Annotated in this window: 47 protein-coding genes, 1 tRNA gene and 1 pseudogene (1 of these 49 cut by a window edge); 32 read left to right on the top strand and 17 right to left on the bottom strand. The window is 70.8% G+C overall.

Features of this window, described 5'->3' with window-relative positions; all coding sequences use genetic code 11:
* On the top strand, positions 1 to 885 hold the 3' portion of the coding sequence (gene ku / locus ABD810_RS24075) for a non-homologous end joining protein Ku (protein WP_344944588.1). The gene continues 42 nt to the left of window position 1, outside the view; the window shows 885 of its 927 coding nt (coding positions 43–927); its start codon lies beyond the left edge, outside the window; it ends in the stop codon at positions 883 to 885.
* 245 nt (positions 886 to 1130) lie between these two features.
* Here ku and ABD810_RS24070 read toward each other — a convergent pair whose 3' ends face one another.
* Positions 1131 to 1640 carry a hypothetical protein gene (locus ABD810_RS24070; RefSeq protein WP_344944585.1) on the bottom strand — a complete coding sequence of 170 codons (510 nt, stop codon included), beginning with the start codon at positions 1638 to 1640 and terminating at the stop codon, positions 1131 to 1133.
* A 325-nt stretch (positions 1641 to 1965) separates the two neighbouring features.
* Between ABD810_RS24070 and ABD810_RS24065 the strand changes: the two genes are divergently transcribed.
* Together ABD810_RS24065 and moeZ are read left to right on the top strand one after the other, a co-directional pair.
* Complete coding sequence (locus ABD810_RS24065) at positions 1966 to 2925, top strand: alpha/beta fold hydrolase (protein ID WP_344944582.1); 960 nt, start codon at positions 1966 to 1968, stop codon at positions 2923 to 2925.
* A gap of 117 nt (positions 2926 to 3042) precedes the next feature.
* Positions 3043 to 4221, top strand: a complete 1179-nt coding sequence (gene moeZ, locus ABD810_RS24060) for an adenylyltransferase/sulfurtransferase MoeZ (RefSeq protein WP_344944579.1) — start codon at positions 3043 to 3045, stop codon at positions 4219 to 4221.
* A 65-nt stretch (positions 4222 to 4286) separates the two neighbouring features.
* Here moeZ and ABD810_RS24055 read toward each other — a convergent pair whose 3' ends face one another.
* Positions 4287 to 4592 (bottom strand): winged helix-turn-helix domain-containing protein, encoded by a 306-nt coding sequence (locus ABD810_RS24055; protein WP_344944576.1) that lies wholly within the window; start codon positions 4590 to 4592, stop codon positions 4287 to 4289.
* Between the two features lie 138 nt (positions 4593 to 4730).
* Between ABD810_RS24055 and ABD810_RS24050 the strand changes: the two genes are divergently transcribed.
* The 11 genes from ABD810_RS24050 (at position 4731) to ABD810_RS24000 (ending at position 16911) form a co-directional block, all read left to right on the top strand.
* The gene (locus ABD810_RS24050; RefSeq protein ID WP_344944573.1) at positions 4731 to 5450 is read left to right on the top strand and encodes a hypothetical protein; all 720 of its coding nucleotides are present in this window, start codon (positions 4731 to 4733) and stop codon (positions 5448 to 5450) included.
* 2 nt (positions 5451 to 5452) lie between these two features.
* A complete protein-coding gene (locus ABD810_RS24045; protein WP_344944803.1) occupies positions 5453 to 6757 on the top strand; it encodes a S8 family serine peptidase in 1305 nt (434 codons plus the stop codon).
* Positions 6758 to 6817: 60 nt separating this feature from the next.
* Entirely contained in the window at positions 6818 to 7675 is an 858-nt protein-coding gene (locus tag ABD810_RS24040; RefSeq protein WP_344944570.1) for a hypothetical protein, read from the top strand.
* Between the two features lie 63 nt (positions 7676 to 7738).
* Positions 7739 to 8971 carry a S8 family serine peptidase gene (locus ABD810_RS24035; RefSeq protein ID WP_344944567.1) on the top strand — a complete coding sequence of 411 codons (1233 nt, stop codon included), beginning with the start codon at positions 7739 to 7741 and terminating at the stop codon, positions 8969 to 8971.
* A 124-nt stretch (positions 8972 to 9095) separates the two neighbouring features.
* Entirely contained in the window at positions 9096 to 9470 is a 375-nt protein-coding gene (locus ABD810_RS24030; RefSeq protein WP_344944564.1) for a hypothetical protein, read from the top strand.
* Between the two features lie 23 nt (positions 9471 to 9493).
* On the top strand, positions 9494 to 9796 hold the full coding sequence (locus ABD810_RS24025; protein WP_344944562.1) for an MGMT family protein: 303 nt from the start codon (positions 9494 to 9496) through the stop codon (positions 9794 to 9796).
* A 71-nt stretch (positions 9797 to 9867) separates the two neighbouring features.
* Entirely contained in the window at positions 9868 to 12828 is a 2961-nt protein-coding gene (locus ABD810_RS24020) for a CDP-glycerol glycerophosphotransferase family protein (protein ID WP_344944559.1), read from the top strand.
* A 67-nt stretch (positions 12829 to 12895) separates the two neighbouring features.
* A complete protein-coding gene (locus tag ABD810_RS24015; protein ID WP_344944556.1) occupies positions 12896 to 13660 on the top strand; it encodes a metallophosphoesterase family protein in 765 nt (254 codons plus the stop codon).
* 27 nt (positions 13661 to 13687) lie between these two features.
* A complete protein-coding gene (locus ABD810_RS24010) occupies positions 13688 to 14311 on the top strand; it encodes a type II toxin-antitoxin system PemK/MazF family toxin (protein ID WP_344944553.1) in 624 nt (207 codons plus the stop codon).
* A 153-nt stretch (positions 14312 to 14464) separates the two neighbouring features.
* Positions 14465 to 15334 (top strand): GNAT family N-acetyltransferase, encoded by an 870-nt coding sequence (locus tag ABD810_RS24005; RefSeq protein WP_344944550.1) that lies wholly within the window; start codon positions 14465 to 14467, stop codon positions 15332 to 15334.
* Positions 15335 to 15396: 62 nt separating this feature from the next.
* Entirely contained in the window at positions 15397 to 16911 is a 1515-nt protein-coding gene (locus ABD810_RS24000) for an aminotransferase-like domain-containing protein (RefSeq protein WP_344944547.1), read from the top strand.
* Here the strand turns inward: ABD810_RS24000 and ABD810_RS23995 are convergent.
* Positions 16901 to 17848 (bottom strand): DMT family transporter, encoded by a 948-nt coding sequence (locus ABD810_RS23995; protein ID WP_344944544.1) that lies wholly within the window; start codon positions 17846 to 17848, stop codon positions 16901 to 16903. The genes ABD810_RS24000 and ABD810_RS23995 overlap by 11 nt on opposite strands.
* 343 nt (positions 17849 to 18191) lie before the next feature.
* On the opposite strand from ABD810_RS23995, the gene ABD810_RS23990 reads away from it, so the two are divergent.
* Together ABD810_RS23990 and ABD810_RS23985 are read left to right on the top strand one after the other, a co-directional pair.
* Entirely contained in the window at positions 18192 to 21371 is a 3180-nt protein-coding gene (locus tag ABD810_RS23990) for an ATP-dependent helicase (protein WP_344944541.1), read from the top strand.
* Positions 21372 to 21439: 68 nt separating this feature from the next.
* Positions 21440 to 24727, top strand: coding sequence for an ATP-dependent helicase (locus ABD810_RS23985; protein ID WP_344944800.1), 3288 nt, complete (start codon positions 21440 to 21442; stop codon positions 24725 to 24727).
* 327 nt (positions 24728 to 25054) lie between these two features.
* Here ABD810_RS23985 and ABD810_RS23980 read toward each other — a convergent pair whose 3' ends face one another.
* Complete coding sequence (locus ABD810_RS23980; protein ID WP_344944538.1) at positions 25055 to 27148, bottom strand: cellulase family glycosylhydrolase; 2094 nt, start codon at positions 27146 to 27148, stop codon at positions 25055 to 25057.
* Between the two features lie 450 nt (positions 27149 to 27598).
* On the opposite strand from ABD810_RS23980, the gene ABD810_RS23975 reads away from it, so the two are divergent.
* The gene (locus tag ABD810_RS23975) at positions 27599 to 28648 is read left to right on the top strand and encodes a LacI family DNA-binding transcriptional regulator (RefSeq protein ID WP_344944535.1); all 1050 of its coding nucleotides are present in this window, start codon (positions 27599 to 27601) and stop codon (positions 28646 to 28648) included.
* Between the two features lie 85 nt (positions 28649 to 28733).
* Here ABD810_RS23975 and ABD810_RS23970 read toward each other — a convergent pair whose 3' ends face one another.
* Positions 28734 to 29714: a helix-turn-helix transcriptional regulator gene (locus tag ABD810_RS23970; RefSeq protein ID WP_344944533.1), complete on the bottom strand. Its 981-nt coding sequence runs from the start codon at positions 29712 to 29714 to the stop codon at positions 28734 to 28736.
* 89 nt (positions 29715 to 29803) lie between these two features.
* Here ABD810_RS23970 and ABD810_RS23965 point away from each other — a divergent pair, with 89 nt between their 5' ends.
* Positions 29804 to 30238, top strand: coding sequence for a VOC family protein (locus ABD810_RS23965; protein ID WP_344944530.1), 435 nt, complete (start codon positions 29804 to 29806; stop codon positions 30236 to 30238).
* Here ABD810_RS23965 and ABD810_RS23960 read toward each other — a convergent pair.
* The 4 genes from ABD810_RS23960 to ABD810_RS23945 are packed head-to-tail and all read right to left on the bottom strand — an operon-like array spanning position 30231 to position 35810.
* Entirely contained in the window at positions 30231 to 31337 is a 1107-nt protein-coding gene (locus ABD810_RS23960) for an alanine racemase (protein ID WP_344944527.1), read from the bottom strand. The genes ABD810_RS23965 and ABD810_RS23960 overlap by 8 nt on opposite strands.
* Positions 31334 to 33049: an IucA/IucC family protein gene (locus ABD810_RS23955; protein WP_344944524.1), complete on the bottom strand. Its 1716-nt coding sequence runs from the start codon at positions 33047 to 33049 to the stop codon at positions 31334 to 31336. Before ABD810_RS23955 ends, ABD810_RS23960 begins: the two co-directional genes overlap by 4 nt.
* The gene (locus ABD810_RS23950; RefSeq protein ID WP_344944521.1) at positions 33046 to 34653 is read right to left on the bottom strand and encodes an IucA/IucC family protein; all 1608 of its coding nucleotides are present in this window, start codon (positions 34651 to 34653) and stop codon (positions 33046 to 33048) included. Before ABD810_RS23950 ends, ABD810_RS23955 begins: the two co-directional genes overlap by 4 nt.
* Positions 34650 to 35810, bottom strand: coding sequence for a siderophore biosynthesis protein (locus ABD810_RS23945; RefSeq protein ID WP_344944518.1), 1161 nt, complete (start codon positions 35808 to 35810; stop codon positions 34650 to 34652). Before ABD810_RS23945 ends, ABD810_RS23950 begins: the two co-directional genes overlap by 4 nt.
* Before the next feature lie 183 nt (positions 35811 to 35993).
* Between ABD810_RS23945 and nudC the strand changes: the two genes are divergently transcribed.
* Positions 35994 to 36983, top strand: coding sequence for an NAD(+) diphosphatase (nudC, locus tag ABD810_RS23940; protein WP_344944515.1), 990 nt, complete (start codon positions 35994 to 35996; stop codon positions 36981 to 36983).
* An 84-nt stretch (positions 36984 to 37067) separates the two neighbouring features.
* On the opposite strand, the gene ABD810_RS23935 is transcribed toward nudC, so the two are convergent.
* Positions 37068 to 37313 carry a mycoredoxin gene (locus ABD810_RS23935; RefSeq protein WP_344944513.1) on the bottom strand — a complete coding sequence of 82 codons (246 nt, stop codon included), beginning with the start codon at positions 37311 to 37313 and terminating at the stop codon, positions 37068 to 37070.
* A gap of 87 nt (positions 37314 to 37400) precedes the next feature.
* Entirely contained in the window at positions 37401 to 38423 is a 1023-nt protein-coding gene (locus ABD810_RS23930; protein ID WP_344944510.1) for an alpha/beta hydrolase, read from the bottom strand.
* 211 nt (positions 38424 to 38634) lie between these two features.
* Between ABD810_RS23930 and ABD810_RS23925 the strand changes: the two genes are divergently transcribed.
* From ABD810_RS23925 to ABD810_RS23905, 5 genes are all read left to right on the top strand, one after another.
* A complete protein-coding gene (locus ABD810_RS23925) occupies positions 38635 to 40701 on the top strand; it encodes an ATP-dependent DNA helicase UvrD2 (protein ID WP_344944507.1) in 2067 nt (688 codons plus the stop codon).
* Entirely contained in the window at positions 40698 to 41570 is an 873-nt protein-coding gene (locus ABD810_RS23920) for an acyl-CoA thioesterase (protein WP_344944504.1), read from the top strand. The genes ABD810_RS23925 and ABD810_RS23920 overlap by 4 nt, the downstream gene beginning before the upstream one ends.
* 113 nt (positions 41571 to 41683) lie before the next feature.
* Complete coding sequence (locus ABD810_RS23915; protein WP_344944501.1) at positions 41684 to 42022, top strand: hypothetical protein; 339 nt, start codon at positions 41684 to 41686, stop codon at positions 42020 to 42022.
* A 129-nt stretch (positions 42023 to 42151) separates the two neighbouring features.
* Complete coding sequence (locus tag ABD810_RS23910; RefSeq protein ID WP_344944498.1) at positions 42152 to 42421, top strand: WhiB family transcriptional regulator; 270 nt, start codon at positions 42152 to 42154, stop codon at positions 42419 to 42421.
* A 49-nt stretch (positions 42422 to 42470) separates the two neighbouring features.
* Positions 42471 to 42665 (top strand): hypothetical protein, encoded by a 195-nt coding sequence (locus tag ABD810_RS23905; RefSeq protein ID WP_344944495.1) that lies wholly within the window; start codon positions 42471 to 42473, stop codon positions 42663 to 42665.
* 197 nt (positions 42666 to 42862) lie between these two features.
* On the opposite strand, the gene ABD810_RS23900 is transcribed toward ABD810_RS23905, so the two are convergent.
* Positions 42863 to 44206 (bottom strand): ABC1 kinase family protein, encoded by a 1344-nt coding sequence (locus ABD810_RS23900; protein WP_344944492.1) that lies wholly within the window; start codon positions 44204 to 44206, stop codon positions 42863 to 42865.
* Entirely contained in the window at positions 44203 to 45336 is a 1134-nt protein-coding gene (locus ABD810_RS23895; RefSeq protein ID WP_344944491.1) for a ThiF family adenylyltransferase, read from the bottom strand. The genes ABD810_RS23900 and ABD810_RS23895 overlap by 4 nt, the downstream gene beginning before the upstream one ends.
* A gap of 215 nt (positions 45337 to 45551) precedes the next feature.
* Between ABD810_RS23895 and ABD810_RS23890 the strand changes: the two genes are divergently transcribed.
* On the top strand, positions 45552 to 46067 hold the full coding sequence (locus tag ABD810_RS23890; protein WP_344944488.1) for a M48 metallopeptidase family protein: 516 nt from the start codon (positions 45552 to 45554) through the stop codon (positions 46065 to 46067).
* Positions 46061 to 46651 (top strand): DUF2064 domain-containing protein, encoded by a 591-nt coding sequence (locus ABD810_RS23885; RefSeq protein ID WP_344944485.1) that lies wholly within the window; start codon positions 46061 to 46063, stop codon positions 46649 to 46651. Before ABD810_RS23890 ends, ABD810_RS23885 begins: the two co-directional genes overlap by 7 nt.
* Before the next feature lie 96 nt (positions 46652 to 46747).
* On the opposite strand, the gene ABD810_RS23880 is transcribed toward ABD810_RS23885, so the two are convergent.
* The 3 genes from ABD810_RS23880 to ABD810_RS23870 all read right to left on the bottom strand — a co-directional run bounded on the left by ABD810_RS23880 (position 46748) and on the right by ABD810_RS23870 (position 49778).
* Positions 46748 to 47761, bottom strand: a complete 1014-nt coding sequence (locus ABD810_RS23880) for an endonuclease/exonuclease/phosphatase family protein (protein ID WP_344944483.1) — start codon at positions 47759 to 47761, stop codon at positions 46748 to 46750.
* A 143-nt stretch (positions 47762 to 47904) separates the two neighbouring features.
* On the bottom strand, positions 47905 to 48447 hold the full coding sequence (locus ABD810_RS23875) for an NUDIX hydrolase (protein ID WP_344944480.1): 543 nt from the start codon (positions 48445 to 48447) through the stop codon (positions 47905 to 47907).
* The gene (locus ABD810_RS23870) at positions 48444 to 49778 is read right to left on the bottom strand and encodes a zinc-dependent metalloprotease (protein WP_425566945.1); all 1335 of its coding nucleotides are present in this window, start codon (positions 49776 to 49778) and stop codon (positions 48444 to 48446) included. Before ABD810_RS23870 ends, ABD810_RS23875 begins: the two co-directional genes overlap by 4 nt.
* Positions 49779 to 49842: 64 nt before the next feature.
* On the opposite strand from ABD810_RS23870, the gene ABD810_RS23865 reads away from it, so the two are divergent.
* The 5 genes from ABD810_RS23865 to ABD810_RS23845 all read left to right on the top strand — a co-directional run bounded on the left by ABD810_RS23865 (position 49843) and on the right by ABD810_RS23845 (position 56024).
* Entirely contained in the window at positions 49843 to 50931 is a 1089-nt protein-coding gene (locus ABD810_RS23865) for an NAD-dependent epimerase/dehydratase family protein (RefSeq protein WP_344944476.1), read from the top strand.
* Between the two features lie 72 nt (positions 50932 to 51003).
* Positions 51004 to 51429, top strand: coding sequence for a molybdenum cofactor biosynthesis protein MoaE (locus tag ABD810_RS23860; RefSeq protein WP_344944473.1), 426 nt, complete (start codon positions 51004 to 51006; stop codon positions 51427 to 51429).
* 155 nt (positions 51430 to 51584) lie between these two features.
* Positions 51585 to 52625 (top strand): YlbL family protein, encoded by a 1041-nt coding sequence (locus tag ABD810_RS23855; RefSeq protein WP_344944471.1) that lies wholly within the window; start codon positions 51585 to 51587, stop codon positions 52623 to 52625.
* 284 nt (positions 52626 to 52909) lie between these two features.
* Entirely contained in the window at positions 52910 to 55840 is a 2931-nt protein-coding gene (locus tag ABD810_RS23850; protein WP_344944467.1) for a UPF0182 family membrane protein, read from the top strand.
* Positions 55841 to 55947: 107 nt separating this feature from the next.
* Positions 55948 to 56024, top strand: a tRNA-Met gene (locus ABD810_RS23845).
* Positions 56025 to 56126: 102 nt separating this feature from the next.
* Here the strand turns inward: ABD810_RS23845 and ABD810_RS23840 are convergent.
* Positions 56127 to 56939 carry a UbiA family prenyltransferase gene (locus tag ABD810_RS23840; RefSeq protein WP_344944465.1) on the bottom strand — a complete coding sequence of 271 codons (813 nt, stop codon included), beginning with the start codon at positions 56937 to 56939 and terminating at the stop codon, positions 56127 to 56129.
* 131 nt (positions 56940 to 57070) lie between these two features.
* On the opposite strand from ABD810_RS23840, the pseudogene ABD810_RS23835 reads away from it, so the two are divergent.
* Positions 57071 to 57671, top strand: a pseudogene (locus tag ABD810_RS23835) (bifunctional 3'-5' exonuclease/DNA polymerase); the annotation flags it as partial.

Below are 57671 nucleotides of genomic sequence, written 5' to 3'. Positions count from 1 at the left end.
ACGATTCCCGTGAAGCTCTACTCGGCGACCGAGCAGAAGGACGTGACGTTCCACCAGGTGCACCGCGAGGACGCCGGCCGCATCAAGTACAAGCGGGTGTGCAGCGTCGACGGCGAGGAAGTGCCCTACTCCGAGATCGCCAAGGGATACGAGCTGCCCGGCGGCGAGGTGGTCGTGCTCACCGACGAGGACTTCGCCGACCTGCCGCTGAGCACCTCGCGGCGCATCGACGTGCTGCAGTTCACTCCGGCCGAGCAGCTCGATCCGATCCTGTTCAACAAGTCGTACTACCTGGAGCCCGAGAGCACGGGCGTGAAGCCGTACGTCCTCCTGCGCGACGCGCTGGAGCGCACGGGACAGGTGGCGATCGTCAAGGTGGCGCTGCGCCAGCGGGAGTCGCTGGCCGCCCTGCGGATCCGCGAAGGCGTCTTCGTGCTGGAGACCATGCTCTGGCCCGACGAGGTCCGCGACCCCGGCTTCGCCTTCCAGGAGGAGGAGGTGGAGGTCCGCCCGCAGGAACTGCAGATGGCCGAGTCGCTGATCGACACCATGGCCGGGGAGTTCGACCCCACCGAGTACCACGATGCCTACCGTGAGGCCCTCCAGCAGGTCATCGAGGCCAAGGTCGAGGGCAAGGAGCTCGTACGGCCGGAGGCGGCCGAGCAGGCGGGGCCGGCGGTCGACCTCATGGCGGCGCTGAGGGCCAGTGTCGATGCCGCCAAGCGGGAGCGCGAGGGCGGGCGTGACAGGGCCCCCGCGGCGGGCGCGGCGAAGAAGAAGCCGGCCGCCAAGTCGGCCAAGGCGGCGGAGAGTCAGGCGGAAGAAAAGGGCGACAAGGAAGAGAAGAAGCAGGCGCCCAAGCGCCGCACCCGGAAGACCGCCTGACGGGCATGTCGCGAAAGGGTGCCGATAAATCGGGCTTGGGGGAAATGCTCGTCCGGTTCCCCTGGAGATGATCGGCACATAAAAGCGAATTGTCTGGAGGAAGGGAAATCACCGGATAAGCGGAAATAGGCGGACCACGGGAAAGTCCCGGAGCGGGAATCGCTCCGGGACCTCCCGTGTAGGCTAAACGGCTGGTGTCATCACCGAGCTGATCGCCGCCCGGGAAGGCCGTCTAGATCCGTCGGTCACTTGCCGTCGTGCTTGTCGTGGTGCTTCTTGCCGTGGTGGTGGTGGTGGTGCTCCGGCGCCCAGTGGTGGCGCCTGTGGTGGTCACGGAAGAAGTTGTGGTGTCCGCCTCCATGGCTGTGGTGGCCGATGATCGCCCGGAAGAAGCGCGCCTCGACGATCTTGAAGTAGCAGTTGCGGTGTCCGCCCCCGTGGCTGTGGTGGTGACGGTGGTGACGCGAGGAGTGATGGCCCTTGCCGCCGCCCCAGTCGCCGTCGTGGTCGCCGTCCCAGTCGCCGTAGTGACCGTGGTGGCCATGGTGGCCATGGTGGCCGTGGTCGTGGTGGCAGTGTCCACCGTGGTGGCCGCCGCCGTCGAAGCCACCGAAGTCGTCGCCCCAGCCGAAGTTGGTGCCGACGGTGGTGGCCGCGCTGGCGCTTGTGGCCGTGGTGGCGCCGAGACCGGCGAGACCACCAGTGAGTGCCGCGGTGACGGTCAGCATCGCGGCGTATTTCTTGACGTCGGGCATTGCGTTTTCCCCCTTGACGCATCGGGTTGCCCAGCGGAGGCATTTACTCGATTTCGAGTTGAATGCCTGGGTGACTCGTTAAGAGTCTTCCCACTTGTCTTGTTTTCCTAGCGACCCATACGACAAACGGGGATCGCGGCCTTTTGGCATCTACTTAACCTCCCCTTATGTCTTTCAGTTCGATATTTCCCGATTTGCCCGATATTTCCTGTGATCTCGCACCCTCTCCGGGCATGACCGGGGGCCGTCTCGCCTCGCGTGAGGCTCGCGGCAAGCTGTCCAGCGCCGGGTTATCGTCAGAACGGACGGTGAACAGGAGGGGAAGATGGTGGAGGAACCGATCCCGCACTGGCCGGGGGAACTGCTCGACCTTGGCGGCCTGGCCCTTTATGTGCGGTCGACGCCCGCCGGGCCGCAGGAGAAGGCGGTGTTCGTGCACGGGCTGGCCGGGTCCGCGACGAACTGGACCGACCTGATGGCCGAGCTCCAGGGTCACGTCAGGGGATTCGCCCTCGATCTCCCCGGCGCGGGCTACTCTCCCGCGCCTCCAGGCGGCGACTATTCGATAGGAGCGCACGCCGCGGCCGTCACCGCGCTGATCGAGCACATCGAGGGCCCGGTCCACCTGCTCGGCAACTCCCTGGGCGGCGCCGTCGCGGTAAGGGTCGCGGCCACGCGCCCCGACCTCGTGCACACGCTCACGCTCGTCTCACCGGCCCTCCCCGACCTGTTCCCCCGGTACGGCCCGGCCCGCGTCGCGATGTCGGCGGCGCCCAGGCTCGGCGAGTGGGCACTGACCCGGCTCCGTGCGCTGCCTCCCGAGCGGCGGATCCAGGCGACCATGGCCATGTGTTACGCCGACGCCGGCCGGGTGCATCCCCACCGCCTGGATGACGCCGTGGCCGAGCTGCGCCGCCGCGACGGGCTTCCCTATGCGGGTCCGGCGCTGGTCGCCTCGGCGCGTGCCCTGGTCAACGAGTACTTCCGCCGCGGCGCCGACAATCTGTGGCGCCTGGCCGCCCAGGTGACCGCGCCCACACTCGTGGTGCACGGCAGGCACGACCGGCTGGTCGATCCGCGGATGGCGGTGCGGGCCGGTCGCACCTTCCCCGACGTACGGCTGGTGCTGCTTCCCCACGCCGCCCACGTCGCGCAGATGGAGTACCCCGCGCTCGTCGCCCGCCACGTCCGCGTCCTGATGCAGGACCGCGCCGGGAACACCGCCATGGGCGGTGACCATGCGAACAACGCGCAGAACGCGCGGAACGCGACGACGGTCGGCTAAGATCGCCGATTCGGGAATGCGGGGGCAACCGGGTTAGGTTGTGACAGACGGCGGGACGCGTAGCCTGACGGGCAAGCCGCCAAATGGGAAGATCCCCTGAAACGGGAGCGTAGAACTGTGTCGTTGCCACCGCTGGTAGAGCCGGCCGACGAGCTGACCGTTGACGAGGTGCGCCGCTACTCTCGCCACCTGATCATTCCCGATGTGGGGATGGCCGGGCAGAAGCGGCTGAAGAACGCCAAGGTGCTCTGCGTGGGTGCCGGCGGCCTCGGTTCTCCGGCCCTTATGTACCTCGCCGCGGCCGGTGTCGGCACGCTCGGCGTCGTCGATTTCGATGTCGTTGATGAGTCGAACCTTCAGCGGCAGATCATCCACGGGCAGTCGGACGTCGGCCGCCTGAAGGCCGAGAGCGCCGCCGCGAGCGTCCGCGAGATCAACCCCCTGGTCAACGTCGTGATCCACAACGTGGCCCTCACGACCGACAACGTGATGGACATCTTCGCCGCCTACGACCTGATCGTCGACGGCACCGACAACTTCGCGACCCGCTACATGGTCAACGACGCGGCCGTGCTGCTCGGCAAGCCCTACATCTGGGGCTCGATCTACCGTTTCGACGGCCAGGCGAGCGTCTTCTGGTCCGAGTACGGACCCTGCTACCGCTGCCTCTACCCCGAGCCCCCGCCTCCCGGCATGGTGCCCTCGTGCGCCGAGGGCGGCGTCCTCGGCGTGCTGTGCGCCTCCATCGGCTCGATCCAGGTGAACGAGGCGATCAAGGTGCTCACGGGCATCGGCGACCCGCTGGTCGGACGTCTGATGATCTACGACGCCCTGGAGATGAAGTACCGTGACGTCAAGGTCCGCAAGGACCCTGAGTGCCCGCTCTGCGGCAAGAACCCCACGATCACCGAGCTGATCGACTACGAGGCGTTCTGCGGCACCATCTCCGACGAGGCGCAGCAGGCCGCCTCGGGCGCCACGATCACGGCCAGGGAGCTCAAGGACATGCAGGACCGCGGGGACGACATCTTCCTCGTCGACGTCCGCGAGCAGAACGAGTGGGAGATCGTCAACATCCCCGGCGCCGTCCTGATCCCCAAGGGCGACATCGTGAGGGGAACGGCGCTGGAGCGGCTGCCGCACGACAAGAAGATCGTGCTGCACTGCAAGTCGGGCGCCCGGTCGGCCGAGGCGCTGGCGGTCCTGAAGAGCGCCGGCTTCTCCGACGCCGTCCACGTCGGCGGCGGCGTGCTGAGCTGGATCAAGACCGTCGACCCCTCCCTTCCCACCTACTGAGCCGGTGCCCGTGGCCCGCTCCTCCATCGTGAGGAGCGGGCCACGGGCGTTTCCGGACGGGGCCGCTACTCGCTCGCCAGGGACAGCCCCGACTGGGCCACGATGGACTGAAGGGCGGCGACGTGCGCCGCGTAGGCCTTCCGCCCCGTCGCCGAGAGCTTGAGCCAGGTGCGGGGGCGCTTGCCCACGTGGCCCTTGCGGATCACCACGTAGCCGGCACTCTCCAGCGCGGCGGCGTGCTTGGACAGGACCGAGTCGCTGATCTGGACCTCGTCGCGGACGAAGGCGAACTCGGCCTCCTCCACCGCCGCCAGCAGCGACATGATGCGCAGGCGGGCCGGAGCGTGGATGACCGGGTCCAACTCGGCCATCAGCCCTCCTCGATCTTCGCCGCATGTTTCCAATCGCGAAAGTACTTTCTACTTTCCATAGTGTCAAGTACTTTCCAATGGGATGTATGCGGATGGAAGGGGGGATGCCTCCCCGCCTGGGGCGTTAAGGTCGGGCACGTGAGTGAGTCGCGTGCCTGGCCGTCAGTGGTAGTGGCGTCCGCGCTCACCCTGATCTGCGCGGTCGTCGCCGGCGTGGCGGGAGGAGTCGCCGGCGCCGAGCTCAGCCGTGGCCCGAGCGCCGCCGAGATCCAGCAGGCCTCGAGCGAGGAGACCGCCCGCCGCTGGCAGGTGTGGCCCGCGGGCAAGATCTTCCCCTCTACCCTGCGGTACGTCGCCGAGCAGGGCGGAGAGGAGAGCGCCCGCAGAGTGGGCATCTCCACGCGCACCGACTGCGCCGCTGCCGTGGACGCCGCCCTGAGGACCGCGTTGAAGACGGCCGGCTGCCGGGCCGTGCTCCGGGCGACCTACCTCGACGCGCTCCAGGGCGTGGTGGTGACCATCGGGGTCGCGGCCTTCCCCGACCAGGCGTCCGCGCTCGCCGCCAGAGCGGCGTTCCCGCCGGGAGGCGTGCCCTCTCCCGGGCTGCGCGCGCTGGCCTTCCCGCAGACCGTGGCCGACCGCTTCAGCGCCGCCGCGCGCCAGGCGTCCTCGCTGGCGCAGGCCGGGCCGTATCTCGTGATCACCACGGCGGGCCAGGTCGACGGCAGGCCGGCCCGCTCCGTGGGTCACCAGCGTTCCACGATCTTCGCTTTCACCTCCGACCTGGAAGAGCGGATCCTGACCACGCTGGCCACCCCCGCGCGGCCCGACTGCGCGGGCAAGGACTGGCAGTGCTGACCATGCCGCCTCCTCCGCGCGTCCGTGCCGCCGTCCTTCCGCTGGTGCCGGTCCTTCTCGTCTTGGTGGTCCTGGTCATGGCGGTGCTCCCCGCGGGGCCCGCGCGGGCCGACCAGGTGCGCGGGAGCCAGCGCCAGGTGCTGCGCACCCTCGACGTGGACGCCGCGTGGCGGGTCACCCGCGGCGCCGGGGCCAGGGTCGCGGTGCTCGACTCGGGGGTCGATCCCCGCCACCACGACCTGGTCGGCTCCGTGGTGACCGGCCCCGACCTGACCGTGGGCGCCAATCCGCGCGGTGTCGCGCCGCGCCGCCTGCACGGCACGTACATGGCCTCGTTGATCGCCGGGCACGGTCACGGTCCCGGCCGCTCCGACGGGGTGATCGGCGTCGCGCCCGCCGCCAAGGTGCTCTCGGTGCGGGTCATCCTGGAGGACGACGAGCGGGGGTTCCACGACTTCAACTCCGAGGCGCGGTACGAGAACGTGGTGGCGCGTGGCATCCGTTACGCCGTCAACCACGGCGCCGACGTGATCAACATGTCGATCTCCAAGGACCAGCCGACCACGCAGGAGCGGGCGGCCATCCGGTACGCCATCTCCAAGGGCGTCGTCCTGGTGGCCGCGGCGGGGAACGACGGCGCGGGCCGTAAGGACGGGCCGTACTCCTATCCCGCCTCGCTCCCCGGGGTGATCTCGGTGGCGGCGGCCGACCGGGGCATGCACAAGGCGTCGTTCTCCAATCGCAACTCGCTGGTCCTGCTGGCTGCGCCGGGTGTGGACGTTCTGGGGGCGGGTCCCGGCGACCAATACTGGGTCGGCAGGGGCACCTCGCAGGCCACGGCCCTTGTGTCCGGCGTCGCCGCCCTCATTAAGGCGAAATATCCGCGAATGTCGCCCGCGCTGGTCGCCCAGGCCCTCGCCACCAGTGCCACCCGCCGGTCCTCACGCGGCTACGACCCGGGTATGGGCTTCGGCGTCGTGAACGCGGCACGCGCGCTGACCGAGGCCGCGAGGCTCGCGCGCCACCGGCACATCGCCGCGGGCCCGGGCGTCCAGGACGCCGATCTGCCGATGGGAGCGGGGGTGGGCACGACCCCCGCTCCGCTCGCTCCTGTGCAGGTCGTCCGGCGGGACACCGGCACGGTCACCCTGTATGGGGCGGTCGCGCTGGTGGCCACCGCGTGCGCCGTCGCGAGCCTCGCGGTCATGGTCCTGCTCGTACGGAGGGCCAGGCGCAGGCGGGAAGATCGGGAACACGAGGAGATGCCGGAGCCGCAAGCGGGTTGGCGGCAGCGGGCGCCGACGTAGCATCGATATATGTCGCCTGAGGAGCCACGGGCGCGGCCGGTGACGCCCTGGCCCGCGCGTGTGAGAGGTGCGCGGAGCGCGGGTGGGCTTTCATCGGGCGACGCCGCCGCCAGGAAGGGCGCGCCGCCGTGGTCCGGAAGCCGGATACGCGCCGCCGGGGCGCAGGCGGCGAGAGAGCGCGCGGAGCTCGAGCGCGGCATCCGCTTTCGTTCGCTGTTCCTGCTCATCATGGGGACGATCCTGGCGATCGCGGCCACCGACGTCCTGCTGGGTGTGGTCGGGGTGCTGCAGGAGACCCGCTCACGGCCGCTCACGGTCGCCGAGCGCGCCCGGTACGCCGAGGAGGACATCGCGCGGCGCTGGCACGCCTGGCGCGCCGATTCGGTCTTCCCCGCCCAGGTGGAGTACCTCGGTCTGTCGAGGGTCCGGCAGCAGGCCCGGCGGGTGGGCATCGCGCGCGAGGCCCCGTGCGGGGCCGTTGTGGACGCCCCCGTCGCCTCCGCCCTGCGGCGGCACGGCTGCCGCACCATGCTGCGGGCGACGTACGTCGACCAGACCTCGACCTTCGTGGTGACCGTGGGGGTGGCCGTGCTGGCCGACGAGGAGACCCGGATCACGGCCGGGAGCGACCTGCCCGTGGACGACCGCGTGGGCGTGCGGCCCGTGGCATTCCCCGGCACGGTCACCGAGTCGTTCGGCGCCGCGCAACGCCAGCGCACAGGCTGGATGGGCGCCGGGCCGTACATCGTCTTCACCGCGGCCGGCTACACCGACGGCCGCACCCGTGAGTCCGTCCCGACGGGCGAGAACACCCACAGCGAGCTGTGGCCGACGGCGCAGTCCCTGGCCGGGCACATCGCCCGCGGTCTCGCCGCGCCCCCCGACATCCCTCGCTGCACGCAGGGGAATGTGTGCTGACGCCGGGAGAGCATGTGCGAAGGCGCGTCCTGACGCGCCGGTGCCTGACTGAGGAGGGCGCGAGTGCGCGTGACGAGCGCTTGTGAGCGACGAGGCAAGGCCGCCGGCGCGAGGGTGGTCTCGCGCCGCGCCGGTGCCGTGGGCGCGGTCCTGGTGCTGGCCGGCCTGCTCGCCGGGCCGGTCCAGGCGGACGACGTGCGTGACAGGCAGCGATGGGTGCTCGACGCGGTCAACGCCGAGGAGGCGTGGAAGGTCACCCGGGGATCCGGCGTGACCGTGGCGGTGATCGACAGCGCCGTCGACCCGAAGGTCGGCGTGCTGAAGGGCAAGGTCACCGTCGCGCCCGACATGCGGTCCAGCGCGTTCGACGACGGCCCGGTGGCCGCCGGGCCGCACGGCACGGCGATGGCGTCGCTGATCGCCGCGTCGGGGCGTGGCGGCGGGATGCTGGGGGTGGCGCCCGACGCGAACATCCTGTCCATCCCCGTGATCTCCGAGGAGCAGTCCGACTACGACCTGGTCGAGCCCGACGACGGCCTTGGACTGCCCACCGAGAGCCCGCTGTCGCGGGCGTTGCGCTACGCGACCGACCACGGGGCCAAGGTCATCAGCATGTCCCTGGGCGAGTACATCACTCAGCGGGCCGACCGCCAGGCCGTCGCGTACGCCCTGGCGCGCGGCGTGGTGCTGGTGGCCGCCGTCGGCAACGACGGTGACTCGCAGGCGGCGCGCAGGCTCGGCACCTCGTTCTGGAGCTTCCCTGCCGGTTACGCCGGGGTCATCGGGGTCGGCGCGGTCGACAAGAAGGGGAACCCCGCCGGCTTCAGCAGCGACAACCTCTCGGTGCTGGTCGGGGCGCCCGGCGTGGACGTGGTGGCGGCGCTCCCCGGTGGGGGGTACGAAGAGGTGGAGGGGAGCAGCGCGTCCACCGCGCTCGTCGCCGGGGCCGTTGCGTTGATCAAGGCGAAATATCCCAACCTGACCCCTGAGCTGGTCGCCCGCGCCCTCACCTCGACCACACGGAACAGGCCTGCTGCTCGATATGACGACAAGGTCGGATTCGGGGTCGTGGACGCCGCCGCCGCCCTGACGCGCGCCGGCCAGCTCAGCGGATACAGCAGCGCGCTTCCCGTCCAGAGCAACCTGCATTTCGGGAACGGCACGACGGCGCCCGCGCCGAGCCCGCCGGGGCCCGATCCCGTGCGACTCTGGGTCTACGGAGCCGGAGTGCTTCTCGGGCTCGTGGCGTTCGGTGCCGCCGTGGTCGTGCTCACGCGCCGATCCGAGCGGCAATGATCACATGACGGGCGCGATTGAGGTGCTATTCGGTCGCCTTTCGGTGGCATTTCAGCTGCGGTCCGGTCGAAAACCGTCTTTTTCGTGTCAGTGATCGGTAAAGGTTCGCTAAGGTTCCCGTCTCGTGGGATACGAGTTGCGTGTACAACGCGAATCGCCGCTCGCCTACGCCGAGCTGACGCAGGTGACGGGCCCGGCGGACGCCGGTTTGGAGCTGCGGGGATCGCCGGAGACCGGTGAGGTCTTCGCGCGTCACGGTGACGCCGAGTTCGCCGTCGCCACCTGGCAGGGGCGTCTCTACGGCAAGCCCGCCTCCGACTGGGAGGTCGCTCACCTGGCCCGTCTCGCCGACATGGTCGGTGGGAGGCTGGTAGGGGAGGACGGCGAGGCGTACGGCATCCGGGACGGCATCGTCGAGCAGGTGAACGGCGACGCGACCTACGAGTTCGGGAAGCTGGAGGAGATCCTTTCACTTGGCCCCGCCCCGTGGAGCGCCTGAGAGCGACCGGGGAGACCAAGGCCTTGAGCGATTCGACGCCCTTCGCCGAGCGCGTGCTCGATCTGGTCGAGCGCATCCCGCCGGGGAAGGTGATGTCCTACGGCGACGTCGCCGAATACCTCTCCGAGGGCGGCCCCCGGCAGGTGGGCCGCGTGATGTCCACTTGGGGGGGAGGCGTCCCGTGGTGGCGCGTCGTGCACTCCGACGGCACCCCGCCGCCGGGCCACGAGAGCAGGTGTCTGTCCCACTGGCGCGAGGAGGGGACGCCCCTGCGGGGTGAACGAGCCGACATGCGCCATGCCCGATGGCATGGCGATCATCAGTGAGTTCTCAGTAAGTCGCATTACCATTCCAGTGACGCCCTTTGCGGTCAGACTGGAAAGGCGGTGCCTCCCTGATGGCCACCGGTGCCACGCTCGCGCGGACCGGCGACATCGTCGCCGACCGGTTGCGGGCCGCCCAGGACCTCTATGACAGGGGAGAGCCGCTCGATGCCCTGATCGCGGCCGTCCACTCCACAGGGTTGTCCCGTTCCCAACGCAGGCGCCTGCACGCGGAGGCGCTCAACGGGCCTCTCGCCCAGCGCCTGGAGACCGCCGCCCGGCGAGACGCCACGCGCCTCCGGCACGCCATCGACCTGCTCCGTGACTACCTGGCCGACGTGGATCCGTCGGTCAAGCGCCGCCTGCCGGTCGCCCGGCGGCTCGCCTACCATCTCGTCGAGAACCGCGACCCCGCGCTTCTGGCCCAGGGCGACGAGCTGGCCAACCTGGTCGCCGCCACCGCCGAGCCGTCCAAAAGGGTGCGCAAGGGCCTGGCCTGGTACGCCGACCTGCCCGTGAGCGCGCCCCCCTCGCTGTTCCGCCTCCGCGGCGCCGACCTGGTCCCGGTGACCGAGGTCGACGACATCTCCTGGCAGGGCGGGCGGCTGCGCATCACCGGCCACGCCTATCTGGTGGGGCTCTCGGTGCGGAGCCGCCGCTTCAACCGTGCCACCGTGGTGCTCCGTGGGCCTCGCTGGGTGCCGCCGATCTCCACGCGCACCCGGCGCGTCTACCGCCCGGAGGCCACCCACGGCGCCGGAGAGCCTGGCTGCAACTACGACTGGGCCGGTTTCGTGGCCGAGGTGCGGCCGTGGTCGCTGCGCTGGCGCGCGGCGATCCGTGCCGCCGTCCACGGCGCCAAGCGGCTGCTGCGCCGCCGCCCGGCGGTCCGCGACACGACCACCTGGCGTGCCGACATCGTCATCTGGAGCCGGGGCGCCCGTGCCACCGGAGTCCTTCGCGGCCCCGTGATGGGGCGCACCGAGCGCCCGGCGGGGCTTCGCGTCCGTCCCGGCTGGTGGGTGCGCCCGGCGTGGACCTCCGACCGGGCACTCCAGATCGTGCTGCAGCCCACCAGGGCCGAGCTGACCGGCGCCAGGCAGGTCGACGACCAGATCGAGCTGACGGGGTTCCTTCCCGGCACCAGTGTTTCCAAGGGCCGGGCCCGCCTCGGCGGTCACCGCATGGCCGCCGACTTCACGCCGGTCGAGGGAGGCACGAGCTTCAAGGTCGCGGTGGCCGTGTCCGCGCTGCTGAAGGAGCGCGACGCGCGCCGCCTGTGGATCGAGCCGAAGGGCGACCCCGCGGCGCCGGTGATGATGGAGAGCGCCGCCGAGACCCACATCGGCGTCGACCGCAGCGAGATCACCGTGCTGCGCGACCGGCGCGATCGCGTCGTCGTCTCCGCGCACCGCGTCTGGCCGGTGATCACCTCGGCCGAGTGGGGCGACGACGGTGCGCTGACGCTGTCCGGGTCCTATCCCGACACCGATCCGGGGCCGCGTGAGCTCGTGCTCCGCCAGCGTGCCGGGCTGTCCTACCGGGTGCCCATCGAGCGTTCCGGGTCGGAGTTCTCCGTACGCCTCGCGCCGACCGCCATGCCGAGGTTCGGCGGCACGGTGGCGCTGGCGTCGGGGGCCTGGAGCCTGTCGGTCGCGGGAGGGAAGGGCACCACCGCGCCGCTGCGGGTGGGCCACGACCTGCTCGACACGCTCGACGAGGGCGCCCACATCGTGGGCGACCGTGAGCACCGCCTGGTCGCGACCCGCTTCGACGTCCCCGTCCTGGTGGTCGCCGAGCACCAGCCCGACGACGAGAAGGGCGCGGGCGGCCTGTGGGCGCTGCGCAGGGTCCACTATCCCGCCGAGCGGCGCCGCGAGCTCCGTGACGCGACGGTGTACGTCTCCTTCGACGGCAGGTCCTACTCCGACAACGCGCGGGCGATCTACGAGGAGCGGCTGCGCCGGGGCGACGATCGCGAGCACATCTGGGTCGTCAAGGACGGCGCCTTCGTCCCGCCGGACTCCGCCGCGCTAGGCCTCGACCCCGGCATCGTGCCCACGGTGGTGCGCGAGGGCAGCCGCGAGCACTACACCGCGCTGGCCCGGTCGAGTCACATCATCACCAACACGCTGTCACCCCAGTGGTTCCGTGCCCGTGAGGATCAGATCTGCGTCCAGACCTGGCACGGCACGCCGCTCAAGCGGGTCGGCGGTGACCAGCGCCACATGTCCCGCGAGCCGAGACCGGCGGCGTGGTACCGCCAGGCCGCCGAGGTGGCCAACTGGGACCTGCTCGTCACGCAGAGCCCGTGGGCGTCCGAGGTGCTGCGCCGCGCGTTCGGCTACGGCGGCGAGATCGTCGAGTCGGGCTACCCGCGCAACGACGTGCTCGCCTATCACGACCGCACCGACCTCGCCGCGGCCGTGCGGCGGAGCCTTGGAGTGCCGGCGGGCAAGCGCGTCGTGCTGTACGCCCCCACGTGGCGCGACCACGATCGCAGGAGCAGTTCGCTGCGGCTCGATCTCGCCGAGGCCAAGCGGGTGCTCGGGCGCGATCACGTCCTGCTGGTCCGCGGTCACATGATGCAGACGCCGCCGGTGGTTCCGGGGCTGGTGGTCCCCGGTCCGGCTTCGCTGGTCCGTCCCGGGCCGATGAGCCGGGAGTACCCCTTCGCCATCGACGTCACGACTTATCCCGATATGGCCGACCTGTTGCTGATCGCCGACGTGCTGATCACCGACTACTCCTCGGTCATGTTCGACTTCGCGGTGACCCGCCGCCCGATGGTCTTCTTCGGATACGACCTGGAGCGTTACCGCAACACCCGCGGCCTCTACCTCGACCTGCGCACCCAGGCGCCCGGGCCCTTGCTCTCCGAGGGGAGCGACGTGATCGAGGCGGTGCGCCTGATCGACGCCCTCTCCGGTGACTACGCCGACCGCTATGAGGGGTTCGTGCGCACCTACGCCCCCCGTGACGACGGCAAGGCCGCGGCCCGCCTCGTCGACCACGTCTTCACCGAGACCCGCTGACGGACCGCTGATACGCGCGCGGCGAACAGCCACGCCGGACCGTCGAAACGGTTCCAGAGTGGTCACCATGCTGAACCGCGTAGCCGTTCTGTCCGACGTCCATGGGGTCCTGCCGGCGCTGGAGGCCGTGCTGGCCGAGCCCGACGTGTCCGCCGCCGACCGCATCGTGCTCACCGGTGACATCACGGCCGGGCCACAGCCGGCGGAGGTCCTCGACCTGCTCACCGGGCTCGGCGACCGCGTCGTCTGGGTGAAGGGCAACGCCGACCGTGAGCTGCTCCAGTGCCGTCAGGGCATGGAGTGCTCCGTGCCCGACGCCATCGCCCCGTGGGCCGCCGAGCAGTTGCGTGACGACCACGTGGCTCTGCTCGAAAAGCTCCCGCTGTCGGTCACCCTGCCGGTGCGCGGGCTCGGCACGGTCCTGTTCTGCCACGCGACTCCCCGCGACGACGAGGAGGTCGTGCTGGTCGACTCCCGGCTGGAGCGCTGGGCGGAGGTGTTCGAAGGGCTCGGCCCCGACGTCGGCACGGTGGTCTGCGGGCACACCCACATGCCGTTCGCGCGGCTCGCCCACGGCAGGCTCGTCGTCAATCCGGGAAGCGTCGGCATGCCGTACGGCCGGGCCGGCGCGCACTGGGCCCTGCTGGGTCCGGGAGTGGAGCTGCGGTCCACCCGCTATGACGCCGACGCCGCCTGCGCGCGCGTCGCCCGCGAGTCCGCCTATCCCGGCGTCGTGGAGTGGGTGGACTACTACCTGCACGCGCGGGCCGGCGACGCCGAGGCGCTCCAGGTCTTCGGACCCCGTGACGGGCGGGCCTCCTCCCCGTCGTGAGAACGTCGGAGCGAGGTGCGATGATCGGTGCCCACACTGATCGTCCGGCAGGGGCCGGGCAGGCCGGGGGAGCGAAGTCTGATGGTGGGTGACCAGCCGATCGCCGTGCTGCTCGTGTGCGTGGCCCTGCTCGTGGCCGCGGGCGTGGTGGTCCTGCTCGTACGGAGGGGGTCGGGGCGGTCGTCCCCACCTGGTCGCAAGACACCCCGTCCCCGGCCGAGGCCGCCGCTCCCCGGGCGGAAGGCCCGTCCCTCGGCCGGGCCCGGCAGGCGGCCGCCACGGGTGCATGCCCGCCCGCCTAGCGGGTCGCCGGATTCCCGGCCGGCGCCGGGGCAGATCTGGTGGGCCGACGTCCCGTACTCCGACGGTTCCGGGTCCAAGGTGCGTCCCTGCCTCGTCGTACGGACTCATCCCGGCCGTGTCGAGGTGCTGAAGATCACCAGCCAGGACAAGTCGGACCGCAGCGAGTACCTCCCGATACCGACGGCCGGATGGGATCCCCACGCGACCAAGGACAGCTGGCTCGACCTGTCGGAGACGTACTTCGTGGACGACGGGGAGTTCCAGCGCCGCGCCGCCGCGGCCTGTGACGCGCGGACGTGGAAGCGGGTCACCCGCCGCCAGGCCACCGGATGGGTGTATGAACGCTGAGGCCTTGCCCGGCGCGGAGGGCGACCTTCTGGCGGGCCGGAAACTCCTGGAAGGCGGCAGTGCCGGGGGAAATTGGGTGGATATGTCGGCACTTGTGGTTGATGATGCCGGACGGGGCCGTGAGGGTCCGGGACGTATCTTCGGGGGCAACACATGGAATCGATCTCCACGGACCAGGTCAGCCTGACGGAAATTCCGGTCCGTCGGCTCCACCTCGGCGACCTTCGCGACTGCCTGCTGCTGGCCATCGACCGCCAGTGGCTTCCCGAAGAGGCCAAGTGGCGCCTGCTGTTCGAGATCGGCGAGGCCTACGGCATCGACGACCCGGCCGGCGGCCTGGCCGGCACGGTGGTGCTGGCCCGTTACGGGCCCGGCCTCGCCGCGGTCAGCATGGTGCTGGTCGCCTCCCGGTACGCCCGCATGGGGCTGGGGCGCAGGCTCATGCTCCACGCCCTGGAGCAGGCCCGGGGCGCCACGGTGTTCCTCACCGCGACGCGGTACGGCCGGGGGCTCTACGAGAAGGTGGGTTTCGAGACGGTCGGCACGGTGGTCACGCACACCGGCAACCTGGCGCCGCGCCTCGAAGACCTCAAGGACACCGGGGTCCGTCTCGCACACCGGGATGATCTGGAGACGATCATCGCCCTAGACGCGCACGCCACGGGCGCGCCCCGCACGCGGCTGATCACCCGCTTGTTCACCTTCGCCGAGCGGTTCCGCGTGGCCGAGCGTGACAACGTCGTCGTCGGGTTCGGCGCGGCATGGCGCAACGTCGACGGGGTCGTGGTCGGGCCGGTGATCGCAGACGGTACGGGCGTGGCACAGGGGCTCATCGCCGAGCTGGCGGACGGGGTGCACGGGCAGGTCCGTCTCGATCTGGACTCCCGGCACGCCGAGCTCACGTCGTGGGCCGTGGCGCGCGGCGTGTCTCCGGCGTTCTCGACCGCCCTGATGGTGCACGGCGGCCCGCTGCCCGGCCGTCACGACCGCCTGTTCGCGCCGGTCATGCTCGCGCTGGGCTGACCCGCGGCGAGGCGCTACCGGCAACACTCGGCGGAGCTTCGAGGGGCAAGAGAGGTGACAGGGTGGACACTTCGCGCACATCCCATCCGGGGCGCGTGGGAACCGTCGAGCGCTCGGAGAGCGAAGTCATCGCCTCCTTCGCGACCTGGGCCTCCGGAACGGGCCCGCTCTACCGCAGGCTGGCCGACGGCATTCGCAAGGCCGTCGAGGGCGGCGCGCTCCTCCCCGGGCAGCGTCTTCCCGCGGAACGGCAGCTCGCGGGGGTGCTCCGGATCAGCAGGACCACCGTCGTGGCCGCGTACGAAGCCCTGCGCGACGTGGGGTTGATCGAGAGCCGCAGGGGAAGCGGCACCCGGATCACCGCGCACGCCCGCGCACGCCGGACGCACACGGACGGACGCGTGCCCGGAGGCATGGGCGCGTCGATCTACCAGCACCTCATCGACGGCCCGGAGGACCTCATCTCGCTGGCGCGCTCCTCCGAGGGCGCCGTTCCCGAGCTGGTCACGGCCTTCCGCGACCTGGCAGGCAGTGACCTGGCGGCGGCCTTCGACGAGCCGGGCTACCACCCGGGCGGTCTCCCGGAGCTGCGCGAGGCCATCGCCGCCCACCTGACCGGCACCGGGTTGCCCACCACCGCGGACCAGGTCCTGGTCACGACCGGGGCGCACCAGGCCCTCGTGCTGGTGGCCGAGCTCTACCTTCGACCGGGTGGCACCGCCCTCGCCGAGTCGCCGAGCTGGCCCTGCTGCCTCGACGTGTTCCGCGCGCGCGGCACCGGCATCGTCACGGTCCCGATCGACGAGGAGGGCCCCGATGCCGTGGCCCTGGCGGCGGCGCTGGCCGCGCGAAGACCCGATCTGATCTACCTCATGCCCACCTTCCACAACCCCACCGGGGTCCTGACCTCCGCGGCCAGGCGGCGCCGTATCGGGGAGCTCGCGGCCCGCCACGAGGTCCCGATCCTGGAGGACAACGCCTACACCGGCTCGCTCCACCTCGGTGAGAGCCCGCGCCCGCTGGCCGCGTACGCGCCGCGCGGCGCGGAGGTGCTGTCCGCGGGCTCCCTCGCCAAGGTGGTCTGGGCCGGGCTGCGCACGGGATGGGTCCGAGGCCCCGTGGAGATCATCGAACGGCTGGCCCGGCGCAAGGCCCTCGCCGACCTCGGCAGCCCGGTCATCGACCAGATGCTGGCCGCGCGGCTCCTCCCCGAGCTGCCACGCATCCAGGCCGCCCGGGTCCCCGTACGGGAACAACGCCTCCATCACATCGAGAAGCTGCTCCGCACGCGGCTGCCGAGCTGGCGCTGGCGGCGCCCGGACGGCGGCGGCGGGCTGTGGATCGAGCTGCCCGGGGTCGACGCCACCGAGTTCTCCCACGTGGCGCTCCGGCACGGCGTCGAGGTGGTCCCCGGCTCGATGACCGACCTCACGGGCGCCCACGATCGCTTCATGCGCCTGGCCTTCACCTTCGGTGAGGACGTGCTGGACTCCCTTGTGGACCGGCTCGCCCGAGCGTGGGCGGAGATCGGGCGGCGCGCCCCGGCCGCCACCGACCGGGAACGGGTCATCGTGTGACCCCGGTGGCCCTGTCGCCGTGATCTTCACAGGCCGTCTCGGGCCTGGCCCGTGCGGGCGCCCTGCGAGGGCGCAGGCCGATGAGCAGGCCGCCGACGACGAGTGCCGCGCCGAGGAGGTCCGGCACGCCGGGATGCCCGGTTCCGAGGATCACGCTGGAGACGATGGCGCCGATCGGCAGGAAGCCGGAGAACAGTCCGGCGCGTTCGGGGCCGAGCCGGGGCAGCGCGTCGTACCAGCAGAAGAACGCGAACGCCGTGACCACCACGGCCAGGTAGACCAGTGCCATCGCCTCGCCGGCCGTCGGCTGCCGTAGCGCCGCACGCCCGCCGGTCGCTACTCCGGTGATCAGCAGGAGGGGGACCGCCGCGGCGGTCGCGTACGCCGAGACGCGGACCGCGCCGAGGCGCGGGAGCAGGGGGACGGCGAGAAGGGAGAACGCCACCTCACAGGCGAGCGCGCCGAGCGCGAGGAGCAGCCCGAGAGGCGTGCCACCGCCGAATCCCGTGGTGACGGCGGCGCCGCCCGCGACCACCGCGGCGGCCACGACGATGTGCGGGGTCGGCCGCCGCCCGTCCATGAGCGGCCCGACGAGGGCGAGGACGATGGGGACGGTGGCCACGATCGTGCCCACGGTCGCCGGGTCGGCGTACCTGGTCGACTCGATGACGAAGACGTTGAACACGGCGAGCCCGGCGACGGCCAGGAGCATGATGAGGACGATCTCGCGGCCGTCGAGCCGGAGATGGGGGAGCCCCCGCGCCCGCATGATCAGGAAAAGCAGTATCGCGCCGAGGGCGTAACGCAGGGCCTGGCCGCCGTAGATGGGATAGTCGTGCAGGGCCGGGGAGACCGCCGTCAGCGTGCCGACGCAGAACATCGCCGTGGCCGCTCCCACCGCTCCGCGCCACCGGTCCCGGGCGTCGCCCGTGGTCACACCGTCACCGCATCGTCACACACCATGGTCATCCGCGTGCCGCCTCTTCCATGAGCCGCTGATTCGCTCGTCATGGTGGCAGGGCCGGATTCGGCGGGACAGCTCCAATCGACGGCGAAGCGGACCCTACGCGAGACGCTCGGACGAAATTTCCCGGGTGTGTGCCGTGTCACTCCCGGAATCGGATGCAACCCCCCGATAACGTGTTTTGTCGCCCGGGACCGAGATCGACACGCGTCGTACCGGTCGAGTCGGCACGATCTACGCGTGTGGTCTGGTGGAATAGCGTGCTGTGAGTGGTCAGACCTACCGTCTGGTGCGGCGGGGAAGCGCGGGGCAGGCGATGCCTCCTGCTCTTGACGAGCACCAACGGGCGGTCGTGCGCCACGAAGGCGGTCCGCTGCTCGTGCTCGCGGGCCCGGGGACCGGCAAGACCACCACGATCGTCGAAAGCGTCGTCCACCGCATCGAGCGGCTCGGGGTCGACCCCGAGCGGGTGCTGGTGCTCACCTTCAGCCGCAAGGCCGCCCAAGAGCTGCGCGAGCGTATCACCGCCCGCATGCGCCGCACCACGCGAACGCCTCTCGCGCTCACGTTCCACAGCTACGCCTACGCCTTGTTGCGCCGTGAGGCCGTGCTCGCGGGCGATCCGCCGCCCCGCCTGCTGACCGGACCCGAGCAGCTCCTGGAGGTCCGCCGCCTGCTCCACGGTGAGCTGGAGGACGGCGGCCGGCTGTGGCCGCCCGACATGCGCGAGGCGCTGAAGACGCGCGGCTTCGCCGAGGAGCTGCGCGACTTCCTGGCGCGCGCCGCCGAACGCGGCATGGACGGCGAGGACCTGGTCGTGCTGGGCCGCGAGCACGGCCGTGCCGACTGGGTGGCGGCCGGCCGGTTCGCCTACCGCTACTCCGACCGCTTCGACCTCGACCCGACCCCCGTGCTCGACTACGCCGAGCTCATCCGCGCCGCCGCGGGCCTGCTGGGCGACGTGGAGGTGCGTCAGCGTGAGCGCGCCGCCTACGACGTCGTCTTCGTCGACGAATACCAGGACACCGACCCGGCGCAGGAGTTCCTCCTCCAGCAGCTCGCGGGGGAGGGGCGTGACCTGATCGCCGTCGGCGACCCCGACCAATCCATCTACGGCTTCCGCGGCGCGGACGTGCGCGGCATCCTGAACTTTCCGCAGCGGTTTCGCACCTTCGAGGGCATCGAGGCGCCCGTCATCGCGCTCCGGGTCTGCCGCCGCAGCGGGCCCGACCTGCTGAGGGCCTCGCGCCGCGTCGCCGCCCGGCTGCCCGTCCCGCCCAGGTCGGGCCGTTCGCGTGGCGGCTCCTCCTCGTCCCAGGCCGGAGCGAGGCCCCGCAACGACGACCACCGCGATCTGATCGCCATGGCGACCGTCGACGCGGGCGAGGTCCGGGTGCTCCTCGCCGACACCGAGACCCAGGAGGCCGCCGTCGTCGCCGACACCCTGCGGCGGTCCCACCTCCTCGACGGGGTCCCGTGGGGGCGCATGGCGGTGCTCGTGCGCTCGACCGGCCGCCAGGTGCCGATGCTGCGCCGCGCCCTGCTCACCGCCGGCGTGCCCGTCGTGGTGGCCGGTGACGAGGTGCCGCTCATCCAGGAGTCCGGCGTACGGCCGCTGGTCACGCTGCTCCGCGTTGCTCTGCACCCCGCCTCGCTCGACGTGGGCACCGCGGAGGAGCTGCTCACCGGCCCGCTGGGCGGCACCGACGCGATCGGTGTACGACGCCTGCGCCGCGCTCTGCGGATCGCCGAGCTGGCGGCGCAGGAGACCGGCACGCCCTCCCAGCCCCCGCGCTCGTCCGACGAGCTGCTGGTCGCCGCCCTGCGCGACGCGCGCGAGCTCATCCCGATCGAGCCGCATGTCGGCGCCTGCGCCGAGCGCGTGGCCGCCCTGGTCACCACCGCCCGCGAGGCCGTGCGCCGGGGAGACACCGCCGAGGAGGCGCTGTGGGCGATCTGGCAGGCTTCCGGGCTGGCCGAGCGCTGGACCGAGGCGAGCCTCGCCGGTGGCGCCAAGGGCGCCCAGGCCGACCGTGACCTCGACGCGGTGGTGGGGCTGTTCGACTACGCCGCGCGCTTCGCCGACCGCCTCCCCCACGCCGGCGCCGAGGTCTTCCTCGACGACCTGGTCTCGCAGGAGATCCCCGGCAACTCGCTGGCCGAGCACGCGCCGGAAGGCGACGCGGTGCACATCCTCACCGCCCACCGCTCCAAGGGGCTTGAGTGGGACGTCGTGGTGGTCGCCGGCGTGCAGGAGGGCGTGTGGCCCGACCTTCGCCTGCGCGGGTCCCTCCTCGGCATCGAGGAGCTGGTCGAGCTGGCGCAGGGTTCGGTGCTCGACGGCGCCGACGCGGCGAGCGCCGCCCTGGCGTCCAAGCTGCTCGCCGAGGAGCGGCGGCTGTTCTACGTCGCCGCCACCCGGGCGCGTAACAAGCTGGTGGTCACCGCGGTGGGCGGGGAGGACACCGACGAACGGCCGTCCCGGTTCCTCGCCGAGCTGCTCCCCGGCGGGGTCGAGGAGGTCGCCGTAGACCACCGGGCACGCTGGCTCAGCATGTCGGCGCTGGTCGCCGACCTGCGCTCGGCCGTGTGCGATCCGACCAGGCCGGAGCCGATGCGCTCGGCCGCCGCCCGTCACCTGGCGCGACTCGCCCGTGCCGGTGTCCCGGGCGCCCACCCCGACGAGTGGTACGCGCTCACGCAGATCTCCGACGACCGCCCGCTCAGCTGGCCCGACAGCATCGTCAGGGTGTCCCCCTCGGCGGTGGAGAGCTTCACCAAGTGCGGGCTGCGCTGGCTGCTGGAGACGGCCGTCGGGGCCTCGGGCACCGACATGTCCCGCAGCCTCGGCAGCGTCATCCACGCCATCGCCGTCCTGGCCGCGACCGGGCAGGCGGAGGACTCGCTGACCAAGCGGCTCGACGAGGTCTGGGACGAGCTCGACTTCGGCGGCATCTGGTTCAACCGCAAGCAGCGCATGGTGGCCGAGCAGATGGTCTCCCGGTTCGTCACCTGGCACGAGCAGAACCCCAGGGAGCTGGTCGCGGTCGAGGAAGCGTTCACCGCCGTTCTCTCCGAAGGCGTGCACATCCGTGGCCGCGTCGACCGCGTGGAGCGGGACGGCGAGGGCCGTGCGGTGATCATCGACCTCAAGACCGGCACCAGCAAGCCGCCCGACCAGGAGCTCGACCGCCATCCGCAGCTCGGCGTCTACCAGCTCGCCACGCTGCTCGGCGCCTTCGAGCGGCACGGCATGACCGAGCCGGGCGGCGCCGCGCTGGTCCAGCTCGGCAAGGCGGCGGGCAAGGAGGCGAGGGAGCAGCGTCAGGGCGCGCTCGGCGAGGACCCCGAGCCGGGGTGGGCCCAGGAGGTCGTCGAGACCGTGGCCACCGGCATGGCCGCCGGGGTGTTCACCGCCAAGGTCAACGACGGCTGCCGCACCTGTGCGGCCAAGGCGAGCTGTCCGGTGAACGACAGCGGGGGCCAGGTTTGCTAGGGCCGCATCCCCCGGGCTCCGACGCGGCCTCCGGCACGGAAACGGCACGTCCCGCCCTGATCGGGCCGATGGAGCTGGCGGAGAAGCTCGGCATCCCGCCGCCGACGCCCGAGCAGGCCGCCGTCATCGACGCTCCGCTGGAGCCGATGGTGGTGGTCGCCGGCGCGGGCTCCGGCAAGAGCGAGACCATGGCGGGACGGGTGGTCTGGCTGGTCGCCAACGGCCTGGTGCGCCCCGAGCGCGTCCTCGGCCTGACCTTCACCCGCAAGGCGGCGGCCGAGCTCGCCGTGCGCGTACGCAAGCGGCTCACCCGGCTCGCCGAGGTCGGGCTCGCCCCTGCCGAGCTGCTCGAATCCGAGCCCACCGTGTCCACCTACCACGCCTACGCCGCCCGGCTGGTCACCGACCACGCGCTCCGCGACGCGCTGGAGCCCACCATGCGGCTGGTGAGCCCCGCCATCTCCTGGCAGATGGCGGCCCGCGTGGTGGGCCGGTACGACGGGCCCATGGACCGCGTCGACCTGGCCCCGGCCTCGGTCACGGCGGCGGTGCTCGACCTCGCGGGCGAGCTGTCGGAGCACCTGCGCACTCCCGAGGAGGTGCGCGAGATCGGCCACTGGCTCGACGAGCGGTTCGCCCGGCTCGGCGGCAGGCCCACGCTCGCCCAACGCAGGCCGGTCCGCACCCAGGACATCCGCGAGCAGCTTCTTCCGATGGTCGACGCCTACAACCGGCTCAAGCGCAGCCGTGAGGTCATCGACTACGGCGACCAGATGGCGCTGGCGGCCAGGATCGCCGACCGGCACCCCGAGGTCGGCATGGTCGAGCGGGGCCGGTTCTCGGTCGTCCTGCTCGACGAGTACCAGGACACCAGCCACGCGCAACTCGTCCTGCTGCGCGCGCTGTTCGGCGGCGGTCACCCGGTGACCGCCGTGGGCGACCCGTGCCAGTCCATCTACGGCTGGCGCGGGGCCTCGTCGGGCAACCTCAAGCGATTCGTCCACGACTTCCCCACCACGACCGGTGAGCCCGCCCCCGTGCGACGGCTGTCGGTCAGCTTCCGCAACGGAGAGAAGGTCCTCGACATCGCCGCCGCTGTGCAGGTCCCCCTCCGCGAGGAGGCGCGTGAGGTGCCGGTCCTGGTCCCCGGCACGAACCGCGTCGGGCGCGGTCGGGTCGTGAGCGCGTTCCACGAGACCGCCGAGGACGAGGCCGCCTGGATCGCCGACGGCGTGGCCCGCATGCTCGGCAAGGAGACCGCGCCCGACGGGCTGCCGTGGGGCGAGGGCGAACGCGACAAGCTCCGCGAGAAGATCAAGATCGGCGGCGCCTGGGGCGGCGCGATGGCGCTGCAGCCGCAGGACGTGGCGATCCTGGCGCGCAAGCGCGCCCAGTTCCCGGCGCTACGGCGGGCCCTTGAGGCCCGGGACATCCCGGTCGAGGTGGTGGGCCTCGGCGGCCTGCTGACCGTCCCGGAGGTGGCCGACGTCGTCTCGACGCTCCGCGTGCTGTACGAGCCGACGGCCGGCGACGCGCTCGTACGGCTCCTCGCCGGGCCGCGCTGGCGCATCGGGCCCGCCGACCTGAAGGTGCTCGGCGATCTGGCCCGGGAGCTGACCGTGGCCCACCGCGGCGGTCCGGCAGCCGACGATCCGCTGGAGCAGGTCGTCGCCGACATGGCGGAGGAGCGCGGCAGCCTCGTCGACGCGCTCGACGAGCTGCCCGACCGGCCCGAGTGGCTGGAGCCGTTCTCGCCCCTGGCCCGCGTGCGGCTGCCGCGCCTCGCGCAGGAGCTGCGCGTCCTGCGGTCGCACACGGGTCAGCCGCTGCCCGACCTGATCACCGAGATCGAGCGGCGTCTAGGCCTGGACGTCGAGGTGGCGGCGAGGGGCGGCGGGCCGCTGACCGCCCGCGCCGACCTGGACGCCTTCCTCGACTCCGCCTCGCGGTTCGCCGGGGACGCCGAGGACCCGACGCTGGGAGCCTTCCTCGCCTACCTCAAGGCCGCGGAGTCGGAGGAGTTCGGCCTGGAGGCCGGGCGGGTCGGTGAGACCAACAGCGTCAAGCTGATGACCGTGCACGCCTCCAAGGGGCTCGAATGGCCCGTCGTGATCGTGCCGGGGCTCTCACAGCTCACCACCCAGAAGGGCGGGCTGGCCAAGGGCAGCGTCTTCCCCGCCACCCCGGTGACCAACTCCCGGTGGACGGAGAACCCCCGCAAGCTGCCGTACAGCCTCCGGGGAGACCGGGCCGACCTGCCCGCGCTGAACGGGCTGGAGAAGGACGACCTCGCGGAGTTCGAGGAGCTCTGCCGCGAACGCGACCTCATGGAGGAAAGGCGCCTGGCCTACGTCGCCGTCACCCGGGCGCACTACCTGCTGATCGCGTCGGGGTACCGGTGGGGGTCGGCCGCCAAGCCGCTCGACCCCTCCGACTTCCTGCTGGAGATCCGCGAAGCGTCGGGCCCGGCGGCCTACTGGGCGCCGGAGGTCGAATCGGGCGCGGCGAACCCCCTGCTGGCCGAGCCTCCGGAGGAGGTGTGGCCCGTCACCCCAGAAGGCCGCCGGCACGACGCCGTCCAGAGCGGGGCCGAGATGGTCATGAACGCCATCAACGGCAGCGAGACGGTCGGTCAGGCCGGCGAGGACACCCCGATGAAGGACTGGGAGCACGACCGCGTACGTGCGTGGGCGCGCGACACCGAACTGCTGCTGAAGGAACGTGACCAGGCGCGGCGGCGTGGCGGGGCGGTCGTGGAACTGCCCACCCGCCTTACGGTCTCCTCGCTGGTCACCCTCGCGGCCGACCCCGCGGCGCTCGCCCGGCAGATCCGCCGCCCGCTGCCCCACAAACCCGCCCCGCTGGCACGCAGGGGCACCGCCTTCCACCGCTGGCTGGAAAGCCGGTGGGGGCAGCAGCGCCTCCTCGACGACCTGGAGCTGCCCGGCGCTTCGGACGACCTGTCCGAGGTCGACGTCCAGCTCACCGAGTTGCAGACCCGGTTCGAGGAGAGCCGGTGGGCGGGCATGGAGCCGGTCGACCTGGAGGTGCCGTTCGAGACCATGATCGCCGACCGGCTTGTGCGCGGCCGGATGGACGCGGTCTTCACCGACGGCGACGGCTACGTGGTCGTCGACTGGAAGACGGGGGAGCGCCCGCGCGGGGGCGCCGCCCGGAGCGCCGGCGTCCAGCTCGCGGCCTACCGGATGGCCTGGGCCCACCTCGCGGGCGTCCCGCTCTCGAAGGTCGGCGCGGCCTTCCACTACGTCCGCGCCAACGAGACCGTACGCCCCGTCGACCTCCTCGACGCCGCCGGCCTGGTCCGCCTCATCGAGTCCATCCCCCAGGACAAGTGACCCTCTCACCTTGAAAGGTCCTCGCCTTCGGCTCGGGCAGTATTTCCCAGGGCCTACCGGCGCCGTAACCCAAGCCGGTCACCATTCTTAGACCGGCAGGCCCAGGCGAAGACGACCTTGAGCCTGGGCCCGGTGGGACGAAACGGGCGCCGGTGAAACGGTCCTCGCCTTCGGCTCGGGCAGTATTTCCTAGGGCCTACCGGCCCCGTCGCCTGAGGCGGTCACCTTTTGCTTCAGACCCGCATGGGTAGGTGAGCTTGCTCGCCGGGAGATTTCTGAGCCGCTGGGTGCCGCGCCTGGTGGACGCGGCACCCACTCTGTTGATCGTCAGGTGGTGGCGCCGGTCACCGTTGTGCCGGATTTGGTGATGGAGTACGTGAGCTGTCTTCCGCTCCAGAAGTGGAAGGTGAGGGTGACGCGGCCGTCGTTGACCTCGGCGAAGAAGTCAGGCTTCAGGGTGATCGTGTTCGCACTGTAGTCGGGCTGGAAGTGGTCCCAGAACTGCTTGTACGGGGTCCAGTTCGCCGGTCCCGCCGGGCTGCCATCGGCGTACTTGGCCTCCATGGTGGCGAGCTGATCACCACGGAACTGGGTGGGGATGACGAAGGACGACGTTGTCCCGGTGGCGGCGGCCTGGCTCGGCGGGTCGGAGGAGATGATGCTGATCTGCCACGGCACGCCTTGGGAGAACCGGGCCTCGATCGTGGCGTTCACCCCGTACGCCCGGTTGCCGGCCAGCCGGGTGAGAGCGGCCGAGGTGAGGGTGAGGGAGGTGCCCGACACCGTGTAGTCCGTGCCCTGAACCAGGTTGGTCGTGCCCTGGCGCAGTCCCTGGAACGTGGTGCCGTTGAGGTTGAGCGTGAGCGTCTGGCCGGGGATCGTGCCGCTGTGGGGCACGTACACCTGATCGGTGGACGCGGTGCCGGAGCGGGTGGTCCAGCTCGCCTTCATCATGTCGAACACGCCCTGGTCGCGCCATTGCAGCGTGGCGCGGTTCAGGAACTGGCCCGCGTCCCAGACCATGGTGGTGAGGTTGCGTACGCGGGCGTGGTAGCCGACGGCCTCGAGGAACTTGAGGAACTCGCCGCGTTCGATGATTCCCGGACGGGTGTGGTCCCAGTTGAGCAGCGCCCACTCTCCGATGATCACCGGGATGCCGCGGGAGACGAACGTGTCGCGCACTCGGTCGAATGTGCCGATCAGGTCCTGCTCGACGTTGCTGTCGTACCTGGTGCCGCCGGCGATGTTCACGCTGAACGGCCACCAGCCGTAGAAGTGGACCGTCGCGGCGAGATTGGGGTCGCGCAACGAGTCGAAGGTGGACCTCAGGGCGTCTAGGCGGCCCTGGTCGCCGTTGGTGTACAGCGTCGGCAGCACGAGGACACGGGTGGCGTTGGCGCCGCCTGTCTGGCGGACGAGACGGACGAATTCGGTGTTGAGGGTGTTCAGCACCTGGTAGTTCTGGTCGTCGCCGGACGTGCCGGTGAACTGCGGCTCGTTGATGCTCTCGAACAGCAGCTTCGGCGAGGAGTCGCGGAAGGTGCCGGCGATCTGCCGCCAGAGGGCGATGTAGCGGTTCGTCACCGTCGTGGAGTCGGCGGGATAGGTGTTGATCCACTGCCAGGAATCGTGGTGCAGGTTGATCAGCACGTAGAGGCCCTCGGCGAGAGACCAGTCGACGATCTGGCGGACGCGGTTCAGCCAGGCGGCGTCGATGGTGTAGGCGGGGGCCGGGCCGTGATGGTTGCTCCAGGTGATCGGGATTCGGATGCTCTTGTACCCCTGGGACCGTACGTGGCGGAGCATGGCCTGCGTGGTGAGCGGGTTGCCCCAGGCCGTCTCATCGGGGATGGCGTCAAGCGTGTTGCCGAGGTTCCAGCCCGGCCGCATCGCGGCCACGGTGGCCATCGCGTCACCCGGCCGGGGCGAAGGCGACGGGCTGGGTGAAGGTGACGGGCTGGGCGAAGGCGATGGGCTGGGGGAAGGTGACGGGCCGGTCCCTCCTCCGGTGCACGTGAAACCGTTCAGGGTGAAGGACGCCGGCGCGGTGTTGGCGCTCGTCCACGACCCGTTGAAGCCGAACGAGACGGTCGCGTTGGTCGCGATGGCGGTGTTCCAGCTCGTGTTGGCCGCGGTGACCTGCGCTCCGGAGGAGGTGACCGTCGTGTTCCACGCCTGGGTGACCTGCTGGCCCGACGGGAACGTCCAGGCGAGCCTCCAGCCGTTGATCGGGTCGCCGGTGTTGGTGACGTTGACGTTGGCGGTGAATCCGCCGGACCACTGCGCCGTGACCGTATAGGTCACACCGCAGCCGGCCGCCGCCTGCGCGGTGACGGCCGTCAGCGTTCCGGCCGTCAGCAGCGCGACAACGACACCGAGGACCGCGCCGATCCGTAGACGGACCGTACGTAAGCTGTGCATCTCTCGCTCCCTTGGGCGTCAGCCTTTGACCGCGCCGATCAGCACTCCCTTGCCGAGTCGTTGAGTCGTGCCCGACCCTGACCGTCGGGCCGCTTCGCCGTAGAAACTTTCTGGCCGGCCGGTGCGAAACATAACGTAGGAATCATCCAGGCGGTCGTCTACGTCGGCAGGTAATGCGCTGATCAGCAGCGAGGAGTGATGAACGAGGCTTCGTGTCGTTGACCAGTTGATTTCCTGATCCTCATCACCCCGCTGCCAGATACTTTCTCGCTTTGAGCCCTGAATGTTTCAAAGAGGAGCCTGATGAGCGGAGTAGAGCAGGGTGCGAGCAGGGCCGGTGCCGGTGCGCCTTCGCCGGAATCCGAAACGCGCGGAGCCAGGGGTTATCCTGGCGCCGTGAACGGGCCCCTGCGCGGTCGACCGGGAGCATCGTCACCGAAAGGGGCCGAGTTGTCGCACGCCGAGTCAGGCGAACCGGTCGCCGACGTGGAGCCGCGGAAAGGCGACCCGTCCCGGCCCGTCACGATCTCCTACATCGCGGAGACCGCCGGGGTGTCGATCCCGACCGTGTCCAAGGTGATCAACGGTCGCTCCGGCGTGGCCGCCGGCACCCGCGCCCGTGTCGAGGCGCTCATCAGCGAGTTCGGTTACCGCAAGACCAATCGCAAGAACGTGCTGGAACTCGTCTTCGGCCAGCTCGAGGACATGTGGGGCATGGAGATCATCCGCGGCGTGGAACGGGTGGCCCGCGAGCAGCGCGTGGGAGTGATGCTGACCGAGTTCGGCCCGCACCGCGATCCGGTGGACCATCCGATCGACGACACGCTCGCGCGCCGCCCGGCCTGCGTGGTGACGGTCGCGCAGCTGTCGCAGGAACAGCGTGACCAGCTGCGCGCCAAGGAGATCCCGTTCGTGGTCTTCGACCCCACCAGCGAGCTGCCGGACGGCGTCCCGTTCGTGGGCGCCACCAACTGGGCCGGCGGGCGTTCGGCCACCCGTCACCTGGTCGAACTGGGACACCGCCGCATCGCGATGATCGCCGGCCCGGACCGGATCCTGTGCTGCCGGGCCAGACTGGACGGCTACCGCTCCGCCCTGGAGGCCGCGGAGCTGTCGGTCGACCCGGCCCTCGTCCTACGCACCGACCTCACCCGAGAGGACGGGCGAGTTGCCGCGCTCAGCCTGCTGAGCGCCGCAGACCGGCCGACGGCGATCTTCGCGTGCAACGACCTGCAGGCGCTCGGGGTGTATCAGGCCACTCGGGAGCTCGGGCTTCGGATCCCCGTGGACGTGAGCGTGGTCGGTTTCGACGACCTGCCCATTGCCACCCTCGTCGATCCGCCGCTCACCACCGTCCGCCAGCCGCTCACCGAGATGGCCGCCGTCGCCACCGAACTGGCGCTCGCGCTGGGGCGTGGTGAGCGGCCATCGCAGATCGGCCTCGAGCTCGCCACCACTCTCACTGTTCGGGAGAGCACCGCGAGGCCGGCGGACGCGTGATCGCCGCACCGTCAACGCCTGCGACCCGTGAGGCGGCGAACGCGGTCCCGCTGGGTACCTGAACGTTTCATGCCGGAAATGTGGTTCAACGCTTGAGGACGGCCGGCTTCGCGGGGGTGTCGAGTTCGGTGTAGCGGCCGGCGAGTTCGGTGCCGATCCGGGCGAGCTCGGCCTGGACGGATCGCGGCTCGACCACCTCGATCATCGTGCCCCAGCCGGCGAGGTTCCTGGCGATGTCCAGCGGGGTCGGCGCGGCCAGGCGCACTCGGGCTCGTCCGTCTTCGAGGTCCCCCTCGGTATGGCAGTGCCGCCCGAAGTGGGTTCGCAGAATCCGCACGAACCTGGGCTCGATGAGCACGGTCGCCCAGGTGCGTGAACGCCGCTCTTCCATCTCGCCGACGACCTCTTGCCACGCGGCGGCGAGCGTGAAGTCGTCCGGGCGATCGGTGGGCTCGTCGGTGGGCTCGGCCTCGATGATCCGGTCGACGCGGAAGGTCCGCTGCCCTCGTTCGGTCCCGGCCAGCAGGTACCAGATCTCGTCCTTGTCGACCAGCCCCCAGGGGTCGACCAGCCGTTCGGTCCGCTGGCGGGCCTTGCCTGCGTAGGTCAGGCGCACTTTGCGCCGCCGGACCACGGCGGACTGCAGCAGGCCGACCATCTCGGGCCGGCGGCGATCACGCTCGCCCCACCGGGTGGGGTCGATCATCGTGGCGCCGGCGGCGGCCTCGGCGTCGGCCCGGAAGCTCTGCGGCAGCGCCCGCACGAGCTTGCGCAGCGCCGTCTTGGCCTCACCGGAGACGGCCGCGGCCGGGCCGACGAGCAGGAACAGCGCCTGCGCCTCGGCCGCGGACAGGCCGCTGAGGTCGGTGCGGGCGCCACCGACGAGCGACCAGCCGCCGCCGCGTCCGGGCTGGGGGTATACGGGAATGCCCGCCGCCGCCAGCGCCTCCAGGTCACGGCGAGCGGTGGCGACAGACACCTCCAGCTCTTCGGCCAGCTCGGCCGCGGTCACCCGGCCACGGGACTGCATGAGCAGGAGGACGGCGACAAGGCGATCAGCGCGCATGTCCTCAGCCTGTCAAACAAAGTGCTCAATAGGTGAGCACTTTGGACGGCAGGATGGTCTTTGTCACCAACCGAGAGAAGGAACCAGCCATGTTGCGAGGACTCGCCACCGTCAACTTCTTCGCCGACGACCTGGAGGCTGCCCGCAAGTGGTACGCCGAACTGCTGGAGACCGAGCCCTACTTCGAGCGTCCGGGCAACGGGCAGCCGGCCGCCTACTACGAGTTCAGGATCGGCGACCACCAGGCCGAACTGGGCCTGATCGACCGGCGCTACGCCCCGCCGCAGGCGTCCACCGCCCCGGCCGGCGCGATCGTGCACTGGCACGTCGACGATGTGCGGGCCGCCCTGGACCGGCTGCTGGCCCTGGGCGCCACCCCCCACACCCCGCTCACCGAGTACGGCCCCGGGTTCATCGCCGCATCGGTGGCCGACCCGTTCGGCAACGTGCTGGGGATCATGTACAACCAGCACTACCTGGACGTCCTGGGCCGCCGCCACACCTTCGAGGGGCCCGTCAGGTGAGGTAGTGGAAGCCCGGTTTCGGGTGCATGAGGAAGTCGTGGTGGGAGATGGTCCAGGCGTAGGCGCCCGCCAGGCCGAAGGCCACGACGTCGCCGACGTTCACCGAGGTGACGACCCGCCGCGCGAGGACGTCCTTGGGGGTGCAGAGCTGGCCGACCAGGGTGACCGGCTCGTCGGTCACCCCGGAGCCCGTACGGCCCGTCGGTAGCACGGTGAAGGGCTGGTCGTGCCCCTTGGCCACGGGTGTGCGCAGGTGGTGGGTGCCGCCGGTGAGCACGGCGAACACCTCGCCGTGGACGCGCTTCACGTCGAGCACCCTGGTGAGGTACCAGCCGCAGTAGGCGGTCAGCGCCCGGCCGGGCTCGATGCGCAGAGCCTCGCCGGGCAGCCGCATGCCGGTCAGGCCCCGCCCGTAGGCCTCCCAGTCGAACCGTTCCTCCGGGTCGCGGTAGGACACGGCCATGCCGCCACCGAGGTTGATCTCCGAGGCGCCCAGATCGCGGCCGAAGGCGAGCACGGCCTTGGCAAGGTGGAGCAGCTCATCGGCGTGCAGCCCGCTGGCCAGGTGGGCGTGGTAACCGCGCAGCCGCACCCTGTTCTGCCCCCGGATCAGCTCCAGGCACCGGTGCACGCCGGCGGGGTCCATGCCGAACGGCGTCGCGCCGCCGCCCATCGTCAGCGACGCGCCCTCCACGGGGATGTCGAGGTTGACCCGGAGCAGCGCGTCGACCGGCCCGCCGACGTCGATCAGGCGGCTCAGCTCGCCGGGGCTCTCGACATGCATGCGGTGGACGTGCAGGGCCAATTCGGTGTCGGTCTTGCCCGGACCGCCCAGCGCGAGGCGGGCGTCCGGCAGGACGGAGCGCACGTGGGCCACCTCGCCGGCCGAGGACACCTCGAAACCGTCGACGTACGGCGCCAGCGTGTGCAGCAGCGCGGGGTCGGGGTTGGCCTTGACCGCGTAGTACACCTCGATGTCCGGCAGGGCACGTCGTACGGCGGTCGCGTGCAGATCGAGGGCCGACAGGTCGTACACGTAGGCGGGCAGGGCGTCGGCCAGCCGTACGGCACGTTCACGGATCCGATCAGGGATGATCACGCGCACACCCCGGCGAAGGGGTTGGTCACAGGGACGTATCCGACTTCGCGGTCGGCCGAGCGGGCCCAGCGGCCCGACAGGTTGGCCTTGGCGGGCAGCGGCACCCCGGCGAGCAGGTCACGGAGGGGCAGGGGACGGCCCCGCTCGTCGGCGTATCGGGCGACACGCGCGCGGGCGTCCGCCCACAGCTCGCGGAGGAGCTCGTCCGCGGCGCGCGGCGCGGCCGACCCGGCGACCGTGGCGGCGATCTCGGGAAGGTGGTTCACCATGATGCAGTAGACCACGCGGTTCCAGCCGCGCGTGGCGTCATAGGTCGCCGACCTGGCGGCCACTACGGGAAGGCCCGAGACGTCGTGGCGTCCGGCGACCAGCTTGGTGCCCTCCAAATCCCGAAATATGGCTTCAACTGGCATCCCTTCGGGGTCGATGCCCACCAGCACGTTCTGCAGGTGCGGTTCCAGCACCACACCGTGCCCGAAGTAGGCGTCCAGCACCGGCAGCGCGACGTGGTCGACGTACGCGCCCCACCAGCCCAGAGGGTCCCGCCGGAGGGCGCCCGCCGCCGTTCCGCGGATGTCGCCCGTCTCACCCTCCCGCTCCTTGTGAGCCCCCCTACCCCGCGTCCCGGCGAGCGCCCCGGCCAGTACGGGGGTGACGCCCGGCCCTGCGACCTCCCAGGGACTGGACCGGACGATGACGCCGAGGCCCTCCAGCAGGCGCGTGCCGAGCGACGCCGAACGGTACCCCGGCTCCGGGAGCCAGCGCGTCCCGGGGAACCGTTCGGCGAGGTCGGAGAACACCGGCGCCAGCCGGGCGCTCAGCTCGGCGGCGGCGGTCAGCTCGTACCAGGCGTTCTTCCGCACGCAGTTGGTGATCCGCACGTCGATGCTGAACTTCAGGCACTTGCCGATCCGCGGTTCGTACACCGTTCGCACCGACGAGGTGGGGACCGCGGCCCGCGCGCTGTGCCCGAGGTCCACAAGACGTCCGTCGGCGAACGGAGCGGCCAGTTCCGTGCCGAGGAGCTCCATCTGCCACGGGTGGGCGGGCAGCAGCGTGTATCCGGGCGGCGCGTGGCCCAGCCCGTCGAGCGCCAGAGGGTCGCCCCCGGCCGCCAGCACGTCGTCCCGCACGCCGAGCAGCCGGAGGGGGAACGCGGCGTGCGCCTCGGGCGCGTACCGCACCCAGTCCGCGCCGCCCCTGGCCTTCGGGGAGGGGTGGAAGGGGTGCCCGAAGACCAGTGCCTGCTCCGAGGCGAGCCACGGGTCCTCCGGCGGGGTGGCGGCCGCCCGCTCGCGCAGCAGGATCGAGATCGCCGCACGGCTGCCGGCCACCTGCCCTGCGAACTCCTCGTTGTGGGTGGCGTCGCCTCCGGGGTCGTCGTCACGTGCGGCGCGGCCACCCAGCTCCACCTCGACGAGCCGTACGAGCCGGTCCACCGACAAAGGCCGCCACGAGCCGCACTCCAGCCGCTCGGCGGGGCCGTCGAAGCGCAGGGCCAGCCCACCCGACGTCGGCACGCGGATCAGGTTCTCCGCGAGGCGCAGCAGCAGGTACGGTCCCGCGGCCCACACCTGCCCACGCGGACCCGCGACCTCCCGCACACAGCAGCGGAGCAGTGCGGCCAGCGCCGCGCTCTCCGCGACGTCCGCGACACCGGCCGCCGCGCAGGCGGGCGAGCCGGCGGGGGAGTCGAGCACGACGCCGTTCATGGGTTCACCTCTCTGCGGCGGTGGCGGCGCAGGTAGTTCGGGCCGGTGGTGCCGTAGTGCTTGTTGATGTCGGCGGCGCCGACGCGTGCGCGGTCGACGAGGGTTCCGGCGCTGACCATGGACTTGCCGACCAGCCGTGCGGCGTCCAGGGTCCGTGCTCGCAGCAGCCGGGCCATCGGATGGCCGCCGTACTCCGCGAGGGCGTTCTCGAGGGCGTGGGCGACGAGGTCGCCGTGGCCCGCCCCGAACGCGATCGCCGCGGCGGCCAGGTGCAGGGTGATCGTCACGAACACGTCCGCGAGGGCGTGCGGGTCGTCCGTCAGCAGCCGCTCGTCGGCGAAGCGCGGTACGGCGAGGCCCGCGGACAGCAGCCGGTCGGGCGAGGCGAGCAGCCCGTCGTTGTCCTTGACCAGAAGGCGGGTCGTCCCGTCGCCGAACACCAGCGCGAGGTTCTGCTGGTGTGCCTCCAGAGCGATGCCGTAACCGACGAACAGCCTGACGTTCCACGTGAACAGCACGTGCAGGTAGTCGGCCAGCAACGCCGCGATGTCCCCGTCACGATGCCGGGCGGCCAGGTCGTCGAGCACCCGAGGGCCGCCATCGGGGGCCGGGGACGGCGCGAGGAGGGCGGCGACGGAGACGATCTCCCCAGGGGGCAGGCGGCGGACCATCCAGCCGAGGAACTCATGCCCGGCGTGGGCGTAGGTCTGCTCGTCGGCGAGGACGACACCGAGATCCGGCTCGCGGAGCAGCACCTCGCGCAGCAGCCGCTCCGCCCGCGCACCGTCGCCCAGCGTGCCCGGCTTGATGGACCGGCGGTTGCGCGCCCCCAGCGTGCTGGTGGCCAGGGGCAGCTTGAGGTGCGTACGGGCGTCGACCTCGACCGTGCGCATCGACAGCGTGGGCCGCACGACCAGGTACGGCTCATCGTGGACGACCACGCCGGGTATCTCCCGCACGGCGTGCAGCGTCAGCGGGTGCACCGGGAACGGCACGGACGCCGCGTCTCCCGCGGGCCACCAGCCTGGCGGGCTTCCCGACCCGGCCACCCGGCCGGCAGGCACGGCCGCCCAGCGGAGCGCGAAGCGGGGGGCGAACTCGGGCGCGTACGCGAGCACCTCCTCGTCGGTGAGGCCGAGACGTGATCGCGAGGTGGGGTAGACCGGGTGGTCGGCGAACGCGGCGAGCGTCTCGTACACGACGGTCTCGGGGACCCCTGACCGGCGGTGGAGGCGGGCGAGCACGTCCGCCCGGCGCACCGCGTGCAGGTCGTGCGCGCGCAGTGCCGTGCGGCACTCGTGGGTGAACGCGGCCACCCCGTCCGCGTCTCCCGGGTCGGCGATCGCGGCCAGCGTGCCCAGGACCTCATCGAGCGTCAGCGGCTCGTCGGGCGCCACCACGAAATCCTGGTACAGACGGCCGGGCGCGAGCCGTACCCGCCGCCCGGAGGGCAGCACGAGCTGGACGCCCTCCTTGGTGCGGGTCATGCGGGTGGCCAGCCCGCCGTAGTCCTCGCGAAGCAGGGCGTCCAGTACGCGCCCCGCGAGGTAGGACTCGGAGGTGGCCCTGTGCGCCGCGTCGCACTCGATGGTGAGGCGGGTCACTGAACCACCCACGGGCAACGGACGCGGAAGGCGTCGATCGCCTGGTTCACGGCGTTCGCGTCCGGCCCGGTCGCCCGGATGATGCCGAGATAGTCGCGGTTGGTGTGGGTCGGTTCGACGGTGTCTCCAGGGGAGCGCAGCGGCCGGTGATGGAGCCGTACGCCGCCGAGCGTCTCGGTCACCTCGCCGGGAGCCTCCTTGATCACGCCGGCCCGGCCGGCGATCACACTCACGGCCGCTCCGTGCCCGGTCGCCCGCGGGGGAGCCGTGACCGGATCACCGAGGTGGACACCGAGGATCCACTCGAAGAGCGGAATTCCCAGTATCTCGGCGAGCAGGAAGTCGCAGGTGTCGCCGATGACCCTGTAGTTGACCTCCACGATGCGCGGCCCCCGCCCGGTGAGGACGTACTCGGTGTGGCAGGCGCCGAAGCCGACGCCCATCGCGCTCAGAGCCCTCAGCACATGCTCATGCGGCGACGGGCCGGGGGACACCGGATCCCAGTCGAGCCGTTCCTCCACGAAGTACGGCAGCGGGCCAAGGGTGGTGCGGAACCCGCCCAGCACGTGCAGGGCACGGCCGTCGCCCAGCGTTTCGAGGGTGTGCAGCGGCCCGTCGAGGTACTCCTCGGCGACCAGCGTCGTGCCGGGCCGCCGGGCACGGATGCCGCTGACGGCCCGCGCGAGGTCGCTTCCGTCGGCGACCAGGACCACGTCCTCGCTGGCGACGCCCTCGCGAGGCTTGACCACGACCGGGTACGCCAGGTCGGCGGGCATCGGGTCGCCGGGCGCGATCCGTACGGATCGGACGGTCTCCACCCCGGCGGCCTGGAGCCTGCGGCGCATGAGCGCCTTGTTCTTGGCGGTCAGGCAGGCGCGCCAGTCCTTGGCGGGCAGCCCGAAGTAGTCGGCCGCCAGAGCGGTCTCCGGCTGGAGGTGGTCGGAGTTGGAGAAGATCGCGTCGGGCGGGTGGTGGCGGGCGATCGTGTCGACCACCGAGCGGACGTCGCGGACGTCGGTCCGAAGCGTCTCCACGCCGGAGTACCGCTCCGGCTGGTCGGTGAGAAGCGTCACCTCGCATCCCAGCGCGCGGGCCGCCGGAAGGAATCCACCGGTGACCGATTCGTTCGGATTGAGCGCGGTGATGTACAGCCGCACGCAGGACACCCCCGCTATCAGGTAAGGCTAACCTAACCAGTCGCATCTTAGCCGTATGGAGATCAGCCTGCTGCCGGACATGCTAATCCCGGTAAATGACCGTGTTGTCGTGGGTATGGCCGGGCATTTCGGACGGTCCTCCTGGGCGGCATAGGATGGGCAATCTGCTGGGAGGTGGCGAAGGTGGAGGAGAGCCCGCTGAGCGAAGGGCTGCTCGGGCCCTTGCTTCTCGCGCGCGGAGGGGTCGACCGGTCCGCGGTGCACCGGAACGACGAGGCCTGGCTGAAGACCGCCTGGGCCGATCCCGGCACGCGGGTCATGCTGATCAACGACGGCAACACTTTGATCCGCCGCCACAACGGCACCGCCGAGCTGGTGTTCCTGGCGCCGCATCAGGCCCCCGCGGGTGAGCGCTACCTTCTCGGGGTCGACCCCGAGGGCGTCGCCTACTTCGCCGTCGCGGTGGAGGCGCCACTGCCGCTGCCCGCCCCCCTGCCGCTACCCGAGGGCACCGAGGTGGCCGGAGCGATCCAGGACGTCCCCGACTGGGCCGACGTCGCCTCCGAAGGGCTGCGCAAGGCCGGGGCCACGCTCGGAGACCGCGACGCCGGGCTGCTGGTCAACGCGGTCGCCCTGGAGGCCTGGCACGCCACCCACGACCACTGCCCGAGGTGCGGCAGCCCCACCACCATCGTGGCCGGCGGGCACACACGGGTCTGCCCCAAGGACGGCAGCCAGCACTTCCCCCGGGTGGACCCGGCGGTCATCATGCTGGTGCACGACGGACACGACCGCTGCCTGCTCGCTCGGGGCCCCCAGTGGCCCGAGGGACGGTTCTCGGTCCTCGCCGGGTTCGTCGAGCCGGGCGAGTCGCTGGAGCAGGCCGTCGCGCGCGAGGTCTTCGAGGAGGTCGGGATCACGGTCACCGACCCGCGTTATCTCGGAAGCCAGCCGTGGCCCTTCCCTCGCAGCCTGATGCTCGGGTTCTTCGCGCAGGCGACCACCACGCACATCGTCTGCGATCCCGAGGAGATCACCGAGGCGTTCTGGGTCACCAGGGCCGAGCTGGGCGTCGCGGTGGAGAACGGCGACATCCGGCTTCCCCCGGGTGTCTCGATCGCCCGCCGCCTCATCGAGACCTGGTACGGGGGATACCTCCCCGGCGACTGGTGACCACGCCCGCATGACGACCGGCGACCGGGGAGACCCCGATCGCCGGTGAGGTGTGGCGTCCGCGTGTGCGAGCGCGCCCTTGGCTCAGGACTGCGCGCGTGCGAGCAGGCCCTTCAGCTTGATGACGGAAGGATTCGTCAGCGTGGTGCCGTCCTCCAGCACGACGGTGGGCACGACCTGGTTTCCCCCGTTGACGCTCATCACGAACTCCGCCGCGGCGGGGTTGGCCTCGATGTCGATCTCCTGGTAGGAGATGCCTTCCCGCGTCAGCTGGCCCTTGAGCCGCTTGCACGGACCGCACCAGCTGGTGGTGTAGACCTTGAGCGCCATAGCGTGACTTGTCCCTTCACGTCCTCCGAGTGGCGTTAGCACTAGCTGGCAACACCCCGAGGATCGCTCGTGTTCCCGGCGCCGAGCTCAGCGCTCCGCGCCGGACCTGCGGACGGTGACCTTGTAGGAAGACGACAGGTGGCTCGAGGTCTGGGAGGCGGCCGACCTCGCGCCGCCGGGCTTCGCCGGGGCCGGCGCCCCGAGCTTGCCGGCGACCCACTCCAGGATGCCCGTGGCGACGCCCGGCTCGCGGTACAGCGGCATGCTGTGGTTGATCCCCGGCACGACGCGGATGTTCATGGCCACCCCGACCTGGTTGAGCTGCTCCTTGAGCAACTCGCTCTGGTAGGCGGGGACGAACTCGTCGGTGGAGTGCACGGTGAGCACGGGCGCGTCGTGCGCGCTCGCGTGCCAGGGCACCTCCATGCTGGACCAGACCCGCGCGCAGGCGCCCGTCGGACGGCAGCCGCCCGCGAGCGCGATGGCGGCCAGGCGCAGCTTGCGCTGGTCGAAGTCGGCGCCCTCGTCCCCGTCGGAGTACGCGGTCAGCGGCGAGATCACCGGCGAGACCCCGACGACGCCGCGCAGGCCCGGAAGACCGTCCTTGTAGGCGCCGACCGAGGTCGCGAGGTGGCCGCCCGCCGAGAACCCGATGATGACGTAACGGTCGGGATCGAAGGAGAAGAAGTCGGCGTGCTTGCGGGCGGTGGCGATCGCCGCCAGCGTGTCGGTGCGCTGGGCCGGCCATGCCGCTTCCTGCGCGAGCCGGTAGTTGATGTTGAAGACCGTGTAGCCCATCTCGGCGTACAAGCGGGTGACCTCGGTCATGTACTTCTTGTCGCCGCTGTTCCACCATCCGCCGTGGACGACGAAGACGCCCGGCTTGCGCTTGGTGTTCGGCTGCCACCACACGTCCATGCGCTGGCGCGCGGACTGCCGCCCGTACGAAAAGGTGCGCACGACGGTCGCGGCCAGGTTCTCCTCGGCGGTGGGAGGGCTGGAGCTGGGGGTGGGGGTGGGCGCGGTGGTCGCACCGGCCGGCGCCACGGCGGCGGGTGCGAGGAGGACGGCGGCCAGCGCCAGAGAACCCACCGTTACCGCACTTCTCACTGGGCTCTTTCCTTCCCCGTAATCATGGCACCCCCATTGTGGGGCAAAGTACCCCTGTTGTGCACGTCGGAGTGCTCCGAACGCACGCATCCGCATACCTAGATCATGCACGCATAGACCTTGATCGTGCGCATGCGAAGCGACGCGCGACGTTCGCTGCTGGAAGGATGATGCCAGCACACCTGTCGGCATCGCACGTTAGGAGGCCCAGTTGGAGCACGAAGACGCCCTCGCCGGGCTCGACCCGGAGCAGCGCCAGGTGGCCGAGGCGGTGCGGGGTCCGGTCTGCGTGCTGGCCGGTGCCGGCACGGGCAAGACGCGGGCGATCACCCACCGCATCGCCCACGCCGTGCGGACAGGTGTGGTCGACGCGCCGAGCGTGCTGGCGGTGACGTTCACCACCAGAGCCGCGGGCGAGCTCAAGCAGCGCCTGCGCGGTCTCGGCGCCCACGGCGTCCAGGCGCGCACCTTCCACGCCGCGGCCCTCCGCCAGCTCACCTACTTCTGGCCCCGCGTGATCGGCGGCGACCCGCCGAGGGTGGTCGAGTCCAAGCTGCCGATCCTGATCGAGGCCTGCCGTGAGATCCGGCGCAACCCCGACCGCGGCGAGCTGCGCGACGTGGCGAGCGAGATCGAGTGGGCCAAGGTCACCCAGGTCGGCCCCGAGGACTACCCCGGCCTCGCCGCCAAGGCCGGCCGTACGCCGCCGATCGCCCCCGAGGAGGTCGCGCGCCTCTACGAGGCGTACGAATCCCTTCGCCGCCGGCGCCACATGGTCGACTTCGAGACGATCCTCGAGCTGACCGCCGCCGTGATGACCGAGCACGCCGAGGTGGCGGCCCAGATCCGCCAGCAGTACCGCTATTTCGTGGTCGACGAATACCAGGACGTCAACCCGCTGCAGAAACTCCTGCTCGACACCTGGCTCGGCGGGCGGGACGACATCTGCGTCGTCGGTGACCCGAACCAGACGATCTACTCCTTCAGCGGCGCGAGCCCGCGCTATCTCACCAACTTCGCCGTCGAGCATCCCGCCGCGGCGGTCATCAAGCTGGTGCGCGACTACCGTTCGACACCACAGGTCGTCGGCCTGGCGAACAGCGTGCTGGCCAAGGCGCGGACACCTCACCGGCTCGAGCTCATCGCGCAGCGGCCCGAGGGCCCGAAGCCGGTCTTCGCCGAGTGCGACGACGAGCCCGCCGAGGCCGAGACCGTCGCCAAGCGGGTCAAGGAGCTGATCTCCCAAGGCGTGCCCACGCGGGAGATCGCGGTGCTGTTCCGCGTCAACGCCCAGTCCGAGGTGTACGAGCAGGCGTTCGCCCAGGCGGGCATTCCCTACCTGCTGCGTGGCGCCGAGAGGTTCTTCGAGCGGTCAGAGGTGCGGCAGGCCGTCGTGCTGCTGCGGGGAGCCGCCCGCTCCGCCAACGACGAGGAGCCGCTCGCGCAGGCCGTCCACAACATCCTCGCCGGCATCGGCCTCACCGCCGAGGCGCCGGGAGGCGGCACCGCCCGCGAGCGCTGGGAGTCGCTGAACGCCCTCGCCGAGCTGGCAGAGGACCTCGCGGCCGAGGGCGGCGACCTGCCGCGGTTCGTCGCCGAGCTTGAGCGCCGCGCCACCGAGCAGCATGCCCCGCCGATCGAGGGCGTGACGCTGGCGTCCCTGCACGCCGCCAAGGGACTCGAGTGGGACGCGGTCTTCCTGGTGGGCCTCACCGACGGCATGCTGCCGATCATCTACGCCGAGAAACCCGAGCAGATAGAGGAGGAGCGCCGGCTGCTCTACGTGGGCATCACTCGCGCGCGCGCCCACCTCCACCTGTCATGGGCGCTCGCCCGGTCGCTCGGGGGCCGCAAGGCGCGTCGCCCGTCCCGCTTCCTCGACGGGCTCACCGGGAACGCCACGGCCGGGAGCCGTACGACCCCTCCGGCGAGAGACCGGCGCTCCGGCCAGGCCCGCATCGCGACCCCGATCCAGTGCCGCGTCTGTGCCAAGACGCTGACCGTCGGGGCGGAGCAGAAACTGGGCCGCTGTGCCACCTGTCCCGCCGACTACGACGAAGAGCTGTTGGAACGTCTTAAACTCTGGCGTACGAACGCGGCGAAAGAGGCAAAAGTGCCGGCTTATGTTGTGTTCACCGACGTCACGCTCCAGGCGATGGCCGAGCGGGTCCCCACCTCCGAGGAGGACCTGCTCGCGATCGCCGGTATCGGCCGCGTCAAACTCGAGCGGTACGGCGAGGCCGTGCTGGACATCTGTCGCGGAGGGGAAGTGACGTGAACGAAGCGCTCAAGGAGGTCCTCGACCTGCTCGACCTGGAGCAGATAGAGCGCGACATCTTCCGTGGCCGCAGCCCCGAAGAGCGCATCCAGAGGGTCTTCGGCGGTCAGGTGGCGGCGCAGGCGCTGGTGGCGGCGGGGCGCACGGTGCCCGACGATCGCGCCGTCCATTCCCTGCACGCCTACTTCATACGGCCGGGGGACCCGGCGATCCCGATCGTCTACAACGTCGAGCGCGTACGCGACGGCCGGTCGTTCACCACCCGGCGGGTGGTGGCCATCCAGCACGGCAAGACGATCTTCTCGCTGTCCGCGTCCTTCCACATCACCGAGGAGGGCGTCAGCCACCAGGCGGTGACCATGCCGACGGTGCCCGGCCCCGACACGCTCCCGATCTTCCAGGACCGCATGCGCGACCTCCTCGGAGACACCGAGCCGTGGAGCGAGTGGCTGGCCAAGCCGCGCCCCGTGGACGCGCGGTACGTCACGCCGCTCACCTGGGAGGCCCACCGCGACCCGTCGCTGCGCGGCTCCGAGACGCAGGTGTGGTTCCGCTACGACGCCGACCTGCCCGACGACCCGCTACTCCATGTCGTGCTGGCGGCCTACGCCTCCGACTACACGCTTGTCGACACCGTGCTGCTGACGCACGGCCTGGCGTGGGGCGCCTCGAACGTCGTCGGCGCCTCCCTTGATCACGCCATGTGGTTCCACCGGCCGCTCAAGGTCGACGACTGGGTGCTCTACGCTCAGGAGTCACCGTGGTCCGGCAACGCTCGCGGTCTCGCCCAGGGGCAGATGTTCACCCCCTCGGGAGAGCTCGCGGTCTCGGTGGTGCAGGAGTGCATGATTCGTGTAGCGAATCCCTGAAAATCGCAGGTAGAAAATATGTTGCCGGGCTGCCCGGTCCGCGTTTAGAGTCATGACCAAGCCGGTCGGACGACATCTGTCCGACCCCGCACACGAGAGGGAGGTGACCACCCGTGAAGAAGATCGTGGATTCGACGTTCGCCACGCCGTGGCTCGCTTCCCTGTGCAGCGAAACCGTCGTTCCCGTCGCGGGTGCCCGGAGCTTCACCGCCCCGATCATCACGCCCGAAATCCTTGGTCTGATGACCGATGGTCCGGCGCGACTGCGACAGGAGAAGTCTGCCTTCCTTCAGGTCCGCCTGGGCAAGGCCGCCTTCGCTTACGACACCACCGGCATGGTCACCGACCACCCGGCCATCTTCGACGGCCCGGTCGGCGACGCGCAGACCAAGAGCACCGCCAATGGTGGGGTGCAGGGTCCGCCACCCTGGAGGCAACCGGTCATAACCTGACCGGTTGAAAATGAGCCTCCAGGCCGCGGATCCGTACCAGGGATCCGCGGCCTTCTTGTTGTACAGCCGCCATTCCGACCACCCAGAGGTAACCGACCAGATCAACCAGCAGACAGAAAGGTGACGCAGATGGCGGTTTGGACGACCATGGACCTGGTCGACGAAGCCGATATCCCGTGTCGTACCGACCCCGACCTGTGGTTCGCCGAGTCCCCCGACGACGTCGAGTTCGCCAAGGCCCTCTGCGGAGGGTGCCCGATCCAGAAGACCTGCCTGGCCCGCGCGCTGGAGCGCGAGGAGCCGTGGGGCGTCTGGGGCGGGGAGCTCGTCATCCGGGGAACCGTCGTTCCCAAGAAGAGGCCGAGGGGCCGCCCGCGGAAGACCCCGGTCGCGGCCTGAACACCTCGCATTCTTTCCACCGACCCACGATCTGCGAAGGACCACATCGATGAACACTCACACCAGCTGGACCAGCGACCTTCCCTATATGCACAAAGAATTGGTACGAGACCGAATACAAACTCTTCACCGCGAGGCCGAGGAGCAACGTCTCGCCAACGGGATAATGCGGGTGAACAAGGCCCGTAAGCAGGCGGAGCGTGCCTCCATGCGCCTTCGGCACGCCCTCGCCCGCCTGGCCTGATCAGCTGATGGCACGGTGACCATGGCCGCTCGCGGCACGGCCGGGATCATCGTATGAACAACAGGAAATGGGGCGGACCCCGATTCACCGGGGTCCGCCCCCGCCTTTTCTCACGCCGCATCCCCGTGGGCCCGGCATTCATTCAGCGGCACCCGCTGGAATCGATTGCTTTGATGCAGCGAGGTCCGGTTGCGGATCTACGAGGCGGCGAGTGCCGTGGCCCTGTCTTCGGGGTCGTCGTCGGCGAAGCCGGGCACCCAGCGGACCACCTCGTCGCGGAAGCGGGCCGTGGTGCCGAGCTGGCACAGCACCCCGATGCCGGCCGCGTGAACCCGGTTGATCAGAACATACGACGGCGGCAGGTTGAGCTGGCGCACGACGTTGGTCGGGCGGAGATCGGTGACGGTCGCGACCTGCTGCTGGAGCCATTCGCGGCTGAAGGTGAACTCCTCGACCTGCGTCGGCTCGACGTACGGGGCGAGGAAGGCGCGCAGCGCCTCGGTGTCGACCTCGATGTGGGGACGGATGAACCCCTCGTCACGTAGCCCCTGGACGACGGTCGCCATGTCCCCCTTGTTGAAGATGCGGGTGAGCGTGCCGAACACCTCGGGGTAGCCGTCGGGCATGCGGTTGACCGCGCCGAAGTCGAGCACTCCCAGGCGGCCGTCGGGAAGCACGCGGAAGTTGCCGGGGTGTGGGTCGGCGTGCAGCATGCCGGCACGCGCGGGGGAGCTGAACAGGAACCGTACCAACAGCAGCCCGGCGCGGTCGCGCTGCTTCTTGGTGCCCGCGGAGATGATCTTGGACAGCGGTGTGCCGTCGATCCACTCGGTCACGATGATCTGCTCGTTGGCGGCGATGACATCGGGCACGAGGAAGTCGGGGTCGTCGTGGTACGCGGTGGCGAACGCGTGCTGCGACTCCGCCTCACGCAGGTAGTCGAGCTCCTCGGTGATGCGCTCCCTGAGCTCGCCGAGCACGGCCTTGATGTCGAGACCCGGCAGCAGCGCCCCGAAGAGCTTGCCCAGCCTGGCGAGCTGCTTGAAGTCGGCCAGCAGAGCCTTGCCCGCGCCGGGATACTGGATCTTGACGGCCACCTCCCGGCCGTCGTGCCAGACGGCCTTGTGCACCTGGCCGATCGAGGCCGCGGCGGTGGGAGTGTCGTCGAACCGCTGGAAGTGCTCCCGCCAGCCGTCGCCGAGTTGCTCGGTCAGCACCGCGTGCACCGTGGACACGGGAAGCGGGGGCGCCGCGTCCTGCAGCTTGGTCAACGTCGCGCGGTAGGGCCCGGCGACCTCGGGCGGCAGCGCGGCCTCGAAGATCGACAGAGCCTGGCCGAGCTTCATCGCCCCGCCCTTGAGCTCCCCGAGGACACGGAAGACCTGCTCGGAGGTGCGCTGCTGGATCTCCTGGGCGACGATTTCGGCGGACTTCCCACCGATCCTTTTGCCCAGCCCGAGAGCGGTGCGGCCGGCGAACCCAAGAGGGAGCGTCGCCAGCTTGGCGGACCGCGTCACGGCGTGTTGGGGGAAGTCACTCACGCGACCATTGTTAGCGGACCGAAGTCGTTTCGACTACAACGACATAGCGGATGAACGCTCCACGAGCGTTTTTTCCAACGCCAATCAGGCATTACGTCAACTGTGCTATTGGTCACAGTGGGTGTGAGGCCGTCGACAGAACCCAGAACATGACCCGTCGCCTGGGCCGCGACCAGCGTTGACAGCACCGTGTCACACGCGATCTCCCCCGCCGGGAAACCGCCCAGGCGCGCGCCGACGACCGGCCACGACGGGTCGCGGTCACGCCGGGTCAGCTCCAGGCAGCGCAGGCATGAAGTGCGCCCTGGAAGCACGAGCGGCCCGACCGATCCGACGCCCTCACCGGCGGTCACGAGCAGGTGAGGGATGCCCAGCGCCACCAGGTCGCGGGGCACCACCACGTCGAGCGGCCCGACCGGGGCCAGGACGACGAGGTCGGGACGGTGGGCCCCGTCGGTGAGCTGGGAGGCCGTACGGCCCGTCCAGGCGTTGACGCCCGGCGCCATGCGGAGCGCGGCCGCCACCGCGCCGTCCTCCCGGCCGCGCCCGACCTCCGCGAAGGACAGCCCGCCAGGGACGACGTCCTGGTGCCGTGTGGTGCCCGGATCGATCACGCACAGATGGCCGACGCCCGAGGCGGCGAGCAGGACGACGATCTGGGCGCCGACCCGGCCGGCGCCGTACACCCGCACGTAGGCCCGGCGGCGGCGCTCCAGCGCCGTGAGCCCTCCGTCGCCCGCGTCGGCGGCCGACAGGGAAAGGGCGTCGAGATCGGGCCCGAGCCGGTCGCGCTCGGCGGCGGTCAGCCCGCGCAACGGCTCGGGCCTGACGGACGCGTCGTCGAGCACGCCCCGCTCGGTCAGCAGGCGCACGACCTGGCGTACGGTGGTCTCGTCGAGATCGCCGCGGGAGACCAGCTCATCGAGCGTGCGCGTGCCGTCGAGGCTCTCGACGAACCGGCGCATGCGAGGCTCCAGATCGGTAAGCACGACCGCGCGGAGCGGATGAACGCCCAGCTGGAGGGTGTGGTCGTCACGGTGGAGGCGGCGCAGAGCCGGCTTCAGCCGCGGCCGGACGGGCTCGCGAGGAGCCTGCCGTGCGGGGGGTGCGTCATGGAGTGGCGAGGTCACGATCGCGCAGCCTGGCACAACCCCGCCCTCGACCGGGCCGCGTTGTACCCACCTGTGGATAACTCAGGGGATACGGCGGTCGTGGCGTGGACTCACGTGTCCCATGGGACCTATGTGAGCACCGTCCCAGGCGAACATTGGGCGAACGCGGATTGACCAGGGAAAACGTGATTCCCCCCCTGTGGAATCCCAGGAGTCTCAGCTACCGTTCATATGTGCCCCCCGAGACAGTCGAGGTCCGCCGGAGTGCACGCCGACGGCGGACCGTATCCGCATACCGCGATGGCGACAAGACGATCGTGCTGCTTCCTGCCGGTCTGAGCAGGATAGATGAAGAACAATGGGTGCGCCGGATGCTCGATCGGCTCGCCGCCAAGGAGCAGCGGCGACGCCCGAGCGACGATGACCTCCTGGAGCGGGCCCGCGATCTGGCAGCACGCTACCTCGACGACAGGGCGATGCCCTCCAGCGTGCGCTGGGCGGAGAACCAACGACACCGCTGGGGGTCGTGCACTCCTGACCACGGCACCATCCGGCTCTCGACCCGCCTGCGTGGCATGCCCGCCTGGGTGGTCGACTACGTGATCATGCATGAGCTGGTACACCTGCTGGTCCCGAGCCACGGTCCCCGGTTCTGGGCGCTGGTCGAGCGCTATCCCCGGGCCGAGCGTGCGCGTGGCTTCCTGGAGGGCTACTCCATGGCCGCCAACGGATCAGTGGAAGAGTGTTGAGGCTCGCCGCGGTCCTGGTCACACCGGCGATGGGCAAGGCGGCGCCACCCGGGGTCGACCCCGAGGAATTCCTGCTCGCCCTGGCCGAGGACACCTACGAGGTCGTGGCCGGGCTCGACCTGGTCGAGCCGGTGATCCTCGCCGCCGGTGTCGCCGGGCTGGAGGACCTGGCCTGGCCGGGCACCCGCGTGATCTCCATCCCCGACTCCGCCGGCCTGACCGAGGCGTTCGCGGCGCTCCGGCCGCACGGAGAGGAGGCGGTGGTCATCGGCGGCGACGCGCCCGACCTGCCTCCGTTGCTGATCGGCAAGCTCTTCCGCGAGCTCGGACGTGCCCCCGTCGCCGTCTGCCCGGCCGCCGGCGGCGGTGCGGTCGCGATGGCCGCGCGGCTGCCGTTCCCGGCCTGGGCCACCGCGGGCCTGGACGACCCCGACGTGGTGGCCCGCCTCCGCGCCCAAGCCCCGGGGAGCCGGATGGTCGCCACCGGGCCCGGCTGGCACCGGCTGCGCACCCCCGGCGACCTGGCCCGGCTCGACCCCGGACTCGAAGGCTGGGACAACACCAGGGCCCTGCTCAGCGCCTGAGACCTGTCTGCCCGGCCTGACCAGCGACGCCGCCCGGTCGCCGTCGTGCCCAGCCCGGCCCCGTGAACGCCGCACCCGTCGCGGACGCTCGCCCTGTCAGGGCGTGGTCGGCAAGGTGAGCTCGGTCAGCACAGCGCGATGATCGGTGCCCGGCACGTCGTACACCTGGTAGTTCCGTACGGAGATGCGCTGGTCGACCAGCACATGGTCGATCGTGATCAGCGGCGGGACCCGTTTGTTGGCCGGCCACGTCGGGGTGAGGCCGCCGCCCGTGATGTCGCCGGCGTCGTGGTACCCGCGCCCGACCAGCCTTCGCATCTCGGCATGGTCGAGGCTCGCGTTGAAGTCGCCGGCGAGGATGCGGAACGGTCCCGAGGCCGGCCCCGGCGGCAGCGCCCGGAGCCCTTCGGTCCACGCGAAGATCTGGCGGCCGAGCGGGGGAAGGGTGTGCACGTCGACGACCTCCACCTCGGCTCCCCCCGGCATCGTCAGCTTGACCGCCGGCATGTTGTGGCCGATCACCGGGAACAGCCCCTTCAGCTGGGTGATCGGGTGGCTGGAGTAGATGCCGCTGCCCGCCGCGTTCCACTCGTCCTCCAGGACGCGGTAGGGCATCAGCTCCTTCAGCCCGGCCGCGTCGAGATCCTCCACGGCCCCCGGGGTCAGCTCCTGGGTGCTGAGGATGTCGGGACGGTGCCTGCGGACCAGGTCGACCACGGTGCCCGCGTCACCGCGGCCGAAGAAGAGGTTCGCCGTGAGCAGCGTGAACGGCCGTCCGGGGGCGGTCTGCGCTTCCCCGAAGGCGCGGGGGAGGACGCTGAACCCCAGAGCCGCGGTCGTCGCGAACGCGACCGCGGTCACCGCCTTCTTCCGGGACAGGACGGAGAGAAGCAACGGAAGCAGAGAGCCCGCGGCGGCGTACGGCGTGGCGCTCATGATCTGTGCGGGGAACGATCCACGCTCCAGCCCGCCCAATCGTGCCACGGCCCAGGCGGCGAACGGCGTCACCGCGAGCCACGCGAGCTTCCCCGGCACGCGCCGATGAAGCAACCCTCGCCGGGACGGGGTCACGATCACGCCGCCCACCGGTGTCTCGGTCGTGGTGTTCACCCATCCCCCGGCTCAGCCTCGGTGTTTCGATCTCCGACCCTATCCACCGGATGTATGAACCGCGTGAAGAAACCGGGGCGACCGGCAGCGTGTCAGCGCGAAAGGGCCGATGTCAAAGCCGCCACCGGCCGGGCGGGCCTCCGTCAGGACAGCAGGAGTGATCGCGCCCGCCGGGCGAGGCGGCGGGTCGCCTCGTCGGTCGGCTCGGGGATGTCGTCCACCGGCACCCATCGCAGGTCGAGCGACTCGTCACTGATCACGAACTCGGCCCCCGGCGGCGCCACCGCGCCGTACTCGACGTCGAGATGCCAGCTGTGGGGCGGATGGCACCAGACCTGATGCCGGTCGAGGGCGAGCGGCCCAGGCAGGAGCCTGAGCCCCGGGATGCCGGACTCCTCGGTGGCCTCGCGCAGCGCGGCCTCCTCGAGCGAGGTGTCGGAGACCTCGCAGTGCCCGCCCATGGGCAGCCACATCTCCGCCTTGGGATGCAACGTGAGCAGCACCTTGCCGCCGTCGTGGGACAGCACCGCCGTGGTGGCCGTGAGGTGGCCGGGCACGCATGACCGCCACATCGCGTCATCGCGGGTGTGCAGGTGCTCCAGGAACTGCTCGCGGAGCGCCTCCTCGGTGGGAGTGGGCGCCGTCCACCGGGCCAGCGCCGCCCGCGCCTCGTCACGCAACGTCACTGGTCGCCGGGTTCCCTCGTGCCACCGTCGGAGGGCTTCTCGGGAGGCCCGGTGTCGGGCCTGTCCGAAGTCCCGCCTTCGTCGGGCTTCACCTGGTCCTCGAACGCCGAGAGGTCGAGCCTGGCCTCACCCCGGACGAAGGCCTGGGGATCGTCCAGGTCGGTCGCGGTCGGCATGAGGTCGGGGTGGGACCACACCGCGTCGCGCCCCTCGATGCCCCGGTCGGCGGCGAGCGCCTGCCAGAGCGCGGCCGCCTCGCGCAGCCGCCGGGGGCGCAACTCCAGCCCGACGAGGGTGGAGAAGGTGCGCTCCGCCGGGCCTCCGGTCGCGCGCCGGCGCCGGACGGTCTCCGACAGGGACGCGACGGAGGGCAGCTTGCCCTGGGCGGCGGCGTCGGCCACCGTGCCGACCCAGCCCTCGACCAGCGCCAGGATGGTCTCCAGCCGCACCAGCGCGGCCTTCTGACGCTCGGTGTCCTCGGGCTTGAGCAGCGCGCCGCCGCTCAGAGCCTCCTGGATCTGCTCGGGGTTGCTGATGTCGAGCCCGCGGATCTGCTCCTCCAGCGCGGAGGTGTCCACCGTGATGCCCTTGGCGTACTCCTCGACCGCGCCGAACAGCTGGGTGCGCAGCCAGGGGACGTGCTGGAACAGGCGGTGGTGTGCCGCCTCCCTGAGCGCCAGGTACAGCCGGATCTCCTCGGAGGGCATCTCCAGGCCGTGGCTGAACGCGGCGATGCCGCCGGGCAGCAGGGCCGCGGTCTCGGAGAGCGGCAGCCCGATGTCGGACGAGCCGATGACCTCGGGGGCGAGCGTGCCGAGGGCCTGGCCGATCTGGCTGCCGACCATCATGCCGCCCATCTGGCGCATCATGCCCATGAGCGGCCCGAGCTGCGCGGCCATGGCCTGGCCCTCAGCCCCCAGACCCGCCGCGCCCAGAGTGCCGCCCATGGTGTCGACCATGCGCTCGGCGATCGGGTCGCACAGCTGTTTCCAGACCGGGACCGTCTTCTCGATCCACTCGGAACGGCTCCAGGCCTCCGGGTTGGTCACTCCGCTCGGCAGCTCGGTGACCTCGTTCAGCCAGAGGTCGGCGAGGCGCAGCGCGTCGACGATCTGACGGCGCTCGCCTTCCATGACGCTCGGATCACCTTCGGCGACCACGGCGTGGCGCGCGATGTTCTTGGCCATATCCCAATTGACGGGCCCGGTGCCCGCCGGGGCCGACAGCATGTCGGCGAACTGGCGCATGGCCGCGGCCATCTGCTCCGGATCGCCGAACATCGCGAACGGATTCTCGTTGGGGTCGTTTTCGCGACCTGGCAGGTCAGTCACCGCTCTACCTCGTGCAGGATGGAGGAGTCCACATCCGCCACGTTATCCGTCGTAGGGCGGATCAGTGCAAAGTGAGGACCTCGTGCCTACCTCGAAACGCCTCCGGCCACCGGTCGTCGCCGTCACCGGCGCGGCTGCAGGGCTGGGGAGAGAGTTTCTCTCCCGGGTCGCCTCGTCTGCGGATTTCCGCCGTGTGGTGGCGATCGACGATCAGCGGGGTGACGTCCCGGGCGTCACCTGGCGGGTGCTCGACGTCAGAGATCCGCTCTTGGCGAACCGCATCTCCGATGTGGACGTGCTGGTCCATCTCGCCGCCGACTACACCCTCGACGCGGACCCGGCCGAGCGCCGCGCCTACAACCTCCGGGCCACGCAGACCGTGCTCACGGCCTCGGCCGCCGCCAGGGTACGGCGGGTCGTGCTCGTGACCAGCGCCATGGTCTACGGGGCGGTGCCGGACAATCCGGTCCCGCTGCCCGAGGACGCCCCGGTGGCCGCCGAGCCGGACTCCGGCGTCGTCGGCGACCACCTGGAGATCGAGGCGCTCGTACGGCGCTGCCTGCGCAGCCACCCGGGCCTGGAGGTGACGGTGCTGCGCCCGGCCGCCGTGGTGGGGCCGGGAGTGGACACGGTCGTCACGCGCCACTTCGAGGCGCCGCGCCTGCTCACCGTCAAGGGATCGGCGCCACGCTGGCAGTTCTGCCACGTCGAGGACCTGGTCTCTGCCCTGGAGGTCGCGGCGCTCGGCCTGGTCTCCGGTGTGGTGACCGTCGGCAGCGACGGATGGCTAGAGATGGAGCAGGTCGAGGAGCTGTCCGGCCTGCGGCGGTTCGAGCTCCCCGCCGGGGTGACGTTCGGCACGGCACAGCGGCTGCACCGGCTGGGCATCACTCCGGCCCCCGCCACGGACCTGCACTACGTCGTCTACCCATGGGTGGTCGACGGAGCGTCGCTGCGTGCGGCCGGATGGAAGCCGGCGTGGACCAACGAGGCCGCGTTCCGCCAACTGCTGGAGCTGCGCGAGGGCAAGCACGCGGTCGTCGGCCGCCGCCTGTCCGGCAAGGACGCCACGCTCACCGCCGCGGGCGCCACCGTCGCGGTGATCGGCACCGCCGCCATCGTCCGCCGGGCCCGGCGCAAGCGGCGGATCTAGGCGGCCGATTCGCCTACCGGCTCGGGCCTGGGGTTCCCGGGCGGTGTCCGGAGGGCGGAGTAGTCTCGTGCCGTGAACGCCATCCGATTGCTGGGCATTCGAGACACTCCGCTCTCCGTGGACGAGGTTCTCGGGGCTGTCGGCGACCATGGGGCAGGCGGTACGACGCTGTTCGTCGGCACCGTGCGGAATCAGGACCACGGCAAGCCCGTCACCCTGCTGTCCTACTCCGCGCATCCGAGCGCGGAGGCGGAACTGCGCCGGGTGGCGGAGAAGGTCGCCGCCGACTTCCCGGTGGTCGCGCTCGCGGCCGTCCACCGAGTGGGCGACCTGAGGCTGGGCGACCTCGCGGTGATCGTCGCGGTGGCCGCCGCGCACCGGGGCGAGGCCTTCGAGGCCGCACGGCGCCTGATCGACGACCTCAAGGGCGAAGTGCCGATCTGGAAACACCAGATCTTCGCCGACGGGTCCGCCGAGTGGGTCGGGGCCTGCGACTGACCTGGGTCTTCCCCGCCTCGGCACCCCCCTGTGATCGGTGCGCTCACCGCCTCTGAGCAGGCGATCCGCCGTCTTCGGGATTGTGATTGACCTGGATGTCCGCCCTGTGTGTGTCCGCGTAACCGTGGTCGCGGTGAGCGCATAGAGTTGCCACCATGTCCCGACGTCTGACGTTGTTGGTTGCGGGCGTGCTCACGCTCCTGCTCGGCGGCGCCGGCGCGCTGCTGCCTGTGCCGTACGTCGCGCTGAGCCCCGGTCCGACGGAGAACACCCTCGGCGAGGTCAAGGGCAAGCCGGTCATCAGCATCTCGGGACGTCAGACCTATCCCACCTCAGGCAAGCTCAGCCTGGTCACCGTGGCCTATCAGGGCGACCCCGAAGCGCACATCGACCTGTTCACCGCACTGCGCGGCTGGATGGACCCGACCGTCGCCGTCGTCCCCGAAGAGACGATCTTCCCCAAGGCCGTGTCGGTCAAAGAGGTGGAGCAGCAGAACACCCAGGAGATGAGCACCTCCCAGCAGGACGCGACCGCCGCGGCGCTGAACGAGCTGAAGATCCCCATCAAGGTCGTCGTGGCGGTGGCCTCGACGCAGAAGGGCAAGCCCGCCGACGGCAAGCTGCGCCGCAACGACCAGATCACCGCGGTCGACGGCACGCCGGTGCACACGATCGACGAGGTCGCGGCCGGGGTGCGCAAGCACAAGCCGGGGGAGCCTGTGACCTTCGCCATCGAGCGCGACGGCAAGCCGGCCACCGTTGAGGTCGACACGGTGGCCGGCGGCAACGGCTCCATCGTCGGCGTGATGATGGGCACCCAGTTCAAGTTCCCGTTCACCGTGAACGTCAACGTCGGTGACGTGGGCGGGCCAAGCGCGGGCCTGATGTTCTCGCTCGGCATCTACGACAAGCTCACCCCGGGCCCGCTCACGGGCGGCACGTCCATCGCCGGCACCGGCACGATCACCCCCGACGGCAAGGTCGGCGCGATCGGCGGCATCCAGCAGAAGATGGTCGGCGCGCGGAACACCGGTGCCACGGTGTTCCTGACGCCCGCCGACAACTGCGACGACGCCCTCCAGGCGGTGCCGAAGGGGCTGCGCCTGGTGAAGGTGGGCACGATGCACGAGGCCGTCAAGGCCATCGACGCGCTGCGCACGGGCTCGGGGCAAGTGGCGAGTTGTTCGGCCCCATGACGCGGCCGGGTCCCGTGGCGGGGAACCCGCCGCGTGTCCGAGGCGTTGGGCCACGTGTACGCGCACGTCCCATCCGGTGGCGTCGCGCGTCTTTCGAGCCGTGTCCCCCGTCCTTTCCCCCGCGGAACGGCGGTCCACGGGCCGGCCGCAAGTTGTGGCCTGACCGTGCTCAGGGCTCGGAGCACGACCTCTTCACCACCGGTGTAGGTTGCCAGACACGGACCGTTACTCGTGAAATCTAGGGGTGGGCCTTGACCTTCCGGAACCCCGGCGCGGGTCGGGCGATGCGATTGCCCCGCCGGCCCCGGCTTCTCGTTCCCGTCGCGATCACTTTGATCGTGCTCGTCATCTTCTTCTTCGTGTTCGCCGGTATCTTCACCGACTGGCTCTGGTTCGACTCGGTCGGGTACACCTCGGTGTTCTCGACCATGCTGGTGACCCAGTTGCTGCTCTTCGTCTTCGGCGCGCTGTTGATGGCGGGCATCGTCGGCGGCAACATGATCCTCGCCTACCGCGCGCGGCCCCTGTTCGGGATCGGCATGTTCGGCGGGGCATCCTCGCAGGGCGCCGACCGCTACCGCGCGGCGGTCGACCCGCACCGCAAGATGGTCTTCATCCTCGGGCTGGCGGTGCTGGGCCTGTTCACCGGCTCCTCGACCGCGGGGCAGTGGAAGACCTGGCTGCTCTGGCTCAACGGGTCGTCATTCGACAGGCCTGATCCGCTGTTCAAGATGGACATCTCATTCTTCATGTTCACCTATCCGTTCATCCGGATGGTGCTCACGTTCCTCTTCACAGCGGTCATCATCTCGATCATCGTCGCGGCGATCGTCCACTACCTGTACGGCGGCCTGCGGTTGCAGTCGCCCGGTGTGCACGCCACGCGCGCCGCCCGGATCCACCTGTCTGTGCTGGTCGGCCTCTTCGTGCTCCTCAAGGCCATCGCGTACTGGGTCGACCGGTTCGGCCTGGTCTTCTCCGACCGGGGCAAGGTGTTCGGGGCGTCGTACACCGACGTCAACGCCGTGATGCCGGCCAAGAGCATCCTGGCGATCATCGCGCTGATCTGTGCCGCCCTGTTCTTCGCCGGGGTCATCCGGCCCGGCGGCATGCTTCCCGGTGTCGGCTTGGGGCTTCTCGTGCTCTCGGCCGTCCTGGTCGGCGGCGTCTACCCGGTGCTCGTCGAGCAGTTCCAGGTCAAGCCGAACCAGCAGAGCAAGGAGCAGGACTCCATCAAGCGCAACATCGAGGCGACCAGAGACGCCTACGGTGTCGCGTCCACGGAGGTCGCTCCGTACAGCGCGAAGACGCAGGGCACCCAGCAGGAGCTCCAGAGCGAGGTCTCGACGATCCCGGGCGTGCGCCTGCTCGACCCGACCGTGCTGTCCCCGACCTTCGAGCAGCTCCAGCAGATCAAGGGCTACTACCAGTTCCCCGACCAGCTCGACGTCGACCGCTACAAGATCGATGGAGTCTCCCGTGACACCGTCGTCGCGGTCCGCGAGATCGGCCAGCCGCCCGACCGCAACTGGATCAACGACCACCTGGTCTACACCCACGGTTTCGGGTTCGTCGCCGGTCCGGGCAGCAAGACCGACCCCCAGGGCAAGCCCGACTTCATCGTGAAGGACATCCCGCCCACGAACGGGCTGGGCACCTTCGAGCCGCGCATCTACTTCGGCGAGAACTCCCCGGAGTACTCGATCGTCGGCGGCGGCAAGAAGATCGAGCTCGACTTCCCCGAGCAGAGCAACACCGGACAGGGCAGCGGCCAGGAGAACTTCACCTACACCGGCAAGGGCGGGGTCCCCATCGGGAACTTCTTCACCCGCCTGCTCTACGCCGGCAAGTACAGCGAGACGAACCTGCTCCTGTCGTCGGACATCAACGACAAGTCGCGCATCCTGTACAACCGTGAGCCGCGCGAGCGCGTCCAGCAGGTGGCCCCGTTCCTCACGCTCGACGGCGACCCCTACCCCGCGGTGGTCAACGGCCGCATCCTGTGGATCGTCGACGGTTACACCATGTCCGAGGACTACCCCTACTCCGAGCGTCGCAGCTTCGGGGACATGACCCGTGACACCTCGACCGACAGGCTGCTGACCCCCCAGCAACCGCGCGACCACATCAACTACATCCGCAACTCGGTCAAGGCGACGGTGGACGCCTACGACGGCACCGTCTCGCTCTACGCGTGGGACGACAAGGACCCGCTGCTCCAGACCTGGCAGAAGGCCTTCGCCGGCGTCATCAAGCCCAAGTCGGAGATCTCGCCCCAGCTCATGGAGCACCTGCGCTACCCCGAAGACCTGTTCAAGGTGCAGCGCGACATCCTCGGGAACTACCACGTCACCGACGCGAACGCCTTCTACGGCGGCCAGGACTTCTGGAAGGTCCCGGAGGACCCGGCCAGCTCGAAGACCAAGCAGCCTCCGTACTACGTGACGCTGAGGATGCCGAACGAGACGGAGCCGCGGTTCTCGCTGACCACCACCATGGTGCCGAACAACCGGGACAACCTGGCGGCCTTCATGGCGGTGGACGCGACGGGCGCCGCCGGTACGAAGATCAAAATCTTGCAGCTACCGAGCGACACCACGATCCCCGGTCCTAAACAGGCGCAGAACACCTTCGACACGAAGGCCGCCAGCGTCCTGAACGACCTGCGGATCGGCGGCACGACCGAGACGCTCAACGGCAACCTGCTGACCCTGCCGTTCGGCGGAGGCCTGCTGTACGTCGAGCCCGTCTACGTCCAGCCCAAGGTGCAGAACTCCGCGCGGTATCCCACCCTGGCCAGGGTGCTGGTCATGTTCGGCTCGGACGTCGGCATCGGCACCACGCTGAAGGACGCGCTCGACCAGGTGTTCGGCCAGGGCCAGCAGACGCCGACCGTTCCGACGACGCCCAACCAACCGGCGACACCGGGCGTCACGACCGATCTCGCCAATGCCTTCGACAACGTCCAGAAGGCGTACGACGACGGCCAGAAGGCGATCAAGGGCGGTGACTTCGCGGCGTACGGCGAGGCGCAGAAGCGGCTCGCCGAGGCACTGAAGCAGTTGGAGAACGCGTTGGGCAAGCAGAAGTCGAGCCCGACCGCCACTCCCACCGCCACGCCGACGGTGACGCCCACTCCGGTGCCCTCGGCCGCGGCGGCGACCACCGCCACGCCGGCGGCGACTCCCACCCCGTCGCCGACACCGAGCTCATAGCGGTTTTCTGGGTCCGGTAGACCGGCGCCGGTCTACCGGACCCAGAACATCGAGGGCATTGATTTGCCAGTGCTCTGCGGGCCCGATAGTCTTTAAATGCAAGCCGACGCGGGGTGGAGCAGCTCGGTAGCTCGCTGGGCTCATAACCCAGAGGTCGTAGGTTCAAATCCTACCCCCGCTACCACGAAAGGCCCTGATCGCGAGAGATCGTGATCAGGGCCTTTTGCCGTGTCACCGGCGGGCGCGTTCGCTGCGTCACCGGCGGGCGCGCCGGGCCGCCACGTGATCACACCAGATGGCCTCCTTGGGCGACGAACATCGTCACGTCGATCGCGGCCACGGCCACGGTCACGGCGAACGCGGCCTGCCGCAGCGAACGCCTGGCCAGCGGCAGGCTCACGGCGAGCACGAGCGCGACCGCACCGAGGCCCACCACGGCGACCGGGCCGCGATCCTCCGGAGCCAGCGCGATGACCACGGACGCGGCCACCAGGAGAAGGGCGGCCCCAAGCCGTGCCCGGGTGGGCCCGAGTCGCTGGGGCAGCCCCCGCACCCCGAGGGCGAGGTCGTCGGGCAGGTCCGGAAGGACGTTGGCGAAATGAGCGCCCATGCCCAGCAGCGCCCCTGCCAGCAGCGCCCACCACTCCGGCCAGGGCCGCCCGGGCAAGCCAAGGGTCACGAACGCCGGCAGCAGGCCGAAGGCCAGCGCGAAGGGCAGCGGGGAAGCCGGGCCGGCCTTCAGACGGAGGTTGTACAGCCATCCGCAGGCGACGGCGGCGAGGTGCACCACTCCGGCCAGGACGCCACTGGCGAGCGACAGCGGCACGCACAGGGCCAGCGCGGTGAACGCGGCGACCGCCACCGTGCGGGGCGCCACGGAGCCACCGGTGAGCGGCTTGTCCGCCCGGCCGATGGCACGGTCCCGCGTACGGTCGATCCAGTCGTTGCTCCATCCGATCGACAACTGGCCGGCCAGCACGGCGGCGCCGACCAGTACGGCGCCGCCCCCGCCCCTCCCGACACCGACGGCGAGAGCGCATCCCGCCGCCGTGACGACCACCGTGGGGCCCGGATGAGACGCCCTGATCAACGCAAGCATGTGATCAGACTCGACCTTCCGCCCCCACGCGCGCAACGCGCCACCGGGATCGCCGTCAGGACGGGCGGCCGGGGTACGGCCACTCGAAACTGTGATCGAAGACCGTCGGTGGGTTCGGATAGTCTCCCGGTATGCGGATCGCGGTGACGGCGGACGCCGAGGGCGGCACGCTGCGACCGATGGGGGAAGACGCCAGGCGCGTCGGCGACCTCGCGAACGCCATGGGCGCGCTGGAGCGTGCCTCGCGGCCCCGCTGGGTCTGGGCCGACACCCGGGCCATCTATCCCACGCTCCTCGCCCGTGATGTGCGCCTCGCGCGCTGCCACGACCTGACGCTCACCGAGTCCCTGCTCCTCGGCCACGAGGGCAGGTACGGCGAGCCCAGGTCGGCGCAGGCCGCTTACGCCAGGCTGCGCGGCCTGCCCGTCCCCGACGACGCGGCGGGCCCTCATGCCGTGCAGGACACGCTGTTCGAGCCGGAGCCCGCCGAAATCGACGTCACCGAGGTCTACACCGACCAGCTCCGGAGGATCGAGGCCACCGAGAGCCCGAGCCGCTTCCGGTTGCTGGTGGCCGCCGAGTCCGCCGGGGCGTTGATCGCCGCCGAGATGGGCCACGACGGCATGCCCTGGCGTGAGGATGTCCACGACAAGCTGCTCACCGAGCTCCTCGGGCCCCGGCCGGTCCACGGCATGCGTCCCGCGAAGCTCCAGGCGCTCGCCGACCAGGTGA

It is taken from the genome of Sphaerisporangium flaviroseum, assembly GCF_039537005.1.
In the GTDB taxonomy this organism is placed as follows: Bacteria; Actinomycetota; Actinomycetes; order Streptosporangiales; family Streptosporangiaceae; genus Sphaerisporangium; species Sphaerisporangium flaviroseum.
The sequence above is the reverse complement of the archived record's forward strand: the minus strand, read 5'-3'. Positions and strand labels throughout refer to the sequence as shown.

Bases quoted from the DNA above. Each gene is read 5' to 3' on its own strand.
- ABD810_RS24070 (WP_344944585.1), bottom strand. From the start codon at position 1,640: ATGCCCGACGTCAAGAAATACGCCGCGATGCTGACCGTCACCGCGGCA.
- ABD810_RS24065 (WP_344944582.1), top strand. From the start codon at position 1,966: ATGGTGGAGGAACCGATCCCGCACTGGCCGGGGGAACTGCTCGACCTT.
- ABD810_RS24055 (WP_344944576.1), bottom strand. From the start codon at position 4,592: ATGGCCGAGTTGGACCCGGTCATCCACGCTCCGGCCCGCCTGCGCATC.
- ABD810_RS24045 (WP_344944803.1), top strand. From the start codon at position 5,453: ATGCCGCCTCCTCCGCGCGTCCGTGCCGCCGTCCTTCCGCTGGTGCCG.
- ABD810_RS24020 (WP_344944559.1), top strand. From the start codon at position 9,868: ATGGCCACCGGTGCCACGCTCGCGCGGACCGGCGACATCGTCGCCGAC.
- ABD810_RS24015 (WP_344944556.1), top strand. From the start codon at position 12,896: ATGCTGAACCGCGTAGCCGTTCTGTCCGACGTCCATGGGGTCCTGCCG.
- ABD810_RS24005 (WP_344944550.1), top strand. From the start codon at position 14,465: ATGGAATCGATCTCCACGGACCAGGTCAGCCTGACGGAAATTCCGGTC.
- ABD810_RS23990 (WP_344944541.1), top strand. From the start codon at position 18,192: ATGCCTCCTGCTCTTGACGAGCACCAACGGGCGGTCGTGCGCCACGAA.
- ABD810_RS23985 (WP_344944800.1), top strand. From the start codon at position 21,440: ATGGAGCTGGCGGAGAAGCTCGGCATCCCGCCGCCGACGCCCGAGCAG.
- ABD810_RS23980 (WP_344944538.1), bottom strand. From the start codon at position 27,148: ATGCACAGCTTACGTACGGTCCGTCTACGGATCGGCGCGGTCCTCGGT.
- ABD810_RS23970 (WP_344944533.1), bottom strand. From the start codon at position 29,714: ATGCGCGCTGATCGCCTTGTCGCCGTCCTCCTGCTCATGCAGTCCCGT.
- ABD810_RS23965 (WP_344944530.1), top strand. From the start codon at position 29,804: ATGTTGCGAGGACTCGCCACCGTCAACTTCTTCGCCGACGACCTGGAG.
- ABD810_RS23955 (WP_344944524.1), bottom strand. From the start codon at position 33,049: ATGAACGGCGTCGTGCTCGACTCCCCCGCCGGCTCGCCCGCCTGCGCG.
- ABD810_RS23935 (WP_344944513.1), bottom strand. From the start codon at position 37,313: ATGGCGCTCAAGGTCTACACCACCAGCTGGTGCGGTCCGTGCAAGCGG.
- ABD810_RS23910 (WP_344944498.1), top strand. From the start codon at position 42,152: ATGGCGGTTTGGACGACCATGGACCTGGTCGACGAAGCCGATATCCCG.
- ABD810_RS23905 (WP_344944495.1), top strand. From the start codon at position 42,471: ATGAACACTCACACCAGCTGGACCAGCGACCTTCCCTATATGCACAAA.
- ABD810_RS23855 (WP_344944471.1), top strand. From the start codon at position 51,585: ATGTCCCGACGTCTGACGTTGTTGGTTGCGGGCGTGCTCACGCTCCTG.
- ABD810_RS23850 (WP_344944467.1), top strand. From the start codon at position 52,910: ATGCGATTGCCCCGCCGGCCCCGGCTTCTCGTTCCCGTCGCGATCACT.
- ABD810_RS23840 (WP_344944465.1), bottom strand. From the start codon at position 56,939: ATGCTTGCGTTGATCAGGGCGTCTCATCCGGGCCCCACGGTGGTCGTC.